Consider the following 57671-nt stretch of genomic DNA (forward strand, 5'->3'; position numbering starts at 1 on the left):
CCGGCCAGACGGTCCCGATACATCCGAACCGCCCGCTCACGAGTCTCGGCATCGAACTTCCTTGGTGCACCCATACCTGCATTCTCCTGGTGAGATCACAGTCTCCACCAGTCCCAGGGCAGTTCAACTCGACGAGACGGCGTTCGACTGCAGCGTCGGGCAGATGGTCGGCCATGGCTAGTACGGCGCGACCTCTGGTGTCAAACTCCGTTGAGTGCGACGCCGCGATCAGAGCGAGTGCCGCGTCGTCGGTAATGGGAATCTCCTGCATGGTAGGGACCTAGGTCTTTAGACGCAGGAGAGGGCAGACCGGTTCCGTTCGATGCGAGGCAAGTGTGCGAACTGTAACGGTCGGTCTGAAATCTCTATAGTGAGGCGAACGGTTTCGCGCCACCACAGGATGGATCTCATGACAGATGATGCTCTGCCAGCTGAGTTTTCGAACGATGACCAGGAGTTTCTAGCGAGCAACGGCATTGCTGTGTCGGTGCAGCCGGAGGGCGTACTTGTCGCCGGCGATGACCAAGCTGTCGCCGGTTACCTGGCCCGGATAAAGGATCTCGCAGGGGACGCAGTCCAGGTAACAAGCATCGACAAAGCATCGGTCTCGTCTGCCGCGGCGGTAGCTGGGGGACTAGCAGGCACAGCAGCTCAACACGGGCAGTTCGTTCGGTTGTCCCCGGAGAGTGTCAAGATGATGCAGGCTTACCGCGTCCTGCCCGGCACGGGCGGGTACAACCGCATGACGGTGGTGGATGCGTCCCACAAATTCCGCGGGCAAATGCAGTGGCAGAACGTTTCGATGGCTCCGACTCGTGCATTGGGTCTGCAGCTGCTCGCCGTTCAGATCGCGCTGCAAACTGCGGTGCAGTCCGTCTCGGATGCCGTGGAGCGAGTCCAAGGGACCGTCGACAAAATCCTCGTGTTGGCAGAGGCGTCTCGTATCGGTGATGTGGTTGGTAACCATGCAGCGCTATCCAGAATTGCCCAGGTGCATTCGGAGACCGGCGCTCTTCCAACCGCGGACTGGGAGTCGATCGCGTCTCTCGGGCCCGCACTTGAAGTCGGTATCGAACGGCTTCGTGAGCACGCTAAGCGCACGGTTGCGGGCTTCGACGCCCAGAAGCCAGTGCAGGATCGTGCGAGCTACCTCAAGAATGCCGTGGAGGACAAGCGGTTAGGCGAGACGCTGCAACTCTTGGTCATTGCAGAGCAGTCGCTGTACCTCTGGCAAAAGATGCGTATCGAACGCGTGAGAGCAACCGAGCCCGAGCACCTCGAGACCGTCGTGAACTCCGCCCGTGAACTGCTCCTCGGGCATTTCGAGCGCGACGGTGACCTACTGGTCCAAGCTCGGGGCGCGTTGGCGAGTTACGCCGCAATCAAGCCGCTCGAGATCGTGCGGTGGATGTCGGCAAACGACCTCAAGCGGGACATGACGTCGCTGCGCCAAGATCTGGACGACTTCGCGAACGCGCGTGGGAGTCAGGTTGCGGGCTGGATCGAGCATGAGGATCCCTCTGTCTCGGATGCTTTGGCCGAGGTGGGTAACCGCGCCAAAGCAGTCGGCGGTGCGGCCGTCGCAATCGGAGGCAAGGCTGTCGATGCCGGGGCGAGTGGTCTCGGGTGGGTGGGACGAAATCTACAGAAAGTTTCTTCCAAGCGCGGATCGACCGAGGGCGCCAACCCGAAAACGACGATCGACGACATGAAATGATCGATCCCGTTACTGCCCTGCCCGTCCGGCATTCCCGTCGTCCGTACCGTCACGCGACCCAGCTCACGCTGGATGAGAACGAACTGCTTCTGCAACTGCACAAGGCTGATCCACACAAGGGTAATGCTTCACTGCAGAAGGCAATGGGTGTCAGTTCGACGAGATACGAACGTGCAAAGGGCCGATTATTGGAGCTCGGGCTCGCTAAGCGCGGAATGGGTTCTGGTGGAAGTCTGTTGCGGATCGACGCAGCGGATTCGTCCGAGTTCGAGCTAGCTGACCCAGTTCTGCCGTCCCGTGCAAGAGAAGCCCGTCTCTACGAGCCGCTCGTAGAGACGATGCAGCATCACTGGGGGAGCGAATCGAAACAGCCACTCCCGTTGGCTGTCGACAACACGGCCGCTCAAGGACAAAGAAGGACTGGCGGTAGGTGGTCACGACCGGACATTGTCTTGGTGCAGGTAAAGCAGTTCGAATACGTACCCGGTACGTTCCTCGAGGTCCAAACGTTCGAGGTGAAACCGTTCACCCAGATAGATGTGTTAGCGGTTTACGAGGCTCTGGCTCATCGACGGGTTGCAACTCATTCGTCGGTGGCGTTGCAAGTGCCCGCCCATCTCGTTGACGACCTGCAGGAGTCGGTGGAGGGCGTATTGAAGGTCGCCGAATCCCATGGCGTCGGTGTGCTTTCTTTCGCTCGCGAGAACGACTACACAACGTGGCGAGTGCTGTCGAAACCAACACGGTGGGAGCCCGATCCCGAGAGCCTGAATGATTTTATTGACACGCAATTGCCGTCGGCCACGAAGGATAGGATCCGGAACAAGTTGTCACTCGGTCGAGTCGGCTTCGGCGCCAACTAAACAAGGTTTGCTTTATCGGAATGGCTCAGGTCGTGGGGCACGCTTTGCGTCATCATGTCCTCTTCAGGCAGGGCCACCACAGGTTCCCTCGTCGCTGCCTACATCTGACGTGGGTGCCCATGCCTGCGAGTCGAGTCGATTGACGACCAAAAGTAATGTGAGCGGCAGCGTCTTGATCGCAGTCGAGCGCATTGAGGGGCAAAAGCACTGGATTGGAGACGAGTGGCCGACGATGGTATGGGCGAGGGCGTCACAGCCTTCATCGACCCGACCGAAGATCAACTTCGTCATCAGTGGTTGTCCATCGTGCACCGAACGAATGCGCCTGAAGGCAAGCGGCAGGTGAACTTTGTGCCCTGTGAAGTTGTCATGTCGCATTGTGCGTCACTGTTGATGGACCACAGTAAATACGGGAGTGGCTCGGCCCATCGGGCCGAGTTCCCTGTTCAGCACCTGGCCAGACTCTTCAAACGCCCACCGACGTCAATTTTGGCAAAGATGGCCAATCTCGACGGCACGCGCAGTAACGGAGGGAAGTTCGACCCGGAAGTCGCGTCCCGACTCGCAGACTTCGACTTACTGCAGGGCGTATACCTGCGAAACATCGACATGGCTCGCAGTGTGGGCATCGGACACGACGCTTTGCCTGACTTTCTTGGGATCGAAGGAGCAGCCAGCTTTGTTCTCGAGGGCCAGGACGAACTCGATTCGGGCGAGATCGAGACCGCACTCGTCGTTAAGCTCGAGAAGTGGGAACGTGAAAGACCAGACGTTCCAGTCGAGACCACCGAGCGACTTCTGACTGCAGCGGTGCGCGTCGGTCAGCACCGCTTCGCTCAGAAAGTTCTGAAAAACCACGACTACCGATGTGTCTTCTGCGGCATGAGCGGAGAGATCGCTGGCAAGCGTAGGCCGAGAATGCTTGCAGCAAGCCACATCAAGCCGTGGAGGGACAGCACTGATCGGGAACGGTTGGACCACCGAAACGGATTTACTGCCTGCCCGACTCACGACGTCGCTTTCGACACAGGCCTCATCACCGTCGACGAAGACCTCAGCCTCCGATACGCGCCCGGTGTCGAGGACGATTTGCGAATAGCTATCCCGCTTCGCCGAGCTCTGGGCAAGCCTCCGTTGCATGATCGCCTTCAGCTCGCGCGAACCTCGGTACAACCGGACATCGCGTACCTCCAGTGGCACCGCGAGAAGATTTTCGTGGCCGTGTGATCGCGACATCCTTGGGCGAACGGCCGGGGAGTGCGCTCGGACGGTGGAATCATGTCGTTCATTCGGTTGAATGAACTTCTCGCCTAGCAGTCGTCGCGGATTCGAGCGACGGCAATGGACGGTTCACGAACAGTGCAGATAGGACCGTATGCCACCTCGCGGGCCCTCTGAAACCCGCAGCACGACCGTTCTGGGCGCGGCGAACTATGTCACCCACCACCTATATCTTGAGTGGTGTTCAACCATGGTCGAAATGTGAGGTCTGATGTCGCTAGTGGATGACGACGAGCTTCGGGGACGCGTACGTCGTCTGCTCGAGTTCCTGCGCGAAACGGTGGGCGCCCAGTCCAAGCCGATTCGCTCGTACGGCACTGATGCTCGTATCGAGTGGCTGTTCGACGACTCCAGGCCCCTCGACGTCAACACCGACGTCGCCCCCGGTGACGTGGCGGTTCGCATCCCACGCACCAGCATCGAGCAGCGCCCGAGTCTGCCGCGCGGTCTCGCAGACCACGTCGACGAATCCACCACCCCGCCGACCGTCAAGCCCGATGCACTCGCCGAAGCGCAGGAATGGCTTCGGCAGTGGCATGAATGGTCCCTCGACGACCAGCAGCGCCGCCCCTTCGCCGAACTCTTCCGTTCCGTCGACCTCATGCTCCACGACCTCGGCGCCCAGCCCGAGTCGCTCGAGCTCGTCATCGCCTCCGGCTACCTCGACGCCACCATCGGTGGCCAACAGATCGCCACCCACCTGATCACGCAGCAGGCCAGCATCAGCCGCGAGGAGTCGACCGGTGACCTCCTCATCACCGTCGCTCCGGCCAGCAGCCCACGGCTTGAAGACGTGCAGGTTCTCCTCGACCTCGACGGCTTCGACCGCGCCGGCTCGAAAGCGCAGCACCGCAGACTCTCCGAGCTCATCACGTCATCGCTCTCTGCCGACATACCCAAACTTCTCGGCGACTGGGCGACATCCGCGTTGAAGCAGCCACTTACCGTCATCGCTGACCACGACAAGCCCGCCAACTCCACCACCGACACCCTCCGCATGTCGCCCGCACTCGTCCTGCGCAAGCGCGGTTCCTACGCGCTGATGTCCTACTACGACGCGATGATCGCAGCACTCGACAACGGCGCACCCGTACCCGTCGGCCTGTCTCACCTCGTCGAAGGCTACGACGACAACACTCGACGCGATTGGCTCGAAGCCCAGATCAGTGACACCCCGAGCGCCGAGCCGCTCTTCCCGCTCCCTGCCAACCGGGCGCAGCAGGGCATCTACAACCGCGTCATGAACGACACAGGCGTCGTCGTCGAAGGCCCACCCGGCACCGGCAAGACTCACACAATCGCAAACCTGATGTCCGCGTTGATGGCTCAGGGACAGCGCATCCTCGTCACCAGCGAGAAGGCCCAGGCTCTCCGAGTTCTCAAGGACAAGCTGCCCGTCGAATTGCAGGATCTCTGTGTGTCCGTCACGGATATGGCACGTGGGGGATCAGCCGAGCTGGACGAGAGCGTCTCCACCATCGCATCCCGCAAAGCATCGTTCGATCCCGCCGAGTCCGCCCGTCGCATCAAAAGCCTCGCGGGTAAGCGCGTCAGCGCACAAGAGGAGCGGCGCAAGATCAAAGAGCAGATGCGCGTCGCGCGATCGTCCGAAGCCGACATCCATTCCCCGCTGCCCACCTACACGGGTACGCTCGCGACGATCATCGGCAAGCTCAATGCCCAGCATGATGAGCTCGGTTGGATTCCCGGTCCGTTGCACTCCGAGCAGGCGCCGCTCGACGACACCAGCTTCGCGTCTCTTTTCACCGTCAGAGCCGGAGGGCCCAATCTTCCTCCAGCTGAGCACATTCGAGCGCTCAGCCTCCGCGCGCACAGCTCGTCGAGCATCGCTGGTCTCGACGACATCGACCCAACACAGCTTCACTACATCTTTCCGTCCGCGCATGCGTTGACCGATCGCGCCAGGTCGGTCGAATCGTTCGGGCCTACCTACACCACCCTCGCCGACGGTCTTCTGTCGGGCGCGCTCGGATCCTCGTGGTCCCGTGCGCAGACGGTGTCGGCCATGTTGTCCGTGGCGGTCAGCGCCGACGCCGCAGTCGGATCCCACCAGGTCGTGGCGACCGCCTCCCGGCAGGCTCTCAACGCGTTCGATGCAGCCGCTCGCCTCCACGAAAGCGGCCAGGCCGGTCACGGGTCACCGAAATCAACCGATCTGCTCGACGCCGGGGCCACGGTCGACGGCGTGCCGACCGCATCGGGTTCCGAGTTGCGACTGGTCGCCGAGCACATCCGAGCTCTCGTTGCCGTCGACGACGCATCGAACTTGTTGCGCACCATCGGCATCGAGCTTCCATCCGACGGTGGCACCCGCACTCAGCGTGTCGAGACACTGCATCGGGTCTGGAATCAGGTTCTCGCGACGGGCAGTCTTGCCTCGGCTCGTGATGAGCTCGTGTCTGCACTTGGTGCCGTGGTCCCATCGCTCCAGCAGGTGACAACGCTCGCCGACGCCATTGCTCTCGCCAGCGAGATCACGGGTCTCACCGATCGATCCGACGCCGCATCGGCACGCGCCGAACTCAACGCCCTCGCCGATCGGATCGCGGCCGAGGTGCCGAACTCGGACTACCTCATCGTCGCGCTTCGAACTGCGGATCCCGACGCCTACGAGCGTCTCGCCGCCGACCTCCAGCCGTCAGTGGGCAATTCGGCTCTTCTCGAGACGCTGGCTGCGCAGGCGCCGAGCCTCGCCCGTGCCATCGACGACGGATTCGCGCCGCCCACGTCGTCGTTCGCCAAGGCGTGGGCGTGGCGGTGGACTCGGCAGTGGGTCGAGAGCGTTCAGCAGCGCGACCAGAACGAGCACCTCGATGCCGAACTCGACGCCATCGATGAAGAGCTGTCCTCACTCACAGCGCAGCTCGCAGCCGAACAGGCGTGGCAGGAATGCCTGCAGCGCATGACGAATCGCGAGGTCACTGCCCTGCGCGCCTACCAGGAGAACATGTCCAACGCTGGACTCGGCACCAACGCGCTCGCGCAGCGCTACCGTGTTGCAGCACGGGCCGCGATGAAGGATGCACAGACGGTTGTGCCGGCGTGGGTCATGCCGATCGCGCAGGTGCTGTCGTCGATTCCGCCGCAGCAGAACGCCTTCGACGTCGTCATCGTCGACGAGGCAAGTCAGTCCGAGGTCACCAGCCTGCTGCTGATGTGGTTGGCACCCAAGATCATTCTCGTCGGCGACGAAAAACAGTGTGCACCTCCGGGAATCAAGAACTACACGTTGCAGTCGGTGCTCGATCGGCTCGATGACCTTCTTCCGGACGTTCCGATCAGCACTCGCATGATGCTGACGCCGAAGTCCAGTCTGTTCACGTTGCAGCGGGCGAAGTTCGGCGACATCGTCAGAATGCGCGAGCACTACCGATCCATGCCCGAGATCATCGAATGGTCGTCGACTCAGTTCTACGAAGACATGCCCCTCGTTCCCGTGAGGCAGTTCGGTGCGGACCGGCTGATGCCGCTTCGAAGCACATTGGTCGACGGTGCCACGACCGCTGGGTCGAGCACGCGTCTGACCAATGCCGCGGAGGCACAGGCCGTCGTCGACCAGCTTGTTCAGTGTCTTGCCGATCCCAACTACGCAGGAAAGACGTTCGGCATCGCGGTCCTTCAGGGTGCTGCGCAGGCGAACCTCATCCAATCGTTGGTGTTCGAGCGTGTTCCGGCGGAACAGAGGGAAGAGCGTCGTATTCGGATCGGCACCCCACCCGAGTTCCAGGGCGACGAGCGTGACGTGATGTTCCTGTCGATGGTCGTCGCACCGGGTACATCGTTCAATGCGTTGACCGCGGATCTGTACAAGCGCCGATTCAACGTCGCCGCGTCCCGTGCTCGGGATCAGCTGTGGCTGTTTCACTCGGTCACCGTCGACGACCTGTCGCCGACGGATCTGCGACGCTCATTGCTGTCGTATGTCGAGGCTGCGCCGACGATTCCGGTTCCCGCTGTGCCCGAGTCGGTTTCGGCGACGACGCGGCACCCGGACTTCGGATCGTTGTTCGAGCAGCAGGTCTTTCTCGCGTTGCGCGAGCGCGGCTATCACGTCAATCCTCGCGTCGAGGTCAACGGAATGGCCATCGACCTCGTCGTCACCGGTGCTGCGGTGCGGGTGGCGATCGAGTGCGACGACGACTCCGACGTCGATGCCGACGAGTTGATGGATCGCATGGAGCGCGAGTTCGAATTACGCCGCAGCGGATGGCTTTTCCACCGAGTGCGCGCGTCGGACTTTGCCCTCGATCGAGAGCGCGTGCTCGACACCATCACCGAGATCCTCGACTCCGTCGGGCTTTTGCGCGACGAGGTCGAGGTAGTCATCGAAGGTTCCGGCGCGACGGCATGGTCGCCGATCGCTCTCGTACGGGACGCCGACGACACCGAGGTCGACGACGAGGTGGTCGAACTCGGCACTGTCGACACACCTGTGCCATCGCGGGTCGACGTCGAACTCGCGCCGCTCCCGGAGGTCATCGAGACCGTCGACGAGTCCGAAGAGCCCGACGACTCGGGCGTCGGCGAGGTCGAAGATGTCGACGACATGGACGACGTCGAACCGGCGCCGACGCCAGCGCGAGTCATGCCGCGCGAGGATCTGATTGCGGCCATTCGGTATTCGCAGAAGAAGAACATGTTCTCGGTCGCGCAGACGGTCGAGGAACTCGACGTCACGGTTGAAGCAGTCCACGAAGCGTTGGCCGAGATCAAGTCTCGGGACGACGCATTGCGTGCTGCCAAGAAGAGACCACCTGGCCCGACGCCGGACATGATGCCCCGCCGACGGCCGGTGGTGGCAGAGCCTTCGATAGTCAGCGAAAGCCGTTCGTTGCAAGCGGAATTGGATGCACTGAAGGTGCCGTCCTGGCCTGCTGCTCGGCAGATTGCGGTAGCGGCCGCGCGGCCCAACGCGCCGTTGACGATCGAGCGGTGCCAGCGAGTCACAGGGTTCTCGAGTGCAGAAGCCGAGAAGCTGCTGTGGGATTTGCTGGCTTTGAAGAAGTTGGTACGACGGAAGCGTGATGGTGTGGAGGAATGGGTGCGGCCGCAGGGGTTGACGCTGTGACACAGGTGGCGACGCGGTCCGAGGGGCTGCGGGAGTGGCAGAAGGAAGCGTTCGACGCGTGGGTGTCGCACGGCTACAGGGCGATCGTCGAGGCCGTCACCGGTACCGGGAAGACACATGTGGGGTTGGCGGCGACCCTGGACTCGGTGAGCCGTGGTCGTCAGGTGATGGTGGTGGTGCCGAGCGTCGATCTGCTCGAGCAGTGGTATTCGGCCATGGTGAAGGCGTTGCCGTCGGTGCGTATAGGGCGGCGGGGGAATGGTCACAACGACACGTTCCGGCAATACGACGTGCTGATCACGACTATTCAGTCTGCGGTTCGCAAAGGCGCGCCCTTGCCACGATCTGGCGCGTTGCTCGTCGCGGACGAGGTGCATCGCTACGGTGCGGGATCGTTCGCGAAGGTGCTGATCGACCGATTCGACGAGCGACTCGGCCTGACGGCGACGTTGGAGCGACAGGACGACGGCGTCGATTCCTACCTGATGCCGTATTTCGAGAACCTAGTCAAGGGATGCGATGCGGCGCGGGGGAGACGCGACGGAATTCTCGCGCCGGTACGAGTGATGACGGTGGCGGTGCCGTTCTCGGCTGTAGAGGCCGCGAAGTTCCAGGACCTGGACGAGAAAGCGAAGTCGCTTCGCAACACACTGATCTTCGATCATGGTTGTGCTGCAGAGCCGTTCGGTGAGTTCATGAAGACCGTCGTCGATCTGAGCAAGGAACGGCATCTGCCTGCGAGCCGCGTGGCGAGCCGATATCTGTCGGCGTTCTCGAAGCGGCGGGCGCTGTTGGCGGACTGTGAGGGTAAGTTACAGGCGTTGGCTGCGATTGCTCCGGGGTTGGCGAAGTCGAAGCGGTCGATCGTGTTCTCGGAGACGAAGGAGTCTGCAGCTCAGGGTGCAGAGGTGTTGAAGGCCGGTGGGCTTGCGGCGCATCAGTATTCGAGTCATCTGGATCGGGTGGGACGTACCAGGATTCTCACGCAGTTCCGGAGTGGTGAGCTGACGAGCCTGGTTGCGCCGCGGGTGCTGGACGAGGGGATCGATGTACCGGCGGTGGATGTCGGTGTGATCATCGCGAGTAGTTCGTCGAAGCGGCAGATGATTCAGCGTATGGGCCGGATTCTGCGGTTGAAGCCGGATGGTCGGCCTGCGGCGTTCGTGATCATGTATGTGGCGGGGACGAACGAGGATCCGAACTTCGGTGCGCATGAGGCGTTTCTCGACGAGTTGACCAATGTCGCCGAAGAGGTCGTGGACGTCGATCTCGCCGACGCGGGTGCGGTGCTCGCGAGTTGGTTGGATCGGTCGGCTCCGGTTCTGCCTGAGCCTCCGGTGGCGCCGAAGCCGATCGAGCCGATCGTGATTCCCCAGTCGAAGATGGTGCCGACGGTGGCGTCTGCAGCTAGGACGCGGACCGTAAAGGAAATTCTGTCGGAGGCGCAGTACGGGACGCCGGACCAGCTGGACGGGATTCTGCGCTGCCTTGCGGCCATCGATGTGCGGGAGGCGTCGGTGTTGATTAGGCGGTACGGGATCGACGGGGCGAAGCCGAGGACGGTGTCGCAGGTGGCGGGGGAGATGGGGTTGAAGCGCATGTTCATCGAGAGCCTTGAGAAGAGGGGTTTCAAATCGCTTGAGCGGGAAACCGCGAGGTTGCTACATCGCTTAGGTCAGGCCGCCGGTTGCTAGTCGAGACTTGCTGAATGGTTGCCGGTCGCCGGTGAAGCTGTCGGTACTTTCCAACTAGAGTCATGAGGCGGTGCAACTGCCGGAAGCGGCTATGCAGTTCGTTCGCGACAGATGATTGCGTGCGGTGAGATCGAAGGACCGGAGGGTTGTGTGCGCGATATTGCGTACCGTTTGTCTTTCACGACGGGCGGGCTGTTCCGCACTGAGGCGGTCGCGATTGCAGGTTTGATGGTGTCCGGCTCCGACGCGACGTCTACGCGCGCGCGAGCGGTAGAACTGAACCTCGTACAGCAGCGGACCGCTTCGTCGACCGACCGCGTGACGCGTGAGGTCGTTCAGCGTCTCGACGAACTCCCCGCGATCGGTGTCGAGTTGGTTGCGCAAGGGTCGGTCGACGACTCTCGGCAGGTGATGTGGCTTGCGGCATGTCTGCGCTACCGCTTTCTGCGAGATTTTGGTCGGGAGGTCGTCCGTGAGAGGTTCGTGTCCGGCCGCGGCATCGTGGCACAGGCCGACTTCGACACGTTTTGGAATCTGCAGTCGTCGTGGGTGGACGCGCTCCGGGACGCCGCCGATACGACGCGCGGAAAACTGCGACAAAACACCTTCCGCATGCTGCGCGAGGCGGGATTCCTCGATGAGGCCGATCAGGTGCTTCCCATGAACCTGTCACCGGCAGTTGTGGCGGTAGTCGCAAGCGCCAGTGACGAACTACTGCTGAGCTTCCCGATTCACGATGCACAGGTGGCCGCGTTCGCCGGCCGGGACGGAGCACGATGACCACTCGCGACTCGGACGATCTGCCGCTGACGGCGCGGTTCGAACGCGCGTACCGGGTGATGCGGTCGCCCAGCTTCCTGGAGATGAAGGGGCAGATTGGGGAGGTTCCGTACTTCGTGTTGGCGTACAAGCCGTCGGACGAGCCGCGGGTCGGTGCCGAACACAAGAGGCTTGTGACGCGACTGCGGACGGACGGCCTCGAGGTCTGCGACATCGATCTGTGGGCGCTTGCCAACGAGTTGTGGTCCGCGACCGGCCAGTGGGAGCTGATCCTCGAGCAGGAGACCGCGCTGCCGAAGGCCGTGTTCAGCGAGGGCGTGGGCAATGTCATCTCCCCGAAGGACTACCTGTCACCCCGCATTGCACGAATCGTGGAGGATCAGCGGCCCCGGCCACAGGTCGTTCTGCTGTCGAACGTCGGACGGCTGTACCCGCTGGTTCGCGCGCACACCGTCCTAAACACCCTGCAACCCCTGCTGGCGGATCTGCCGATTGTGCTGGTCTTCCCAGGTACCTACCGGCAGTCACCGACACAGGGTTCGTCGCTGGTTCTGTTCGACAGGCTGACCGACGACGACTACTACCGCGCATTCGATCTACTGGAACTGGAGAACTCCTGATGCACATCGAGCAGATCCTCGCCAAGGACATCGACCGGCCGCTCGACGGTGTCGTCAAGGCGTCGAGTTCCGCTCAGCTCGAGACCGAGGTCCGCGAGTACGTGGTCACGGACGAGGTGGCGAAGCACCTGACCGATCTGCTGGAGGCGTACACGTTCCCCGGCGAACCGGAGTCGAACGGTGTGTGGATCGCGGGCTTCTTCGGGTCCGGTAAGTCGCACCTGCTCAAGATGCTGGCCTACCTCCTCGGCGACGTGGACGGTGCCGGAATTGCGCGGGCCGATGTGGTACAGGCGTTCCTGGCCAAGCTGCCCGCACACGAGGGGATCCTGCGTGGTGCGCTGGAACGATCCGCCGCGATCCCGTCCCGCTCGCTGCTGTTCAACATCGACGAGAAGGTCGACAAGAACGAGAAGAACCAGCCCGACGCACTGTTGAAGGTGTTCGTGCAGGTCTTCTACGAGGCTGCCGGCTATTTCGGGAAGACCCCGTACATCGCGCGTTTCGAGCGCGACCTCGCACGCCAGGGATTGTTCGACAGGTTCAAAGAAGCGTTTGCCGGGATCTACGGGAAACCGTGGGAGGAGGGCCGCGAGCTCGCCGTGTTCGCCGAGCCGTCCGTCGAGAAGGCGTACGCCGAAGCGACCGGCACCACTCTCGAGAAGCCGCTGACCGCCTACCGCGAGAACTACACGGTGTCGATCGAATCGTTCGCGGCCGAGGTCGCGCAGTGGCTCGACGCGCAGCCCGAACCGCGTTCCCGGGTCGGCTTCTTCATCGACGAGATCGGCCAGTTCATCGGTCAAGACACCAAACTGATGCTGAGCCTGCAGACGATTGCCGAATCCCTGTTCGTCAAGTGCCACGGTCGGGCGTGGGTCATGGTGACCTCGCAGGAGGTCATGGACTCGATCATTGGTGACCGCACCAGGGAACAGCAACAGGACTTCTCGAAGATTCAGGCGCGCTTTGCGATTCAGCTAAAGCTTGATTCGAAGAATGTACGCGAAGTGGTCTCGAAACGCCTGCTCGAGAAGACCGACGACGGCGCCACTCGGCTCGGCTCCGTGTATGCGGTCAACGAGGATCGGTTCCGTTCGCTCTTCTCCTTCCAGGACCAGCGGACGTACAAAAACTACTCAACCGTCGAGGACTTTGTCGCTACCTACCCTTTCGTGGACTACCAGTTCGAACTGTTCCACGACGCGATGCGGGGGCTGTCGGACTTCAACGCCTTCACCGGGCGGCATGCGTCCGTGGGTGAGCGGTCGCTTCTCGGCGTCACCAAGGACATCGGGTCCGCGATGAAAGGCGCCGATGTCGGTGCGCTCGCCACCTTCGACATGTTCTTCGACGGCATCGAGAAGTCGGTGAACGCGTCCGTCAAGCAAAACGTGTCCAGCGCAGCGCGCAATCTGGACGGCCCCGACCGCGACCTTGCTCTTCAGGTGCTCAAGGCGCTGCTCATGACGAAATACATCGAGCAGTTCGAAGCCACCCCGCAGTCGCTATCAGTGCTCCTCACGCCGGCTATCGAGACCAATGTTGCCGCATTGCACGAGGAGATTGAACGGGCGCTGAAGCTCCTCGAGAGCGAAACCTATGTTCAGCGGACGGGCTCGACCTACGCCTATCTCACTAACGAGGAGCAGGACGTCGAGAAGGCGATCAAGAACCACGAGCGCAACGATTCCGCGATCCGGAAGCTGCTCAACGAGGAGATCGTCAACGCGTCGGGCGTGGGCGCCAAGGTGCGGCACGATGGAACCAGTGTCGACCTCGGCCTCGAGCGTTGGCTCGATGCTGAGCGGCAGGGCCGTTCGGAGGAGTTGGGCGTGCGATTCGTGACGCCGTTCAGCGGACATGCGCTCGACGACGTCAAGCATCAATCGATGGGGCATGCGGGGTCGGTGTTCGTCGTGCTGGACCTGGACCAGCGGACACGTGACGATATCGACCTGTATGTGCGAACCCGTGATTACGTCCAGCTGCAGATGAAGTCGGCGCTGCCCGAGTCCCGTCGTCGAATCCTGGATTCGCACCAGCGCGCCAATGTGGAGCGTCAGCGTGAGGTACTCGGCGAGATTCGGAAGGCCGTCGGGGGTGCAGATCTGGTGCACAACGGCAGCATCCTCGGCATAGGTGGTGGGCCCGCAAAGGATCGGGTGCATGCCGCCCTGCAGACGGCGATCGAATCCCGTTATACACGGATCAACGAGGCGCGCGGCATCTCCACACTCAAGGGGACGGACCTCGGGAGGATTCTGCGGGAGGATGCCACGCTCGACCTCGGTGTGGCATCCACACTCGACACCCTCACGAACTCGATTGTGGTGGCGGTGCGCAACGCGAAGGAGCGGCAGACCTCGTCGACGGTCGGCTCGCTGGTTGATAATTTCGCCGGCCCGCCGTTTGGGTGGTCAATAACGACGGTGCTGGCGGCGATTGCACACGGCACGAAAACCGGGCTGGTGCGGGTGAAGCTGGACAGCCGTCTCCTGGTGCGCACCGAGATTGCCGAAGAGTTGCGCAACCCCAAGAAGCATCCTCAGATCTCCGTGGAGGAGGTGCGCGCACAGGATCCGGCGAAGGTGCGCAAACTCCAGACGTTCCTCGGGGACTACCGGGACACGGGCGACCTTCCGTCCACCCCTGAAGAGTTGGTGAGCGGGGTGCGCGCAGCGCTCGCGGAAGACGCGGTGGAACTCGACGACTGGGCGAAGCTTCCCTACCCGTTCGGGGACGCCATTGTCCGCGCAGCGACCACCATCCGGTCGGCCACCGCCCACGACGAGGGCTGGTATCTGGACGGCTTTCTCGCAGAGTCCGACGACCTGCTCGACTTGAAGGAGGAAGTGCTCGATCCGATTCGCGGGTTCCTGCGTGGACAGCAGCGCGGCATCGTCGACGACGCTCGCGCGTTCTTGGACAGGCGTGGTGCCGAGGTCGACGACGTCGACACCGTGGAGGTCGACGCGCTGCGGTCCGCGCTGGACGGTCCTGCGTTCTTCCGGAACGTCCCGCAGATCAAGCAGCTCCACCTGCGTCTCGTCGAGCGTCTCGACGCTGCCGTCGAATCCGATCGGGTAGCACTGCGCAGTTTGATCGAGGACCGCCTGGAGTCGTTGTTGCGGGAGCGGGTGTTTGTCGATGCAACGGACAAGGCGCAGGAACGGGCCCGGGGTGCGCTGCGGGTGCTTCTGGACGGAATCGGCGCACACACTACTCGCGGCCAGGTTGCTCTAGCGAGGACGTCGTTCGACACCGCCTACCAGTCCGCGATCGAGGTGCTGATCAATTCGCCCGCTACGGAGGAAGGGGGAGTGGCGGAGCGTGAACAGACCGCGGGGGAGGCTCCCACCGACGGTGAGGGAACTGATACCGGCACGTCGGCGGGGGCTGGCAGACCGAAGACCCCGACGAAGGCGACGGTGCGGCTGAGTGCAGTCACCGTCGAAGGAGCTCCTGCGATGCTGACGAACGCCGATCAGGTCGATCGGTATCTTCAGCAGCTTAAGTCCGGTCTGCTGGCGGCGATCGACGACGGAAAGACGATCGTTCTGTGACGCGAACGCATGGGGCCCTCTGACCCGGTTCGTCCCATGCCTTGCCAGTCGCATTATTACTAAACCAATTTGTGTGAGGGAAGCCTTGCGAAATACCGAATCATTGAAGACTTTCGCTACCTCGTCTCGGACCGCATTGATCGAGCAGATGCGAGGGCGGGTTAAGCAGGTTCTCGACGACCCGAGGGTAGCAGTCGAGTACCTCCATGATGTGCGCGCGTTGCGGGACGCTGTCGATGAACATGGCATCGACTTGGTGGCTGATACCGCCGCCTACACGTGGTTCAACCGGTTGACGGCCGCGCGATACATGGATGTGAACGGGTTCTCGGGGCTGTTCGGTGTAGTGTCACCGCCTGCGGGTTCGGCGTCGGCGCTGCCGGAGATTCTCACCCGCGCGCAGGCCGGGGAGTTTCCGGACGAGATTCCGTCGCAGGTACAGGCATCCGTGGTGGATCTGCTGACAGGGAAGCGGACCTCTACCGACCCGGACGCGGAGGCGTACGCGCTGCTGCTCAGCGCGATGTTCGCGTCGTGGCACAAGCCGATGCCGGAGGTGTTTCCGGCTGCGGTCGACTGGATTCGGTTGCTGACACCACTGAACATGCTGGCACCGACATCGGTGCGGGCTATCGCTGTTGCGGAGATGGACGCCGAAGCATGCGAGAACGTGGAGGTCGTGGGCTGGCTGTACCAGTTCTACAACTCCGAACTCAAGGATCAGATCAACGACTCAAACGTCTCGATCGACGCCGCCGAACTCCCTGCGGTAACTCAATTGTTTACGCCGCACTGGATTGTGCGGTACCTGGTGGAGAACACCCTCGGCAAGCTGTGGCTGCGATCGCGGCCGTCGAGCGGGCTCCGTGACCACATGCGGTATTTCGTCGATCCCATCGAGGGCCAGGATGACGCAGGAGTAACGGTTTCAGTGCCGGAGGACATCAGGGTTCTCGACCCAGCCTGCGGGTCGGGGCACATGCTCACCTATGCATTCGATTTGCTGTTCCGGATCTACGAGGAGGAGGGCTACAGCAAGAGTTCGATCCCGCAGCTGATCCTGACCCACAATCTGCGCGGGCTTGAGATCGACGAGCGAGCCGCGCAGCTCGCCTCCTTTGCGCTGGCAATGAAAGCGCGCGACAAGGACAGGCGCTTCTTCACCCGCCGCAATGGCGAAGATCAGCCCGTGCAGCCGGACATCGTGCGAGTAAGGCCGCTCGAATTCGATGAGATTGAGGCCAAGCTGATTACGGGTGCTGTTGATCCGGAGAAGCGGGATGCGCTAGCTCGGCTGGTGCACTCCTTCAAGGATGCGAACACGTTCGGCTCGCTTATCCGCGTCGATTCAGATGTGCTGGCATCTCTGGACCGCGCAATCCGCAACTACGAGGAGTCCGATGCGGAACGCGACATTGCCAGCGAGATCGAGTACAGGCTGATGGCTAAGGCTCGTTCGCTCGGCCGGCAGGCGCATGCGCTGGTAGACGATCAGTATCACGTGGTTGTTGCGAACCCGCCTTACCTTGGGAGCGGCAACATGGGTGGGCTGCTGAAGAACTGGATGGCGACGAATTATCTAGATGCGAAGAATGATCTTCTCACGGCGTTCATGCTCCGAACATCGGAGTTGGCGGTGCCGTCGGGCCGGTGGGGAATGATCGTCCTTCCCTCGTGGATGTTCCTAAAGACGTTTGCTGACTTTCGTGAGTGGTTTCTCGCATCGCAAACGATCGAATCGTTCCTGCATCTTGGGCGAGGTTTGTTCGGTTCCGACTTCGGCTCGGATGCATTCGTGGTCACGAACTCGCTCGTGCCCGACGACCGATACCGAGGCACCTATCGACGACTGTTCACGGAACATGTCGAAGTGCGGAAACCTGAGGTTATTGAATCGCTGTTCCTCGACTCGGGATGGAATCGGTTCGAGGCACCGCAGGGTGACTTCAAATCGGTTCCGGAGAGCCCGATCGTGTATTGGCTTTCAGATGCGATGAAAAGGGTTTTTCGCGAGGGAAGACGCTTGGCCGAGCTGTACACGCCGAGGCAGGGATTGACGACCGCCGATAATGAACGATTTCTCCGGTTGTGGTTCGAAGTCTCGGATGATCGCTCCGAGCTCCGCTCGTCTGGCCCTCGTATGGCTTCGTTGTCCCCAAAGAAATGGTTCCCGTTCAACAAGGGCGGCGAGTTCAGAAAGTGGTGGGGTAATGCCGAGCATGTCGTGAATTGGGAGGGTGACGGCCGTGAGATCCGCGCCTTCCGGCCTCGATCAACTGTTCGGAATCCGTCGCTGTATTTCGTAAGGTGCGTCTCATGGTCGAACGTGAGCTCGGGTGCACCTTCATTCCGTCAATACCCGGCGAGTTTTATGTTCAGTAACGTCGGTTATGCAGTCTTTCCGGATGTGCACGACTTCGAAGGGGTTATTGCTTTCCTGAATTCGAGCATAGCGCAGGTTTTTCTTACCGTGACGTCGCCCGCGATCCATCTTGATGCTGGCCAATTGGGCAACTTACCTATTTTGAGTCCAGATGTTGGGGTGGTTCGTTCGATCGTCGAGCAGCTCACCAGTATCGCTAGAAGTGACTGGAACGACTATGAATTTTCTTGGGATTTCGAGGTCAATCCTATAGCTGCCAAAGGGGCAGGCGGTCTTGAATCTCACGCGGACTCGCGCTGGAAAGATGTCGTCGCAAAAACGGAGCTTACCCGTCAAATTGAGGAATCGAACAACCGCTACTTCGCCAAGCTGTACGAGCTTGAGGATGAGGTGGAGTGTGACGTCCCGATCAGCCGTATCTCGTTGACCCAGAACCCGTATAATCGCTATGCCCCGGCGAAGGGTACGATGCGCACTAACTCCGATTACCGGACTCTGTTTGATCTCGATCTCGCTCGGGAGCTCATCTCGTATGCGGTCGGTTGCATGATGGGTCGCTACAGCTTCGACAAGCCGGGCCTGATTCTCGCGGATGCCGGTGCGACGATCACCGACTTCGATGTGAAGGTGCCGAACGCGCGGTTCCGGCCCGACGCCGACGGGATCATCCCGATCACCGCTGAGCACTACTTCGAGGACGACATCGTCTCCCGCATGCGGGAGTTTCTCGCCGTCGCGTTCGGGAAGGAGAATGTCGAAGCGAACGTGGCGTGGCTGGAGTTCGCGCTCGGCTCTGGGAAGCGGAAGTCGTTGCGTGACTACTTCCTCAAGGACTTCTACAACGACCACGTTAAGACGTACTCTAAGCGTCCCATCTACTGGCAGGTGTCGTCGAACCCCAAGACCGACAAGGGGTTCAATGCGTTGTTCTACCTGCACCGGTACACGCCCGCGACGCTTGGGTTGATTCGTGAGAACTACGCGAATCAGATGACCGACAAGCAGCAGGCCCGTCTCGAAACTATTGAGCACGCGCTGCGCACGGCTGGGAAGGCGGAGGCGACTAAGCTCAGCAGGGAACGTGACTTGCTCACTGCGCAGCGCCGTGAGATTCGGGACTGGATCACCAACAAGCTGTTCCCGCTGTCGACCGCGGAGGTGAAGCTCGACCTCGACGACGGCGTGAAGCATAACTATCCGAAGTTGCAGGATGTGCTGCGGAAGGTTCCGGGCCTGTGAGCGCCGCATCCTCCGCACGCATCGCCGAACTGCTCGCCGCGCGGTACGCCGAGACTCCGCTGCTCACGTGGCGGGACATAGACGGCGACTACGCACCACACCTCGACGCGATCGCCGAGGCCGTCGCCGAACACGGCCTCGGCCTGACCGTGCACCGCGTCAACGGCAACGAACTCGGCGTCAAACACGGCGTCTACACCACCCTCGACGCCAATTCATCCGAATCGGCGCGTCACCTGGTGTACCGCACGGGCGAACCACCGGAACTGCGCGAAAACTGGCTACTCGACCTCGAAGTCGGATACGGCACCTTCAGTGCCGACACCACCGCGATCCTCGTCGAGGACCTTGGGCTCGCCAATCGCGGCGTCGATGCCGTCGTGGCCGCGCACCTGGCCGTGTTCGGCGACCAGCGCCGAACCGACCACATCCGTGAGCAGCTGGCCGACCTGCCGTCGGACCTGTCGATGGACAAGCTGTCCGACGTATTCCGTGCGCTCATGAGCGCGGCCGTCCTCGGCCTCGATGGCCCGGGCGGCCACCGGCTGCACCGAATCGTCGAGGAACTCCTCGGCGACCACGTCGCCGACCGCTCCGACGGCTACGACGCGCTGGAGACGTACGGGCTTACCGACTACCTGTGGGCGGGCTGCCGGGGCATCTACGGTTACGACGCCGATGAGCCGTCCGTCGCCGGCCTCGCCACCTGGTTGTTCGATCAGGCCTGGCGCGGCTGGCCCGAGGCCCGCAACCCCGCGCGCATCGACTTCGAACGGCTCCGCGACGATCGGCAACTCCGCCGCCTGTTCACCGACCTTGCCGAACGGGCTCAAGCCGACCTGAATATCGGCGAACGGCTGCGCGGTCACCCTCCTACCGTCGACACGCTCACCGCGCGCGACGTGTTCCCGATCGTCGACGATGCTGTTCTCCACGCCCTGGCGGCTGCGACGCTCGACCGTGGACTGTCTCCTGACCGAATCGCCGAACTCATCCGTGTGCGCTCCACCACCACCTGGTACGACGAGCAAAAGCACGCCTACCAGGCGCTCACCGCGGCGTCCGAATGCCTCAGTCGGATCGAAACATTCGCGCCCGTCATCGCAGACCCCGCCGACGGCGTCCGTAGCTACGCCGACAACTGGTCGGCGATTGACGGTGCTTACCGGCGGTTCCGGCATCACCTGGGACGTGCCGAAACGGACTTGCCTGTCGAGCTGGCCTCCCGCGTGGAGCACAGGTACGTCCACGACTTTCAGCGGCCCCTCGCACACGCATGGCAACAGCAAGTCGACGCCCTTGACGCCTGGGACATCCCGGGTGTCGAAAGGCTCGCCGGTTTCGCCCGCTACGACCTGCCGGCCAAGGCGAAGACACTCGTCGTTGTCTCCGACGCCCTGCGTTACGAGGTGGGTGCAGAACTCGCCGCCCGTATGAACAGTGACGACTGGTTCAGCGCGGTCATCGAACCGCGGCTCTCTCCGTTGCCATCATTCACCCAACTCGGCATGGCCTCGATGCTGCCCCACACTCGGCTCGAAATGCGTGAAGACGGAACGGTCCGTGCCGATGGGGTCGCGACATCCGGGCTCTCCGCACGCGATGCACTGTGGGGGTGCGTCAACGCGGCTGCCGTCGACTACGCGACCGTCATGTCGATGAGTGCAACCGATCGGGCTGCTCTGTGGTCCGATCACGACGCAGTCGTGGTGTACCACGACGCAATCGATGCTGTCGGCCATAAGTCGCCTTACCAGACCCCGGAGGCGTGTGACCGTGCCATCGATGAAATCATTCGGGTGATCAAGCGTTTCGGCGGCAAGACTAGGGCCAGTCGCGTCCTCGTGACTGCTGACCACGGTTTTCTTTACCAGGATTCGGACCTCGAACCGGGCGACTACCTAAGTGAAGCCGCTCACGGCGACGAGATCGTCGCGCGAACCCGCCGCTACGTCCTCGGGCGCGGCCTCCTGGAACATCCGGCGTTCACGACATGGACGGCCGCGCAGCTGGGTCACGATGGTGATCTACAGGTGCAGGTGCCTCGAGCACTGCACCGGATACGCATGCAAGGCGCCGGCTACCAGTACGTGCACGGTGGCGCAACCCTGCAAGAGGTTGTGGTGCCGCTGATTACTCTCACGCAGTCGCGGAGCAAGGACACCAGCAAGGTCACCGTCGATGTTAACGTCAGCAGCCCAACCATCACCTCCAGCACTGTGCTCGTCACGCTATTACAACGCGAAGTGGTTACCGGAAAACGACGCGCGCGGACACTGGTGATCGGCGTGTACGCCGAGGACGGGACGGCGCTGTCGGGGGAGCGGACGGTAGCTGTGGACAGTGCAGCCGACGACGTGAGGGACCGGAGCTTGACGGTCGAGCTCGTACTGAACGAGGCCGCAGAGCGCTTCAACGGCAAGTCCGTCTACATTCGCGCAGAGGAGATCACTAACGGGACCCGTACTGAGTATCGTCATACGACAGCGGCGCTGCAGCGTGGGTTCGGAGGATTCTTCGACCCGCTGTGACGATTCTAAGTCGCATCATGACCGGGCACACCCGCGGAACGTCGGCTCGATGAAGGAGAATGTAGAACGTGACTGATTCTGTAGCTGATTCGACGGCCGCTCCCATGCAGCTCACCGCGCTGGATTTAAAGGCCAATGCCGAATTCCCTGGCATGATCGTCCGCAAGGATTTGGTTGGCCGTGTTCGAGGAAATGCGGTGGTCCCGGGTTATGTCCTTGAGTTCTTGCTCGCCCAGTACTGCGCTACCGATAACGAAGCGACGATCGACGCCGGTATCGAGAGCGTTCGCAATATTCTCGCGCAACACTACGTACACCGCGGCGAGGCCGAACTTGTAAAGTCCACTATACGAGACCGAGGCCGCCACCGGGTGATCGACAAAGTTAGCGTGGTGTTGGACGATCGCAAAGATATTCACGCTGCAGCCTTTTCGAACCTGGGGCTGAAGTCAGTGCCTATTGACGACAGAACTGTGAAGCAGCACCCCAAACTGCTCACTGGCGGAGTGTGGTGCATGGTGGACGTCGAGTATTCACCGGGCGACGCGCATGAGGATCGCTGGATAATTGCAGGGTTGAAGCCGATTCAGCTCGGTCAATTCGACGATTCGCGATACATCGCGGCGCGCAGAAAGTTTAGTACGTCTGAATGGATCGATTTGCTTTTGCAAACAATCGGGTTCAATCCTGAAGTGCTGTCTGCGCGTGCGAAATTGTTGCAGATAGTTCGTCTGATTCCATTTGTCGAGCGAAATTACAACCTCGTCGAGCTTGGCCCTAAAGGGACTGGAAAATCGCATGTCTACTCAGAGTTCTCTCCTCATGGGATGCTGATATCGGGCGGTGAAGTCACGGTACCGAAACTGTTTGTCAACAACTCGAATGGCCGTATTGGACTTGTTGGCTATTGGGATGTGGTCGCGTTTGACGAATTCGCGGGACAAAAGCGGGTAGACAAGTCGTTGGTAGATATCATGAAGAATTACATGGCGAATAAAACCTTCTCGCGCGGTGTGGAAACAATTGGGGCGGAGGCCTCAATGGCATTCATTGGTAACACGTCTCGGCCTGTGCCGACGATGCTTGCGCACTCGGATCTCTTCGACGCGTTGCCAGAGGCGTACCATGACTCGGCTTACCTTGATCGCCTGCATTGTTACCTTCCTGGCTGGGAAGTAGAGATAATAAGGCGTGAATTATTCACAAACGGCTTCGGATTCGTGGTCGATTACCTCGCCGAGGCACTAGCGTATATGCGTCAGCAGGACTTCTCCGACGCGTACTCGAAGAATTTCTCGTTATCCGAAGAGATCTCGACGCGTGACCGCGACGGTGTGCGCAAGACGTTCTCTGGGCTGATGAAGTTGATCCACCCCCACGGCGAAGCTACCGATGTCGAGATCGAGCAGTTACTTGCTTTTTCTATCGAAGGCCGCAAACGGGTCAAGGATCAGATCTTGCGGATCGATCGAACCATGGATGCGGTTCGTTTCGGCTATACCGATTCCAGCGGTAAGTGGCATGACGTGACGACCCAGGAAGAACAGGACTATCCCCATCTCTACCACCGTTCCGAGGCACCTTCCGGAGTCGAACAGGGGGGCGTGCATCAGTCACCAAATGCACCGACTATGCCTGCCGCCAAATCAAGCTCCAATCTCCGCACTGGGGCTTTAGACATAGTCGAGAACGCACTCGGTCATTCGTACGAGAGCTTATTCAGCTCGCATCTGCGCGGTGCCAACAGGATCGAAATCATCGATCCGTACATCCGCGCACCACACCAGCTTCGGAACCTCTGGGAACTACTGGTAGAGGTCATTAACGCAAAGCCGGTAGATGAAATAGTCGCCGTTCACGTCGTCACCGCTGAGGAGAAGTCTCGCGAAGATTGGCAACGGGCACAGCTCATCGGACTGTCAGAGATCAAGGACGCAGTTTCCGAGGGAGGTATCGAATTTACTTGCGAGTTCGACTCCGCTAAGCATGACAGACGGATCACCACTGATACGGGCTGGCGAATCCATCTAGGGAGAGGCCTCGATATCTTCCAGCCGTACACCACCGCCAGTCGGTTTGATTTGAGGCAGCGTCTTCAAGGTCGGCGACGAACAAAAGAATGCACAATTACCTATCTGAAGGTTTAACCGATCCGCGCGATACTTTTGAAACGAACTAGATGCGCGCAGTGCCTTCGGCAGCTCTTTATCCATGTCCTTTTCTGTCCAACAAGCCCGCCGACTCGGAAAGCGGCGACCGTTTAGATCAGTTCCTTAACCGATAGCAGAGGTGATTTTCGCAGGGTGTACCTTAGCTGTTGAGTGCTTTGTTTTTTGCTCGAACCCGCCTTTCCTGTTAAGCGCAAGACCCACTCTCCGCGTTCTATGTCAAGCGTGTTAAGGCCGCGCTGCAACCGGACATCTGAATATTCACTGAGTGCGAGTATGTACGCTTCATACTTAACTCCCGCTTGTTTTTGGTCAGAAAGGGCTGACTGGACTAAGTGCGCAAATCGCATGTCAACCAGTCGGGCGAGTAATTCGTATCCTTGAGTTGACTTTTCGCGAAAATCGACGCGGAAGAATGTTGATCCTTCGCCTTTGACTCCAGATATCAGAGTCTCCAATGCAGTAATGATAATTTGAGATTCATTGGAGTTGACGTCTTGTTCCAGATCGCGCTTTTTGCTCTGCGAGTATCGACCAGCTGCGCCGGAGACATCTTCTCTACCAATCTCTGCTGCTTGTGCACGTCGTTCGCGAGCGACGACTATCGAGTTTGAGAACAGATTCAAGTAATCGCGAGGAACGCCTCCCGATGCCAGTACAAGCCTTCCCAGCGCCTCGGTTTTTGCAATTGATCCGACGGAACCCAGGCCTGCTTTATCGATGTAAGTATTCATCACTGATTCAAGGAACTCTTGCGTCTGCGCTGGGTTTTCGAGTGTCACGTCCAAGTCAATTGTGGAAGCGTCGTGCGGTACTTCGATTCCGATCCGCTCGGAGACGTCGAAAGGCCTAGTTAGCCTTTCGATACTTGCAACTTTCAGCCATCCGTCGCAGTCACGCAGAGAGGATGCCAGATAGTCGAGGATTTGTGGCTGCCAAGACTGGGGTATTAAGTAGAAATCATCAAGATAGACAAAAAGCTGTAATACTTCGGCCCGAAGTATCGAGCGTAATGTCGAGTTGATCTCGGGAATCAAGTCAGCTGCGACTGGCGAATCTTGACTGGTTGCATTTAGTCTGTTTGAAAGGTCTAATATTTGTTTCTTGGTCGGGGATTTGCTAGCGCCTATGCGGTGAAGTAGACTTTTCAGTACGGCTGAAATTACGGTGGAGAATGTTTCCTCGGGCGTCTGGTTCCGTAATGTGTGAGAATTCATCCAAACTGTGGCAGCCCCTCGTTGCTCGCTCAGCCGTTTGACCTCAAGTAGGAGTGCTGTTTTGCCAACTCCTCGCCGCCCGTACACAAGGTGGTGACGTGATGCTGCGACCGCAGTGAGGCTGGCGCGTGGATCCTCCCGATAAGCAAGGCTCGGGATAGCCTCTGACGTGCGAGACCGTGCTTCAAGTAGTTGAATGAGTTGGTCGACGTTGGCGCTGGATAACCGGCCTGTATTACTCGCATTTGTAGGGTTCTCAGGCTCTTGCCTACCGGGTCTGAAGAACGCAGTGACAGACGTGTCGGTTGCGGTTAAAGCGTCAGAAAGCTCAGATTCGATTTGGCCGGCGAGCGATTGCGCAGTCACGAGAGCGGCGGCGTCGATCGTAACTATGACCCAATGTTCGCCCGGAAACTCTCTTTCCGAGACCTCCTGAGCGCTCAGTCCGACTGATTGCAAAATTTCATTAACGATCGTCTTCGCCGGTGTCTTCATATCAGGTTTCCTATCGCATAGTCATCGCATGCAGCGACAAATCGGGACGCATTCAAGGCAACGCGGGAAGCGTCGTTCTGCCATTCATGGATGCTTTTTGGGTATAAGTCGTAATCTGCCTCGTTGCGTGTAAACCGTGCGTCTTGCAAAATGTTTACCAAAGTCGCCAGGTTCGGAAGCGCAGCGGGCAGGTGTGACCGCACGTCCCTATGTTGTCCATAATCGTCTCCTCCGGCGGATCCGAATGCTAGCGCGCGGGCCGCGTGGTACATGGAGTAATAGTGGCGGCTGATCGATGTGCGAAACTCGCTCTCGGCTAGGAACCTGTCGCCAATGCGCATATGTTCACCAGCAAGAGCGAGGCGGTCTGAAACTATTTGTGACACACAGTCTAGCGCACGCATTCTAACGGAGCTTAAGGTAACGGTCATTCTAGCCAGGTTGGCTGCGCGGGAAGTTGACACGGCATGCAGAGCGTGTTCGTCTCCCAAGCGAATTGGCATACAGTGTCTCTTTCCTGTTTGTGTCATCTGGATTGTACTCGGGTTCTTGTTGGATTGCCTCGGCTGCTGCATTTGGAGCTTCCAACTGTGATTTCAGCCCGGAGACTGGACGCAAAAGTCCTGCCAGCTAAAGAATCTTTAATGCCCTGTGCGGTATTCGCCCCCGCTGTTGATCAACCGGCCGCGTCGAACACCCAGGTCGATGACAGCTTCGAGTCGCTCCCGCGTCGGTCCGGTCAGGCGCTTCTGGTTGAAGATGGTCAGGGTCTTGCGCAGCAGGGTGTCGTAGTCTGGCTGACCCGTCTGGGCGCATACCGACATCATGGCGTTGATGATCTCCTCCGGCGCCACGTCGGTGAGCGCCCGCGTCAGCTCGCTGTGCGTCCGGCGGAATCCTCGCCACGTCGCGCGGTCCAGCTCGCGGGGCCACGCGAAATCGCCCAAGTCCTCGGACCGCTCGATCAGCCCGTCGGGCACGGTCTGCAATACGAACTCGCGGCGTCCTGCAGCGACTCGATCGAATCCGAAGCGCTTGGCCACATTTCGAGCCAGACGATCGAGCGAAATTGGGCCTTCGATCTCGACTGTCTCCTGGACAGCCCGGGTGATGGTGTTGCGTACCGCAGGCGAATGTACGCGGTCCAGGTCTTCACGCACACCGAGGTTCGACGTCGGAGCCTCGATGTACTCGATATTGCGGCCGTGCCAGTTCCGTGGCTCCGCGATCGTCAGCACGGGTTCTTCGACCGTCAGGCTCGCCACACGCAGGGGTTCGGACTCCGCCGGGGTCGCGGCCGGCTTGATCCACATGTCGCTATCCGGCGCGAATTCGTCGAGCGACTCGATGGCGTCGTCGACCACCGAACCGGCTGCCGCAATGGCGGCCGCTTGAGCCTCGGCTGCCGCGTCGATCTGTGCCCGGCGAGCTGCCTGTCGCTCCTTGGAACGGCTCACGGCGTCGGCGATCTGTGTCATGACACCGTCGGGGTTGTCGATCCAGTCCGGAAGCCACACTCGGACGGACGAACCCCAGTGCATCATCGATTCCAGCAATTGCGGCGTCAGGTCTCGATCGGCCACCGTCGGTCGCTGCGCCCACTGCGGACCGTCCAACATCACGGCAACTTGCCATCGTTCCGAACCTGGTTCGCGCACAACCACATCCAGAACGAACTCTGACAAGCCGTAGTTGGCCTCGACTTCGTAACCGTTCTCGCGGATGGATCGGACCAAATGCTCCTGCACCGCGTCGGACGCTCCACGCGAATGCGCGGGTCGAGCGTCGTCGGTCCGCGAATTCTGCGCGGCCATCTCGAGGTACCCACGCAGGTGTGCCAAGCCAACCGATCGTGTGCGAGACAGGTCGATGTCCATCGGATCGAACGAGGAGAAGATAACCACTTTGCGTCGGGCGCGGGTCACCGCCACGTTGAAGCGCTTCTCGCCGCCCGAATTCGTCAGAGGGCCGAAGTTGAGAGGCAGCTTGGGGTCGTCCGGCTTCTTCGAGAATGCAGCACTGAAGAGGATCACATCCCGTTCGTCTCCCTGTACGTTCTCCAGGTTCTTGACGAAGATCCCGTCGTCGCGATCATCTCGGAGCTGATCGAGGATGAGGGGATCGCCCGACGCCTCCAAGAGATCTCGGACCAACGTCTGCTGTTGTGCGTTGAACGTGACGACACCGATGCTTTGATCGGCGAGGTGGGCGTCGGACAGTCGACTGCGAATCTCGGCAACAATCGCCTCCGCCTCAACGATGTTGGTGCGTATGCGATCCTTGGTCTCGCGATTGAAGTGGCCATCGACGCGCCGCCACTCGACACCGGCAGTGTCGTCGCCACCAGGAGACGGGAGGCTCGCGAGCCGGCCCTCGTAGTACTTCTCGTTCGAGAACGCGATGAGCGACTCGTCCTGACTGCGGTAGTGCCACGACAGCCACAACCGGGGGACTCCGGACTCGACCGCCTCTGTGAGGATGCTATCGAGATCTTCCGGGATGACCTCGTCGTCCTCTGTGTACTCGTCGCCGTCGTTCGTGTTGACGACGCCGATCGCAGTCGGCGGCATCTGCTGCGAATCGCCGACGATCACCGCAGACCGACCACGTCCCAACGCGCCGATCGCCTGGGGGACCGTCACCTGAGATGCCTCGTCGAACACCACGAGGTCGAACGTGACCGAACCCGGTGGCACGAACTGTGCGAGTGATGTCGGGCTGACGAAGAAGCACGGGGTCGCTTCGAGGATGTAGTTGCCGTAGCGACTCATCAACTGGCGGAACGACGTTCCACCGCGCTTGGCATCGAGGAGTCGTCGGAGATTGCCGACCTCACCCGTCAACGAACCGGCGTGGAAAGACCGACGCTCCAGTAGAGCGGCCGGGAGTGCGGTGACCTGTTCTGCACGACCGGCTGCCGACGCGTTCGCGAAATCCTCGATCTCGCCATTCTTGATGGCGCGATCGAACTGCGTGAGGCCATGCTTACGGCGTCGCTCGCTATGAGAGGTGACCGCCACGCCGCGCATGAACGCAATCTCGGCTTGCCCCGCCGGAATGACACCGGTCAACAGCTCCTCGACCAGATCGTGAAGCCCTGCGGTACGCAAAGGGTCGAGGTAACCGGTCATGCTGGACCACTGGCGAATTGGTGCGCTGCCATCCGTCTGGATGGCGTCGAGCCATGAACGCGAGTCGCGCAGACACGCATCGAGCCAGTGAATGCCGTTGCGCCACCGGTCGACCTCGACGTCTCGGGCACCCAGAATCTGACGCCACGATCTCCAGGCTTGTGAGAGATCGTCGAGGACGGCGATGTCCTGCGGACTCAATGGACCGGCGGCAGTGAGGGTCTGCCATAACTGTGGTTGCGCCTGAAGGAACTGCGCGGACTGTTCGATGTAGTCGAAGGACGACTGCAGGTGGCCGATTGCATCCGGGCTGAACGGATTCCACATCGGGGGTGCGAACTGCGTCAACAGCTCGTGCATGTGCCGCACTGTGTTGGCGGTAAGCTCTCGCGCACCGGGCACGGACCTTAGAAGTGGGAGAGCTGTTTCAGGATCCAGCTGGACACCCGGCAGTAGTCCAGGGGCCATGTCGCGGATGAACTGTTCGGTGCGCTTCTTCTTGCCGAACAGACCCTTTCCGGCTTCCTCTGCAGCAACGGCCAGGGACTCGGTGTCGCCACTGTCGATGAAGCTCGGGGTGAAGACGGACGTCAGAGGACCGCATTGCTGCTGGAGCAGCGAAATCTCGCCCAGCAAAGCATGTTTCGATGCACCCCATTGTGCGGAGTGGGTGGCGGTCAGGATGTCTGCTTCGGGAATGGGCCGACCGACCTGCCGTCGGGCTTGGGGGAGGAGTATGTCGATTGTCTCGGGATTCGGAAGCTGTTCGGTGATGTACCGCATGGTGTTGCTCTGATGAACCGTATCGAGAGCGGCGGCGAGCCGCGATGCGACGGCACGGAACTGATCGTCGGTGGCGTGCTGATCGATGGTTCCCGCGATGGTCCACGGGTTGTCGCGGCTGATCGTGACCGACCGAGCGGCGCGCTCGAATTGCTGTAGGGCCCCGGTGATGTCGGCGACCGGAACAGTCGGGTTGCTGACGTATGTCGCGGGGATCGGCGCGATCGGCCCATCGCCGAGGCTGAGCATGGTGTCATAGGCAGACCAGAGCGAATGGTCGACGCCGTTCTGCTGGTGGACCTTGACGGGGTAATCGTCGAGTGGGACGTGGCGTGATCGGACGTCGGCGAGCTTCGCAGCCCAAGTTCTGCTGTTGTAGGTGGCAGAGTTTTCGATCGCGTGCTTCAGCTGTGATCGAATCGCATTCGCACTCTGGTTCTTTCCGTGCAGGTCCAGCGTGAACTTCGTGAGTCCGACTTTGTCGAGGCGCTTCTTGACGACGTCGAGCGCGGCTTGCTTCTCGGCGACGAAGAGAACCGACTTGCCCTGCGCGAGGGTGTGCGCGATCAGGTTGGTGATGGTCTGCGACTTGCCGGTTCCCGGAGGGCCTTCCAGGACGAAGGTGTGGCCGTCGGCTGCGAGGGCGACGGCGCGGAGCTGGGAACCGTCGGCTGGGATCGGGACTGGTACGTCGAGCTCGTGAAGGGGGACGGACTCGATGGCCGAGCCGTCTGGGCGGCGTGCGTCGCGGAAGGACTCGCCGGCGCTGTGGGTGAGGTGACGGACGATCGGACTCTGCTCCAGGATGTCCCAGCTGTCGGTCAGGTCTTTCCATATTCCGAACGTGCCGAACTGGCAGATGGCGACGGAGGCGGTCTCGTCGATTCTGAAGTCGAGGTTGTGCTCGACGAGCGCCGATCGAATTTGCTTGAGCGCCTCGTCGATATCGATTCCGTTGTCGTCGAGCGGAGGGTTCTGTAACGCGGGAATCGTTGCGTTGTGTTTGATTCGGAGCCATTCGACGAGGCAGTAGTTCGGCGTCGAGACAGCCGCGGTGTCGACGGTGATCTTGAATTGGCTCCGGCCGGAGCCTCCGACGACCTTGATCGGGAGAAGGAAGAGGGGAGCGCGGGCTTCGTTTCCGCTGCTGGTGGTGTGGATCAGTGCACCGAAGGTGAGATAGAGATTGGCGTTGCCGGTCTCCTCGAACATCGTGTGCGCGGTGCGCTGCAGGTGCTTGAGCCGTACCGGGTACGTGTCTTTGGTGACGACGGCATGAATGCGCTTCTGATCGCGGAGGTAATCGAGGACCGTTGCGTCATCGATGTCCTGCGCGCGTCGAGCGCCCTGGAGTTCGTGGATCGAGCTGAGCTCGTCGTGTGGCATCAGTTCGATGCTGTGCCCGCCGTGGACGAAGTCGTCGAGTAGAGCAAGACCGGATGTCGGCACATGAAGGTCGATGACCTCGCGCGTCGGCTTGAGGTTGAGGAGACGGTTGCGAGTACTCAGGTCGAGAAGCGATCGCTTCCACTTCTGGACGCGAGGCGGCGCGGTGTCGTTGGTGTCGAGGACCAGGTCCGACGTGTCCTGGGCGTCGAGAAGTTCGGCGGGGAGGCCCAGGTCGGCCTGACTCGGCAAGGGTGACGACGCTTCGGCCTTGGCGGCGACCACCTCGTCGAGACTCGGGAGAGGGCGGATTCCGTCCTTGCGTGCCGACGAGATCGCGACGACGCCGCGCAGGCGGTCTCGATTGGCGAAGTGCCGTTTGGCAACGGCCACTGCATTCTTGAACGACCCTGACGCGCTGGTGTCGTAGTACATGGCCTCGACGGGGACGACCCGGCCGGACTCGACCACATTGATCAGTGCGTTGGGTTCGGTGATGGTCGAGTGCGCGAGCTGACTCTCGTCGCGCAGGAAGCCCGCAAAGGCGTGGCCGTCGGTCAACCAGAGGACGGGACGGAGGCCGACTGCTTCGAGGCACGCTGCGTAGGTGACGGCGAGGTCGATGCAGGTGCCGAAGCGTTCGTCGAGGACCTGGGCGGTGGTGCGGATCTTCTGTCCGGTGTCTTCGAACGACGCGGGCGGATCGATGTAGCGGATCTGCTGGTGTCGCAGAGCTTCGTAGATGCCGGCTGCGATCTGAGCGGCCCGTTCGGGGCCCTTCTGGTATCCGCCGAGCGATGGGTCGCCCGTAGCGGATCCGAGCAGGTTCGATGCGGTGTCGAGAACGGAACTGACGGCGCGGGTGTTCGGCTGAACGAACGCGGCGAGGGAGTCGTAGAAAACTGGTGCGTTGAACCATTCATTGTGCGCGAGAACGCGAATCGGCGCGTTGAGATGAATGTCCGCGCCCCAGAGCCTGGACACCGTGACGGAAATGGTGGCTGGGTGGCTCTCGTTGAGTGCGCGCAGGTGGGGGACCGGCGGCACGATCGACGAGTAGTTCGACCACACGATGTTCTCGCCGACGCGGAGTGGACCGTCGTGCACGTCGACGCGCTGTGTCGAGAGTTGTTCGCCTGAGCCGAACAGCTGGACGGAGGCCCGGACGTCGACGATGTCCGCGTCGGAGAGATTCACGATCTCGATGCTCGTGATCAGCGGGACGCCGTTGTGGACGAGTGCAAGATTGACCGCGGGATGGGCATGAATCTCGATGGACAAGCCGTCGACCACCGTGCGGAACGGGTTCAGTTCCTGTTCGAGATCCTGCATGTGTCCTCCGAGCTCCGTCGTTCATCGCCTTGTCGATGGTCGCGGCAGTGCCGCCAACCTTCACACGCTAGAGCGGCCTACCGACAAGGTGCAGTCGGAACGGTATCGGACCAGAGGGTGTCTTGCTTGCCGATGCTAAGGGTGTCATGGGGGATTCATTCGGATGAATGATTCTTCAAACCCGTGCAAGGCCTTGATGCGCCGGCGATGCTAGACGAATTCGGAACAACTGGTGCAGGACGATATTCTCTCACAGGCGGTTCTAGTGCGAAGCGGTTGCAGCACACAGTGAAATGGACGTCGCAGAGTCAGGGTCATTCAACCCGCAGGAGTTAATTAAGCTCGGGTACAGCCTCTCGGGGCGTAAGCCTGTACAGTGCAAATTCGAATGTAGTGGTAGTAGCGGCTGCTTCGTGACCAGGGCCGTTCCGGAGACTATCGGGTAGACGGGATGGCAAGATGGCAGTGAATGGGGACGGGACGCCGGAAGAACTTGGTGAGCCCTCCGCTCCAGACTCTGGGGTTGAGTCGAGTCGCAATCTAGATCGAGACTCAAAACCGCCTAAGAAAAACACTTCTCGGAAAACTGCTAAAAAGGCGCCCGCGAAAAAGGCCACCCCGGCGAAAGCGACGCCGGTTGTAGCTAAGTTTCCGCGTCACACGCTAGTGCAAGCGCTACGCATACCGGAGGCGATTTACAAGCAAAATGCCGGAAATCCGGCGACTCTGAAGGAGGCAGTTGCCTTTGCTGGAGGTCGCTCCGTCACTGGTGCGTACCAGTTGGAAATATCGTCCGCGAAGAAATATGGATTTCTAAAATCCGAGGCCGGGAAACTTGTTCTTGAAGAAAGGGCGCGCCGGGCTATCGCGCCACAGTCTGAAGGGGACAGGGTAGCCTCTTTCCGCGAGGCGGTACTCGCCGCCCCTGAAATAGCGGACGTGTACAACTTCTACCGCGGCGAGAATCTGCCTGACGCAAATTTTCTGGTTAACGCTCTAACTGATAAGTTTGGAATACCCAATGACAAAACTGCTGAATTCCTTTCGATCTTCAATGACTCTTTGGAGCAAGCCGAGCTGATCGATGACGCGGGTGATAGGCCTCGCCTCCGCGACATCGGTAGGGATGAGCGGCACCAGTCTGCTACCGCCCAGATGCCTGGTAAGAATCGGGGTTTCTCTCAGAATGCTGGAACAGGAACCTGCTTCGTCATGCAACCATTTCAAGCACCCTTGGGTGGTTACTACGAATCAATTTTCTTGCCAGCAATTGAACAGACCGGGCTGACCGCGGTGCGGGCTGATGCGGACATATTTGGTACCGGTAAGATTATTGACCAGATATGGCGTGGCATTAGGAATGCGACGGTGTTGATCGCTGAGCTTACCACCAAGAATCCCAACGTATTCTATGAGCTAGGCCTTGCCCATGCTCTCCAGAAGCCGGTTATATTGGTGTCCTCAAATCAGGATGATGTTCCTTTCGATCTGAGGCATATCCGCGTAATTCTCTATGATAAGTCGGATCCATTTTGGGGAAGCAAGCTTATTGACAAGGTTGCTGACAATGTCCGATCGGCAATTAATGATCCCGAAGACGCAATTTTCAGAATTGAAGATGTGCGGTAATAGTCGCTTCTCTTACACCCTCATCAAGAACGAGGCCGCAGTGTCCTGGGATATAAGTCGCACCCCTATTGAGCTGACGGATGTTCAGCTGAATTTGTATCGAATCCTAGAACGCTTCATGACGCTACCTAGCTCGACACCGAGTTGTAAGGCGCAGGCTGGAAGCTCTGTTGGGTAGCCTTGCCAAGGCTCGGACACGTCGCCCTAGAACACAGAAAATAACTCGTACGGCGAGTCCTTCCGTGCCACGATTGGCAAACTGTGTTTATTCGAACGCGCGATTGCCACGAACTCGCACGAGAGGCAGAGTTCTACGCGAACGGGGTGGTGTCCCCAGATACGGTTCTTCCGCCCCCGAACATTCGCCGCTACCGCGACTGTGGACCCAGGGCGCGGTCAGACCTGCGGTTATCCGCATCGCTTGTTTTCGATGATCTCAATCGGCGAGGATTACCTCGCGTGCCGAACTCTCGGATCGCGACGCGATTTCGCTAAATACCCTCGATCCAGTACGCCCACCTCGGATCACCCATCTTGATCCTCGCCCTCGCCAATTTCCATGACCCGTATTTGTGGTAGTCGAAGTCCCAGGCGTCAGAGAGCTTGTGGTTAACGCAGCCCCACAAGCCCCATTTGACGTCGGCGAGGAAGCTGCACACCTGGACCCGTGAGACCATGGACCACTCCGCCCGGCCGAAGGACTCCTCGATCAACTCCATGATCTGCTGCTCGCCGTAGAACATTTCGGTGACCAAGACGGCTAGTTCATAGGCCCGATCATTGTTTGACGCGAACTCGTAGTCCACCAACTTCATCGGGATGCCGTTACCGATGAGGATGTTGCCGGGCATCGGGTCGTTATGGCACGCAACCAGATCCAAACCACCCGCCAACATGGCCGCCTTGACCTGCCGGTACTCGGTCAGAAGCACCTCGGCATCCCGAGGCAGCCGCACACCCAGCTCGGCCACCTGCTCGAGATGCTCGTCGATCATGTCGAAGATCGTCTTCGTCACGCTCAGCTTGCTGCCCGAGTGCAACGTCCGATACACATCGATCATCCCCATCGGAATCTCCGGGCGCTTCAGGTCACCGTTGGTGCACGCCCGGTAGCCCTCCAGGAATTCGATCACCTCGACACCGGTCACCGGGTCGAACATCACCACCTCCGGTCCGATACCCAAAGCGCCTGCGCGTCGGGCAGCCTCGTTCGCCAGCGAGCGGTCGATGAACGAATCCGTTCCGCTGCCGGGCAGCTTCATGAAGTACCGCTTCGATTTCCCCTCGACGGTGATACGCCAGTTGCTATTCATCAGCCCACCAGGCACAGGGGAGTACGTCATCCCCAAGCCTTCCCACTCGGGTATGGACGCGAGAGCCTTCTCGACTTGCCGCTCGGCTTCGGTGCGGGCGGATCCGATCGCGATGTCGTTCATGGTCACCTCAGATGTTTCGGATACGGTCGTCGAAATGCGGGTCGCGCAGGCCTGCTCGCGCACGGAGGAACTGCCAGTCGGAGAACTTCGAGTACTCGTGCGTGCCGGGGCGGACAGCGTCGGCATACAGGCCGATCAGCGCCCAGCGCAGTGAATCGGCGATTCCGTAGATGCGTGCGCGGTCGAACAGTGCACTGTCGAACGAACCCCACGCCATCTCGAACACCTCGCGTGCATCGGAGTCGAACGGCCGAAGCTCGGCCAACAACCCCCCGATGTCCTGCAACGGGTCCATCAAAGCCGCGACATCCCAGTCGACGAGGCGCATGCTGCCGTCGTCGAGCATGAGAATGTTCGAGACATTGCCATCCCCGTGGCACGGAACCACGTCGTAGCCGGCTGACTCGATGCGCGCCTGGGCGGGCGCGAGAGTGCGCGTCATCCAGTCGAAGTCGGCCGGCAAGACGCCACCGACCTCGGCGATCAACGCGCGGATCGAGGCAATGTCGTCGAACACCGATGCCCGACGCACCACACTGTCCAACCCGTGCGCGGACTTCCGCAGCGCAACGAGTTTCTCGACGACCGAATCGTCGTCGAACAGATCGAGCGTTCCGGTCGACGACACCCCGGTGAAGTCCTCCATCACCAGCACGCCCGAGTCGGCGTCGGAGATGAAGATCTTCGGTCCGATGCCGGCCTCGCCGGCTGCGGTGGCGGCTGCGAACGATGCGGCGACGTCGACGTAGTCCCGTGCATGCGGTTCCATGACCTTCACGAACGCTGCGGAACCGGCGGATGCGTCGGGCGTGGTGGAGCGTGCCGAGTAGCGCTCGGAATCCGCACCCCACCAGCTCGGGCTTGCCATCGTCGTCGCGGGATCGAGCGAGACGTCGGCGGAATTCCAGATGCCCAACTGGGTCAGCGTGTCTCGTACTGTCATGTGGTTGCTCCGATCTTCTCTGCAGCGACATCCGTCGGCCAGGCCATGTCGAATTCGCGCGCACCTTCGAGCCACTTCGTCAGCCGCAGCACCGCTTGGTCGGCGAATCGTGGCCCGGCGATCTGGATCCCGATCGGCATGTATTCGGCGAATCCGAAGCAGATCGACGACGCAGGCTGCGCTGTCTGGTTGAACCACGCCGTGAAACTGCAGTGTGCCAACGGTTGTGCCGAATCCAGTCCGACTTCCTCGGCGCCGAACCCGACCGTCGGAATCACCGGACTGATCACGAAGTCGAACTCGAATGCCTTCGCCCGCACGATCTCCTGGGCGCGCATGACGGCGTCGGTATCCCGAGAGAACTGCGCCGCAGTGTAATTCGCTGCACCCGATGCCCAGTCGGCGACGACGGGAAGTACGTCGGACCGTCGCGCTTCCGGAATCGACTCCCACTCCGTCCGAGCTCGTACCTGGAACAGTCGATCGAGAGCCGGGTACGGATCCTCACCGAAAATCGGCGGCATCTCGGTGACGACGGCACCCGCTGCTCGCAGTTGGCTGGCTGCGGTCTGGACGACGTGGAGCACGTCGTCGGAAATGGTTGTGCCGTAGCCCATGTCGAGCATGACGCCGATGCGAAATCCCGCAGGGCGGATAGCCGCGTGGATGTCGGCGGTATCCTCGTAGGGCAGGCTCCAGGTGTCCCGCGGATCAGGGCGGGTGATGACGCGGTACAAATCGATGAGGTCGTCGACGGTGCGGGCCATAGGCCCGGCGGACCGCATCGTCGACGGCGCCAGATGCGGGATGCGTCCCTGCGTCGGCTTCAACGCGACCAACCCACAGTGACCGGCCGGCAATCGGACCGAACCGGCGATATCCGAACCGACAGAACCGAATCCGATGCCCGACGCCAGCGACGCTCCCGCGCCGGAACTCGACCCGCCGGTGTTGCGGGTGAGATCCCACGGGTTCCGCGTGATCCCGTATAGGGAGCTGACGCCTGCGGCCATCATGCCCATGTCGGGCATCGTGGTCTTGCCGACGACGACCGCGCCCGCCTCCTTCAGCCGCGCAGCTGGGGGAGCGTCGACGGTCGACATCGGCAGATCCGCATTCGCTCGCACACCGTGCCGCCATGGCATACCGACGGCGTGGATGCTGTCCTTGATCGTGACGGCAATGCCGTCGAGATCGGACAATGCACGCCCGGTCCGAAGCCGGTCGGTGGCCTCCTGTGCAGCCTTGCGGGCACCCGACTCGTCGATGTGCGCGATCGCATTGATCAGCGGGTTCGTCGTCGCGATGTGGTCGAGCGTGGCGTCGAGGACGTCGTTGGGTGTCGACTCACCACTCGCGAAACTCGCACGGAGTTCCGCGGTGGTCTTGGTCAGCAGGGGATTGGTCAACGGAAGATCCTTCTAACTGGTTGCGATGTCGCCTCGGACCAAGCGAGCAACGGTTTCGGTGAGCATCCGCACGCCGTCGACCATGTCGCCGTCGTGCGTCAGCTCTTTCTCGCTGTGGGAGATGCCGTCGACGCTGGGGACGAACAGCATGACCGTCGGCACGATGTCCTTCATGTTCACGGAGTCGTGGCCTGCCATCGTCAGCATCCGGCGGTACGACAGGCCAAGGTCGGTGGCGGCCTTCTCAGCGAGTTCGACGCCCTCGCTCTGGTAACTGGTTGACGGCCGCAGCGACGAGGTGTCGATGCTGATCCGCACTTCCTTCTCCTGTGCGATGGCGTCGAGCAGCATCGCGTGGGCCTGCTCCAGAACATCGGGATCCGACGAGCGGATGTCGATCGCCATCGTGACCTTCGACGGAACGACGATGGGGGAGTTGGGCTCCACGTCGAACTGGCCGACGGATGCGAGGAGAAGTCCGTCGGGGAATTGGTTCGTGAGTTCCCTGGCGGCGACGACGAGCTTGCTGGCACCTACCAGCGCGTCGTGGCGTAGCGCCATATGCGTTGCGCCGGTGTGTGATTGCTCGCCGTGTACGGTGATCGAGTACTTGCGCGCCGCCCAATTGGCCGTCACGATCCCGATCGTCGTGTCTTCCTCTTCGAGAATGGGGCCCTGTTCGATGTGGATCTCGGCGTAGGAGGCGGCCTGGGGTGCGGTGCCGTCGCCGTGGAAGCCGATGTCGGACAATGCGTCTCGAACGCTGATACCGGCCCGGTCGGTGACGTTCAAGATATTCTCGGCGTCGAACTTGCCGATGAAGACCCCACTTCCCATGAGGGAAGGGGAGAAGCGGGAGCCCTCTTCGTTGAACCAATTGACGGCGGCGACGTTGAACTGCGGAGTCAAAGAACCCTGTTCGACGCGGTCCGCGATCTCGCGTGCTGCATAGGCGGCCGCGAGGACACCGTAGGCGCCGTCGTACTTTCCGGCCGTCGGCTGGCTGTCGAGATGCGAGCCCACGAGCACGTACGGGGCGCCGGGAACGAACTCGATCGTCCCGTACATGTTGCCGACGGAATCGACGACGGTGGTGAGGCCGTGCCGGTCGAACCAGTCGGCGAGGAACCGCCTGGTTCGACCGTCGTCCGCAGTCGCTGCCTCCCGGTCGACGCCACCAGCTGCGGTGGCGCCGAACGAGGACATGACGTCGAAATCTTGCAGAAAAGGCACTAGATCTTCTCCGGGTTGGCGGCGAGTTCTTCGATCTGGGCTTCCATGGACAGATCCGCAGGGGCGGTACGGGTGGGACGCTTGCCGACCTCGAACATCGCGTCGACGCGTGCCTTCTCCTCCGCAGTCGTGCCGGTGGCCTTGGAGACGATGAGGAAGACAGCGAGATTGACGGCCATGCCGACGACGCCGCCGGTGAGGCTGCCGAGGCCGGGGATGTCGTCGGGGTAGATCGCGGTGAGGACGAGAGCGGTGACGAAGCCGCTGATCATGCCGGCGACAGCGCCCTTGCCGTTGCCGCCGCGCCAGAAGACGCCGAGGAAGAGAGGAACGGCAAGCTGGACGACGCCCTGGTACGAGATCTGCGCGAGGAGCTGCAGCCGCGTCATGTTGAACGTGGCGTAGGCGACGATGGCGGCCAGAGCCATGAACGCGAGCATGCTTCCCTTGGCGACCTTGGTGAGCTGGCTGTCGGTCAGGGGACGCTTCTCGGAGTTGACGAGGTCGTTGGCGATCTGCAGGCCGCACACCTGGACGCTGCCGTCGATGTGGCCCATGGACGCTGCGAAGACCATGCAGGCGCCGAGGCCGAGAAGCCATGTGCCGCCGTAGCTTTCCATGATGGTGAACCAACCGGTCTGTGGCGACTCGGCGACGCCGACCATGACAGAGCCGGCGATGCCGACGAGCATGAGCAGCGAGTAGAAGACTCCGGAGATCAGGACGGTGCGGATGGTGCCGGACTTGACGGCGCGGACGCTGGCGGCGGTGTAGATGCGCTGGAAGCTCGTCGGCCAGCAGAGCGATCCGACGACGCCGGTGAAGATGAGCGCGAACAGGTAGAACGGGCCGTAGGCATCGCCGTCACCGGGGACGCGCAGGTACTCGTCGGCGACATCGCCCAAGGTAGTGAAGCTGATCGGGCCGCCGGCGACACCGGACAGCAGGATCAGGCAGAGCGCCGCGGAGAAGACGTACGCGACGAGGCCCTGGAACATGTCGGTCATGATCAGGCCGCGCATGCCCATCTTGACGGTCCAGTACTGGCGGATGACGATGACTGCGAGTCCGACGAACAGGCACGTCGTGACGGACCAGGCGCCGGCCGTCGCGACCTGGAAGACCTCGCCGAGTGCCTGCATGCCGAGGACGACCCACGGGAACAGCGAGACGATACCGATGACGCTGGCGACGATCTTGGTGCCGCGCGAGTTGAAGCGCAGGCCGAGCAGGTCGGGCTGCGAGCGGAGGTTGTATTTCGCGCCCCAACGCCATGCGCGGGTGGCCATGAAGTACATCATCGCGACGCCGAGGCTGGAGTAGGCGAGACCGTAGAGGCCGAACACGCCTGCGCCGCTGGCCAATCCGAAGAAGGCGATGAACACCGAACCGGGCCACCACGAGTTGACGTAGCTCATCGCGACGTACCAGGGGCCGTAGCTGCGGCCGCCGACGGAGTATTCGTCGAACGATGGGCTCGTCTTCTGTTGCGTGGTGTAAAGGATGAAGATGACGATGGCGTAGAAGACCGCCAGCATTCCCAGCATGATCAACATGTCATTCTCCAGAAAGGGGTGCGGTAGCGGGGAGGAGGTCCTCGTCGAGTTCGCCGCGGATGTCCTCGACGATGTAGAGGCCCCAGAGGGTGAATCCGAGGACGAGCCCGTTGATCAGCCAGTACATGATGGAGAACGGAATGCCGAAGATCTCGAAACGAATTCCGCTGCCCCACATGTAGAGCGGCGGGAACAGAGCGAAGAGCAGAGCGAGTGCGTAGATGCCGCCGAAGAACGTGGTGATCGTCCTCCGGTCGAGGCCGCGAATGTACTCTTTCATGTGCGTCATCCTTGGTTGACTATTTTGAGAACCGAGTCGTGGACTGCTCCGTTGGAGGCAATGCCGTTGCCTCCGTCGAACTCTCGCGCTCCGTCGAGCGAGGTGAATTTGCCGCCGGCTTCTTCGATGATGACCGGCATGGGGGCGAGATCGTAGGCCTGCGTGGTGTAGTCGACGATCGCTTCGGCCTGGCCGCTCGCGACCATCATGTAGCCGTAGGCATCGCCCCAGGTGCGGACGACGGCTCCGGCGGACTGGAGATCGATCAGCGCGTCGGGATGCCAGTCCTCGAGCCACGTCGCCATGACGTAGGCGCCGTCGAGTTCTGTTTTGTCCGAAACTTGCACTCGTGTGCCGTTTTTCCAGCATCCCTTGCCGCGTTCGGCGTGCATCAGGACGTCGGCGCTGGGCAGGTTGATAACGCCGGCGACGACGGTGCCGTCCTCTTCCAGCGCGATCAGGTTGGCGTACAGGGGAACTCCGTGGACGAAGGACTTGGTGCCGTCGATCGGGTCGACGATCCAGCGGTAGCCCGATGTTCCTTCTGTTTCGCCGAACTCTTCGCCGAGGAAGCTGTCGTCGGGGTAGTGCTTGGTGACTTCGGCGCGGATGTGCTGTTCGATCTCCCGATCCGCTTGCGTAACAGGGGAACCGTCCTGTTTTGCCTCGACCGTCAACGCCGCCGTATCGAACCAGCGGCGTGCGATCTCACCGGCCGAGCGGGCGAGCTCGACGCCGAGTGCGGCGCGCGCCGACCGTGAATCTTCCACAGTGGTGCCTCCCTTGTGCGGCTTCGCCGCCCGTGCGTGAATAGTTGTAGTGGGCTCGTACTTTCCGAACACGGGTAACGATCCGCGTAGACCATTTCTGGTTTTACTCATCGCGTGTGAACTGCGTGTAACACGAGTCCGGGATGAGATGACGTAGACCGCCGGCAGTGTTAATCGTGTGTAAATCTGCTGGTAGATGGTCATTTCGGGGTGTGGAGGCGGGTTAGATTGTCCTGACGTGATCGAAGGAGGTGGGCCGGTGCTGTTGAGGGAACACACCCATGCCGCTTTGCTGCGTCTTGTCGACGAGCTCGAGCAGCGATCGGTTGCCCGACTGCCGCCCGAGCGGGAGTTGGCAGAGCGTTTGGGTACCTCGCGTACGACGGTCCGCAAGGCGCTCGACCAGCTCGAACGCGACGGCGTGATTCGCCGACAGAAGGGGCGCGCAGGCGGTGCCTATCTGACGTCCGTCGCGCCGGGGTCACCGTCGCCGGAAAGCGCATGGTCGGTGTGCGAAAGCCGTCGGTTGCTCCGAAGCCTGAACACGGTCAAGGGTGTCCCACAGATGTTGCACGAGCAGGGTTTTCGCGACGGCACCAAGGTGATCTCGGCGCGGATGACGACGCCGTCGGCCGACGCAGCTCGCGTCCTCGGCGACGGGCCCGTTGTGTCGTTGCTGCGCTTACGATTTGCCGATGGAGACACGCTGTCGCTGGAGCAGATGTACCTCAGCGGAAGCATCTGTGGGCCGGTGTTGGAGACACCATTGAACTCGGTGTACGAGACGCTGCGCAGCAACCTCGGAATCTCGGTCTGCATGGCCGACGAGTCGATCGAGTTGGCCATGGTCACGCAGCCGGTCGGGTCGCTGCTGGGTCAGCCGGCGGGAACGCCGATCTTGAAGCTGGAGCGCATTGGATACGACCAGCAGGAGCGGCCCGTCGAATACTCGGTGGACCTGTTCCGGGCGGATCGGACGCGGTTGAAGGTGCGCAGCGCTACGCGCCTGTGAGGGGCTTCGCCCATGTGTGCGGAAATACATAGCCCGCTATGTATTTCCGCGCACATGCGACGGAGTCGCCTAACAGCAATGCCCGCGGGTCTTCGGGGTTTCCGGGGCCAAGTCGAGCATCGGGTTACCGTCGAAGAATCCCGTCGGCTTCAGGTGCAGACTGACGTGACTGACCGGCATGACGGGCCAATCCTCGGGACGCACGATGTGATGCGCGGCAATAGTCGGCCAGATGACGAGGTCGGCGTCTTCCAGTGAGCGGTTCTGCTCGGTGTACTTCTCGAGACCGTCGTGGCCCGGGTTCTGCGCCACGTATTCACCGGCGGCGTAGCGCTCACGCTCGGCGTAGGGCGTCGCCCACATGTGTTTCGTCGCGAACCCGCCGCGACGAGCCTGCTGCGAACCAGGCTGCGCGAGTGGCAATGCGACGGCGCCCGACGGTTCGATCTTGTACCCGATATGCCCACCGAGCTTGTTCTTCCTGTCGGCGTTGGCAATCAGCCATGTCCGCGCCTTCAACGGGTCGGCGACGCGTTGCGCCTCGGACTCGGTGGTCAACTGCCGCTTGGTCTGTCGCCACGCATTGCCGTGCGGGTTCTCCGGTCCGACGGGTACCGCCTCGGCCTCCAGCTCGTACAGATTGTTCCGCTCCCCATCGACCATCATGTCCAGACGCACACTGAAGAAGTGCTGGTGATGCGGCCCGTACAGACCGGGGGCGACGAGTGTGCCGAACTCGGGAATCTGACCGGGCTCGATGGCACCGGTGGAGATGATGCCCGTCAGTTTGATCTCGAACTCGATCGACCCGTCGAGGTAGAGGTGCCAGTAGAACCCGTAGTCGTAGTTGCCGACCGTCGCGAAGAACGAGACGACCAGGCGGCGATTGCGTCGCACCTGTCCGAGATTGTCCCGGAAGTCGGTGTGCTTCCACCCGATGCTGTAGTCCTCTTCGTGCATGCAGATCGCGTTCGGTAGCTCGATGGGCTGCCCGTCCTGATCGTTGACATACGCGTCGAAATAGTGGATCTCGCCGAGGCAATCGCAGCCCAGCTGAAGCGAATTCGCGAGTACGCCGAGTCCGTACTCACCCTCGTCGAAGACGTTCTTGTTCCACTGGCTGTCACCGGGATCGCCGTAGGGCACATACATCTCGGACAGCGACGCGCGGTGGATCACCGGACGCACGGTGCCGCGATCGACGTAGTTGACGTCGTGCAGCACGAGACCCTCGCGAGGTGTGAAGCCCACGCGCAGGCGCCAATTCGCCCATTCGACGTAGTGGCCGTCGACCGTGAACGACGGTCCGTCAGGCTGCGTGATGTCGATGGTCTTCATCGGCGCCCGCTGCTCGGCGTAGTGCGGTACGTTGCCGGGACGTTCGTAGAATCCGGGCAGGTAGTTGCCAGGAGTCTGGGGGATAGGCACGACACCGGTGTCGGCTACCTCGACGACTTCCATCGCGTCCATATCGACTGTGACGACGAGGTTTTCGACGGGTCGCGCGTAGCCGTTCTCCTGCGCCTCGCTCCGGACGAACGTCAGGGGACGCGCGAGGCGTCGGCCACCAGGGTTGTCGTCGTCCATCGTGTGCCCGCTGGCCCATTTGTCGACCATCGCGAGGCTGAAGTCGGTGACGCCTCGCTTGATCATCGCCTCCTGCCAGCGCGGGTCGGCCTTGATGACGTCCTCGCAGTGCAAGAACTCTTCGAGCGTGATGGGCGGTTGCGCGTCGGCGATCTCGGTGTAGCTGACGACGCTGTCGGTGGTGAGGGAGACGATGGCTTCGAACGTGGCGTGGGCAGCGCGGTCACGGAGAACGATGAAGGCACGTCGGTCCGTATGTGATCGACGAAGCTGCTCTTTCGACGGCTCGTTCAGCTCGATATACACGAAACGCGCGGATGGCGTGAGGTTCTGCTCGCGGACCACGATGGCCGACGCCTGCGAAATCTCCTGCGGACTCAGCGGCTCGAGCGGGTGGACGGTGGCGGGCGCGAACGTGTCGGTCATCGAAGCTCCTGCAATCTGTTGGGACGAAACTCGGCGGGGACTCGGCGGGTGCGGACGAAGACGACGAACGCCGCCAGCGCGAGCTCGGCTGCAGCGATGGCCGACGCGGCCGTCATGCTCGGTTGGCTCGCGGCGTGGCCGGTGTGGTGATGGCCGGATGGGAACGACGAATGTGCCAGCAGCATCCCGGCGCTCGACGCCGCCACCATCACCCAGGTGCGGTTACCCGGTGACCTCCACAGGTCGACGGCGCAGAACAGGCACAGGACGGCCATGGCGACGATGGCGATCCCTGCGTCGTTCATCGTGAGGTGGAGGTACGCCGACAACACCGCAAGGGCAGCGGCGATGCGATTGATCCACACTGTCGGTCACCTCCCCGTCCGTCCTTCGTGCTTCCGACGGTAGGGGTAGACCATTTCTGGTTTTCGTCCCTTGTGTGAGGGGGGTGTTACGTAGTAGAGGTCGATCGGTGCAATAGCGGATCCGCGTAACTCTCGTGAATGGCGATGCGGTTGGAACCGGGCCGGCTGAGGACTTCCTCGATCTCTGGCAGTGTGGTCCTTGTGAGCGGAAATGTATAGCCCGCTACACATTTCCGCTCACAAGGCGCGGTCTGCGTCGGTGCGTCAGCGGATATCGAACAGGCCTGCCACCGAGTCGGCTGCCAGTTCGAGATCGAATTCCGTCGGATCGATCGTGGCGTTCTTGCGCAGGCCGAGCCACTGGCGCGACTCTTCGTGGTGTTCATGGCCCGGGTCCGCGGCCGCGGTGAGGTGGGTGTACCAACCCCACGGCCCACCCGAGTCTTCGAAGGGCGTCAAGTTCGCGCCGTCGATGCACCGCGCTCCGACGAACTCCGGGTCGGGCGGAGCGATCTCGTCGAGCTTGATCGCGTGCTCCCAACCGTCACCGAAATCGTATTCGTACGTCAGAGTGTCACCGGGTGTGCGGAGGAGAGCTCCGATGGGGACATCGTGCTCAATGCGCGCGTCACAGCCCAACTCGTCCACCCATTCGGTGGGACCGAAGATCGTCTGACCGTGATCCTCGGGGCCCGAAAGGAACTGATGAAGATGGGTGTCCTCCCAGCCGAACGCGCGCTGAAGAACGACATGCACCTCTCCGAGCGTAAGTTCGGGATCGAGTTCCAACCTACGCCAGACCGGCGGCAACGTCTCCAGCAGTCGGACGGTCACAACCAGTCGCTCGATGTCCTCCAACGGAATCGAGCCGAAAAGATCGACGGATCTCAGTGCCTCCAACACAGCTGGACGAACCCCTATTGGTACGTCGTAGACGCCATCGAGCTTAAGCCAGCCGTCGACCTCGAATTGTTGAAGCCTTCCGCGGATGATTGAATGTGCTGCAGCCTCATGAGAATTCGTGAATTGCAACTGTGATACTTCGCTCGGTGGCGTGTCTGTCATCGACCTCAAAACGATCTGAGCGGCAACGATGTTCGCGGCATGGAACGGGCCCATGGCGTCGTCGACCTCGAAGTAGCTACGAACGATGTACGTGACGGCAGCGCGGACGGCGGGCAGTGACGTCGTCTGGCTGGTGGGGACTGCGCGGGTCGACGTCAACTTGATGAGGCCGGCGCTGACCGCCGCGTCCCACAGCGTGGCCAGAGCGTGAACGTGACGCACGGTCCGGGCCGTACGTTCTCCCTCGGAGAGTTCGACGCCGACAGCGTGCGCGAACTCCTCGATCAGCGCGGGGCGAGGCACGCCCGTGCTCGTAACCGGCTTGCCGTCGCCGACCCAGGCGAGGAGGAGCCGCAGTTGTCGGACAGGTCTCAGTGCAGACAAGGCCTCGAGCTCGTGCTCGGGTGACGGTGGAGTGAGTTCGATGTCGTCGGGTGTGAGTACTTGTGGCACAACGCTGTCCAGATAGCTGGCTAGGTCCGCGACGCAATGTGCGTGGTTTTCGGCGCTGCCGGTCCAGCGACCGGTCTTCGCCAGGAACGCTAGGTAATCCAAGGCCATCGACACCATCGAGGAAGCGATGTCGGAGTCACTGGTTATGTCGTCGATGGACGCCAGAAATATGTGTGCGTCCTGAGGGAGCCACGCGGTCGGCACGAAGTCGGTATTCGTCTCGCCGATCACGGACAGAAGTGACTCGATGATCGAATTGATTCTCGCCGGGTCCTCGTCGTACCCCGTGTTTGCGAGCCACTTGTCGAATCCGTCGAGTGGGCTGACCGCGACATCGAAGAGCGGGATGACGTCGGCACCTGTTCGGCGGTTCTTGTCGGCGGTCACTCCGACAGCATAGTGACGTGCGGCGGTGCTGCAATCCGCCCTGCTCGTCGACCATCGACTGTCATTCAAATGAAGTAACTTCCCGACGTAATGAAACATTCCGACCGCGAGGTCTTATATCCCTGCGGAATTACACCCCGACAGGAATCATGGCGGCGATCAACTTCGAGTCCGAAACTGCTATCGGCGGAGACATCAACCCTGGCCTGTCGCAGAACGTCACCATCGTGTTCGACATCCCGGTCGACGCGGTACCGACGACGCTGGAGGTTCACGACTCCATGTTCTCCGGCGGCGCCGAAATCGCACTGTCGTAACAGCTCTCACGTGGGATGCCCGAAAGGTCGAGGGTGCTCGGGCATCTCACGTGGATCGTTTCGAACGGTTACACTGGGTCCCCTCCATCACGCCGTTCGAAGGGGAACGTCTCGAACTCGCCGCGATCCGCCTGCTCGAGGCTTTCGATCAACCACTTGGCGTTGGCCGGAGTCGAGAAGAGGTACATCGTCTCCATCGTCGAGCGGTATTCGGCCGCCGACATCAACACGACGTCGCCTGCTTTCGATGCGATTACAACAGGGTCCTCGTCCTTCAGGATTCGGGCCGATAGCTCGTCGAATCGAGCGAACGCCTCGACAGGATCTATCGGATCCGGGTAATGGTCGCGCCAGTCCTTCATGGCTTCATCTCACTTCCGCCCACCCACTGCAGGAGAGCCGCTCATCGTCGCATAGTCGTCGCGCGGAAGCGAGGCATTATCGGTGACCGAGGAAAGAAACTCGCCCGATCATTCGAACGAACGAATCATGAGCTTTGACATGCGCTTTCGTGATGACTCGATCGCGTTCTGTCCTGACATTCCGCGGATGTGATGCATAGTGGCCATCTGTAGTCCGAGAAGCAGGAAGTGAACCCTCGTGGGCAAAGCAGTAGCGACCGACAACGACAAGTGGATTGTCGTCGACGTCGAGACCTCAGGTCTCAAAGCCGGACGTGATCGGGTGCTCAGTGTCGCTGCGCTGACGGTCGACGAGCACGGCCGCGTCGGGCAAGAGCTTTCGACGTTGGTGAATCCCGGCTGCGATCCGGGACCGGTTCACATTCACAAGCTGACGCCCGAGCGATTGGCTGGCGCACCGAGTTTCGAAGACATCGCGCCGCGGCTGATGGAATTGCTCGACGGCCGGACAATGGTGGCACACAATGCCAGCTTCGATCATGGATTCCTGAAGCTCGAAGCGATGCGCGCAGGTCTGAATCTGCCAACGAAGCAACGGCTGTGCACGGTCGCGCTCTCCAGGCGACTTCAACTCGACCTTCCCAATCACAAACTTGCGACGTTGGCCGCGCACTGGAAAGTGCTGCAGTCCAACGCGCACGATGCGTACGACGACGCCCGCGTACTCGCCCAGATCTTCACCCACAGCTCGCGTCTGGCCAGGTCTCTCGATCTGCCTCTCCCCGTGGTGAAGTGTACCGAGCGTCTGACGCTGTATCCCGACTCGATTCCTCGTACGAACTGCGAATGGGAGAACCCGGGCCCTGTCGGCGCCGACGGCGTTCTGGTGCAAGGCATGCGGGTGGTGATCAGCGGTGACACCAGGATCCCTCGACTGCAGCTCGCTGCGCAACTGACAGCTGCGGGGCTCGACGTCATGAACTCCGTGAGTCGGTACACGAGCGTCGTCGTGTGTTCGGATCCGACGTCGGATAGCAGGAAAGTCGAACGCGCACGCGCACATGGTTTGCCGGTGATTTCCGAGGAGCGCGTCGTAGAGCTTCTTCGGTCGGTCACGCCCGGCACGCGAAAAGGTGAGCGATCGGCGCCGTCGGTTATGGTCGCACCGAGCAAGCCGACGACCGCGTCGAAGCCGTGGCAGAGCAAGCGTGTGCTGGTCGTGGGTGGATCACATGCGGAGTCGGTGCTGATGCGGTCACGTCTGATTCAGCTCGGAGCAACACCCGCAGTCAACCTAAGCGCAGGAGTGACAGACGTGTTGGTACTCGCAGGCGGCGACGGCGATCCGCGGATGCCGCGCGTCGTCGAACGCGGTCTGCCCTTGCTCACACAGGTGCTGGTCGACGGAGCGCTGGACCTCGATGAGCCGTCGCCCCCATCGTCCCCGCGTCCGACGATCGCGCCGCTTGTCCCACGCGGAGGTGTCGTCGACATCGCTCCTGATGTGTCGTCCCTGACTGTCAACAGCTCGTGGCATGCGTCGGACTCGTCACCAATCGGGGTAGACGTTGTCGCCTTCTTACTGAATGGTGACGAGCTGGTGTCGAGCGACGAGGATTTCGTCTTCTACAACGCTCCGGCCACGTCGGAGGGCTCGGTCGCCCTCACGATCGACGGTGACAGCGAGCAAGGGGTTCGCATCGACTTGTCGGTCGTACCATCGGAATGCGAGCGAATCGTCGTGGCCGCGGCGATCGAAGGCGAACGCACTTTCGGTGACGTGGGAGCGGTGTCTGTTTCTCTCGAAGGGCCTGAAACTGCGCTCGCAACAGCGGTTCTCGACGCAGCCACGACCGAGAGAACATTGTTGCTGGCTGAAATTTATCGGCGCAACGGAGCCTGGCGATTCCGTGCCGTCGGGCAGGGGTACGACGATGGTCTGGCGGAACTCGCCGTCCGATATGGCGTGGAGGTCGACGATTGATGCTTGAAATCGCACTGTCGTAACAACTCTTACGTGGGATGCATGAGGTCTGTGCGGAATTCGGCGCTAGCGGCGATGTCCCGGCCGACACGGCTCGCAACGAGGGCAGCGAACAACGAGGTCGGAGCGGGCAGTGCCCGCACGAACGCGCACGCTGAGTGCGGCGTCGAGGAGATCGCTCTCGGTGATCGCTTACTTCTCGTCTGCGAGCTCCCGGATTGCGCTAGCGACGGCTGCCCATGCATGGTCGGGAAGGTCATGCCCGACGTCGGGCAGGATCAGGGTGCGTGAACCGGAAATTTTCGACGAGATCGCTTGCGCAGCTTTTGTTTTGATGAGCGGGTCGTCTTCGCCGTGTATCACCATGGTCGGCCGCTGAATTTCGCTGATGGCGGGACCGCTCCACTGAGCGCCGATCTGTCGACTCTGTGCCTCCTGATTGTGAACCCCCGGGTCGGGATTGCTTTCCAGCGCGGCTCGCGCCGAAGCTTCGTCGAATCGGCGGCGGGGTGATGCCAGAAGTCGTGCGACTGCAAGTCCCGCTTCGATCGAACCTTCTCGGGTGTCTGGGAACTTCAGGCGCGCGAACTTCGACAGTGTTCCCAGGCGGATGTACCGGAACGTGCGGAAGCCGGTGATGTCGCCCGGAACGGACGCGATCGTGGTCAGGGAACGCACTCGGTCGGGGTGGCGGAGGGCGACGCGCTGTGCGAGGGCGCCACCTAGTGAAATTCCGAGTATGTGGGCGGTGTCCCAGCCGAGTTCGTCGAGCACCGCGATGGCGTCGTCCGCCATGTCTTCGGCGGAGTATGCCTCGCCGCGTTTGGTCAGCAGTGCCGTGATGGGATTTCGTGTCGCTGTCGGCGGCAGATGCGTCGACTCGCCGCCGTCGCGCTGGTCGTAGCGCGCGACGGCAAAGCCGTGTTCGGCCAGTTGCCCACAGAATCCGTCCGGTACTGCGTGACGGTTGACGCCCAGTCCGGTTGCGATCAGTAGTGGCTCGCCGCCGAGGTGCGGCTTGAACTGATCGAAGGCGAGCCGCACCGATCCGTTGTTCGCCCATCTCCTTGGTCCCCATGCGTTGTCGTGTGTCATTTCGAGCCTCCCATTAACAGAGTTCACTGAACTCAGTTTTACCATAGGTGCGACGGAAGAGGATCGAGAGGCGGGTTACCCGAGTGGCTGAGTCCGGGAGGGAGCGACCCCTCACCACAGTGTGGGAGCGCTCGTACGGCACACGCGGACCGGCGCCGGCGCACAGCCGCGACGACGTCGCTGCCGCTGCGATCGAGCTGGCGAGTGAGAGTGGTTTGTCGGCCGTCTCCACTCGTCGGATTGCGCAGAAGCTCGGTGTGAGTCAGTCAGCGTTGTATCGCTATGTGGCGGGGCTCGACGACGTGTTCGACCTGATGGTGGATGCCGCTGTCGCCGAGATCGATCTCGATGTTCCCCTGCACGGCGATGCCGTCGGCGACCTCGTTGCGCTCGCGTCTCGCGCGAAAGCAGTGCACGTGGACAAACCGTGGTTGCTGGATGTCCCGATCGAAGCGCTGCGGATCGGGCCTCGTGGGATCGACTTTCTCGAGTATGGGGTTCGCGCACTCGAGGTCGTCGACCTGCCGGGTCCCGTAAAACTGCAGATCATTGCTGTGATGAATTCGCTTGTCCAACAGTTCGCTCGCGCCGAGGCCGGTGAGGGAGCGGCGCATCGGGGCCGCTTGTTGGCGCACGCGGCATATTTGCACAAGACGGCACTCGCGGGCAATCATCCGAATCTAGCTGCCGCTCTCGCTGATTCGCACAGCGACGGCACCGGTCCTGGTGAGATGTTCGAGCCCGTGATGCGTCGGATGCTCAGCGGTGTGCTGGGGCTGGACTGAAGTGGCGTCGCGGTCTTGCCACTCGGAACGACAAGCCCGGACCCGCCACTAGGGTGCGCCGACGCGGGGGTACGACGACGGTCTCGCGGATTTGGCTGCCGGTATGACGTGGAGATCGACGACTAAAGGCGTTCGGAGTCGGCATAAACGTAGCCTGATGTCCGTATATCAAGCTTTATAACCCTAAAGTTTGTTATGATTCGTTCATGGCGAACGATCCGGCGAAGGGTGTCCCCGCCGTGGAGTTCGAATCCCGGCCGTGGCACCCGTCGGCGCATGCATCCAGAACCCACCGTCGGCTACATGGCGGCGACTATCGAGCCGCAATCCCCGCCTCGATCGGTGATGCCGAAGTTCGGCTTTCCGTTGAACTTGCGGCGGAATCCGAAGATGCCCTGCGTGAGATCGTTCGGTTCGACGAGTACGCTTCGCGAAAGCTCGGCCCATCCACCGAATTGGCGCCGATGACGTCGGTCTTGCTTCGCTCCGAGAGTGCCGCTTCGTCGCAGATCGAGAACCTCACCGTGGGCGCAAGGTCGCTCGCGCTGGCGGAGCTCGGGTCTCCCAGCAGTCGTAACGCGTCGATCGTCAGCGGCAACGTGCGTGCGATGGAGGCCGCTCTGGCGGCGAGTGCAACTGTGTCTGCAGAGTCCGTGTTGGAAATGCATCGTGCTTTGATGGAACCCGCCGGTGATCCCGACGCGGGTCGTTGGCGAACGCAGCAGGTATGGATCGGTGGTTCCGATTTCGGTCCGCACCGCGCCGAATTCATACCGCCGCACCATGATCGGCTCGGGCAGGTGCTGGATGACTTCTTCGCATTCGCGTCGAGGACAGATCTCCCCGTATTGCCCCACATAGCTATCGCGCATGCACAGTTCGAGACGATTCACCCGTTCACCGACGGAAACGGAAGAATCGGTAGAGCGCTGGTCCACACGATGTTGCGTCGAGCCGAGGTTGTCGAACGTGTCACGGTCCCTTTGTCTGCGGGACTGCTGACAGACACCGCGTCCTACTTCTCCAGCCTCGGTGAATACCGGACGGGGAACATCGAGCCGATAATCAGCAGGCTGAATACTGCGACTTTCACCTCGGTACCGAACGGACGCATGCTTGTCGAGGACTTGGCCTTTGCACGAGATCAATTCATCGACAGGATTGTTGCACGTCGCGATTCCGTCGCATGGAAACTGATCGATGCGCTGGTCGCGCAGCCGGTTATCGACAATGACTTCGTGCGAAGAACTTTCGGCGTCAGCGACATGTCTGCGCAACGTGCGATCGATCGACTCGTCGACGCAGAGATTCTGCATCAGACGTCGAAAGGACGACGCAACCGCGTCTGGCAGGCGGACGAGATTCTGGTAGCGCTTGACCGATTCGCCGAACGGACCCGACGTTTTGCGACGTAGTAGCCGTCGAGCGTCGGCGTTGCTCGTGTCAGGGTGCCTTGTCGGCGGCGAACTTTTCGCGTAGTTCGCGGCTGATCGCTCCGCGGTCGGCGACTGCGTATCCGCGTTCGCGGGCCCAGGCGCGGATTACGGTGTTCGACGGCCCTGTCTTGGCTGGCTTTTTCGCCGGAAGCGTGGCTGCTGAGTTCATGGCGTCAGCGTCATCGGAGATCCACGTCATGGCGGCGGCAAGATAGCGAAAGGTCCACTCTTCAGCGAGCTTTCGTGTCTGTGCAAACACGATCGGCACCGTCGGGTAGCGAACCTGCAATTCTGCGAGACCGTCGGCGGCATCCTTGGCCGACACGAACTTCGACGCCAGCATCGTCGAATATTGATCCTCGACGACGACCGCGGCCCTCGGGAGCGACGCCAGATCGGCCATTGCGTAACGCAATCGACCCGACGTCATGCTCGACAGCAAGTCAGCCACCGACTTCCGTTCGACCGATGCGACGATCTTGCCGTCGGACACAACCGCGTAGTCACCGCACGGAAGTGCCTGCTTCGTGGTGCGTGCGCGCTGTTGGGTGAAGCTGTACGCGTAGCGTTCGTGTGCGTCGACGACGATCTCGAGCTCCGCGATGCCCGACGCCTTCGATCGCGACGGCGCCGTGTTCGGTCTCGATTGAGTTCGGGTTCGCGGCGACTGCCAGAACACCATGTCTCGACCACGAGCCTTCGTGAAGACGATCTGCGACCGATTCTCGCGGCTGCGGGTGGCGACGATGTCGATGGCAGCGCCGCGACGCTCGCACACCCGTAGCTCGATTCGCTCGACGATCTCGGGATCGGTGGGCCATTCCTCGTCGGCGACGGGATGGCAGTAGACGGCGCTGGTTCGGGGCCACACGTCGCGAGCCCGGAGAATCGGTACGCCAGCCAGGGGGATGCGGAGAAGGTAAGGCAGCGACGAACCCTCGTCGGGGTTCTTGGCGATCAACAGCTCCACGTGTGCGATCCTGCCACGGTTCGGCCTTGTCGCCGGTGAGTTCCTCGCGCTGTTGGAACCGTGTTGGTCTCTGATGCGTCTAACCTGTCGACCGTCGAGACCGAGGGAGGTTCGGGTGCGCAGGTGGGTGTTTGTGTTGTCTGCTGCTGCACTTCTGGTCGTCGCATGCGGTCGCGACGTCCAGCCTGAGGCCGCCGCCGAGCCGACGCGGTGGGATCCGTGCAGCATCACGCCTGAACAGATCGCTGCGACGGGGTTGGACCCGGCGTACAGAGACGAGGGCTGGGAAGACGGGATTGTCGTCGAGGACTGGTCGCTCTGTTCCTTCAAACCCGTCGGCGTCAACGTCGACTACTTCCTCAGCGTCAAGTCATCTTCAACTCACACCTTCGCGGACGTGCGGCAGGACTCGCTCGAATTTGAGTTGCTCGATATGGAGGTCGCTGACCGGGACGCGTTTCAGTACCGGCGAGAAATGGGCAGATCTGCTGTTGCCTGCAGTGTTGGCATGGACGTACCTCCTGGTATTGCTGTCTTTACGGTCAACTACCTGGACTATTTCGAAGGGGAACCCGACCCATGTGCAATAGTCCGCCAACACACGTTCGATTTGAAGACCGCGCTACCGCCCGTCGCAAAATAGGAGACGCTTGGTGACTAACTCTGATGAACAGGTGACGCACTGGCAGTCGCTCGCTCTCGCGGCCGACAACGGTCACCTGTATCTGAACGAGGAAGCTGCAAGAGCATGTAGTGCAGCATGCACGCATTACATCGCTAAGCTCACGAAGCACCAAGAGCAGGCGATGGTGTTGGCTGACGTCAAAGGCCTTGGCGAGTTCGAGTCCGGCAAAGCTCTGCGGGATAAGTTTTCCAAGAAAGCGTTTGGTGGCGACAACAACCTGGTTGACGTACTGCAGAGCCATATCGAGGTAGTGGAACGAATGCGAGTCGTCTTCAACAAATTTTTCGACGCAACCACCCGGCAGGACGAAATGAACGCCACGGCACTGAACCATCAAGGGCCGAGCTAGGTGGGGCCGTCAGCTGCCACTAGCGAAAATACGAACCCGACGAAAGATCCTCTGCCAGAGTCGGACCCGTCGGCTCCCAGTCGAGCAGCTTCCGCGTCTTGTCGCTAGTCGACGAAAGATCCATCCCGAAGAACGTGCCGATGAACCCGAAGTGCTCCATCGCGTTCTCCGGCGAAATCGATTGAACCGGCAGCCCCAGCCCGCGCCCGATGGCCTTGGCGATCTCCTTCGACGACACACTGCTCTCACCGACCGCATGCAGACGTGAACCAGACGGTGCCTTCTCGAGCCCCAACCGAATCATCCTGGCGGCGTCGGAGCGATGTACCGCGGCCCAACCGGTCGAACCGTCGCCGACATACCCGGAGACGCCCGTCCTGCGCGCTGCGGCGACGAGGACGGAGATGAAGCCGTAGTCGCCGTCGCCGTGAACGGTCGGCGAGAACCGCAGCGCAATTGGCTTCACGCCCCGGTCCGCATAGTCCAGTGCCAGGTTTTCGGTACCGCCGCGTGGAGAGTCCGGACCGACGGCAGGGGAGGCGTCGTCCTCGGTGCTCGGTCGGCCCTGCGCGAGGCCGGCGACACCCGATGCGACAAGGAACGGACGACCGGACCCGACCAACGCGTCGCCGAGTGTCTGAACAGCAGCGCGTTCGGCGCGATTCGACTCGGCCATGTTTGCCCAGTCGTATTTGTTCGCGAGGTGGATGACGGCGTCGGCCTCGGTAGCGCCCTTGCGCAGGCCGTCGAGGTCGTCGAGATCGCCGCGCAGTACGGCCGCACCCTTCTCGGCCAGCGCCTCTGCCGACGCGTCGCTGCGAGCGAGCCCGGTGACGTCATAGCCGTGCGCGAGCAGCTCGTCGACTGCGGCCGAACCGATCCAACCCGACGCTCCGGTGACGAAAACACGCATGAAGTTCTCCTGTCGAAAGCTCGTTGAAAGGCGAGCGGATGATGTCAGCGACTGACGTCGGTGACTGACATCAACGTACACGTTGGTGTCAGTCGCTGTCATCACTAGGATGCTTCCCATGGTCCGATGGGAACCGGGTGCGAAAGAACGCCTGCGCGCAGCCGCGCTCGATCTGTACGCCGAGCGCGGATTCGAACAGACGACGGCGACGGACATCGCGCAGGTCGCCGGCGTCACGGAACGGACGTTCTTTCGGCACTTCGCCGACAAACGCGAAGTGCTGTTCGACGGCCAGGAGCAGCTCCAGGCGGTCTTCGTCGAGGCGGTATCGAAGGCATCCGACGAGGCGGCCACCATCGAGGTCGTCGCGCAAGCAGTTGCGTCAGGAGGCTTGTTTTTCGACGACGACCAACGGCCGCATTCGCGTACACGACAAACCGTCATCGACGCGAATCCTGGCCTGCAGGAACGAGAGTTGCTCAAATTGGCGGCGCTAGCGCGCGCAGTGGCGTCGGCGCTCACCGACCGTGGTGTGTCGGAGCCGAAGGCTGTGTTGGCCGCGGAAATTGGCGTGGCGGTCTTCGGTGTCGCCTTTCGGCAGTGGATCGCCGCCGGCGAGCGTCGATCTCTCGGGGACATCGCAAAGGGCCTGTTCCGCGACTTGACGGACCTTACGTCCAAAGCCTGAACCGCGTCGGTGCTTTTCGGTACCTTCCCCGCATGCGACCATTGCGCTACTCCATCAACGTCACGCTCGACGGCTGTATCGACCACACGGCGGTGACACCGGATCCGGAGATGCATCAGCACTCGGCGGACATCATCGCCCGCGCCGACGCGCTCATCCTCGGTCGAGTGACCTACCAGATGATGGAAGAGGCGTGGCGTGAACCCGGGCCCGAGATGCCCGAGTGGACGCAGCCGTTCGCCACGGCAATCGGCGCGAAGAAGAAGTACGTCGTGTCGAACACGCGAACGTCGACTGGAATTCCGAGCTGGTGCGTGGAGACTTGAAAGCGACTGTGCAGCAACTGAAACAGAAGTCCGGTGAGGGTCTGTATGTCGGCGGCGTGACTCTACCGACGGCGCTGGCCGAGATGGGATTGATCGACGAGTACGAGTTCATCGTCCATCCCCGGATCGTCGGCCACGGGCGAACGTTGTTCGAAGGGATCAAGACGCCCCTGGATCTCGTGCCCGTCGGGCGTCAGGAATTCGCGTCGGGTGCGGTGTCGCTCAGGTACGAACCTAAACTTGGGGCTGGGGCGGAGTAGTCCTCCGGCCACTGCCACCGCTCGGCGTCCAACGCGGTCTACTTACGCAAGGCGGCGGGCGTCCACTCCGGCCAGTCGGCGTTGCCGATCAATCGACCGCGATCAAAACGTGCGACGGTCCGGAACGGCGCACGGGCGGTCGAATTGTCGTACACGACAGCGCGATCAACGACTGCGATTGCGGATCGCACCAGGGGCCACAGCCGGTCGTAACGCTCGCGAATCTTCGTCTCCGGAACCGCGTGGCCACCCACTCGCACGCGATCGGCCACACGAGCAACGGCAAGGTCGACTGGAATTGCGACGACATGCAAGGTCACCAGGTAACCGGCGTCGACCGCGGTTTCACTGAGACTTAGCTTGGACTCGTGCGAGAAGACGGTCTCCGTCACAAATGATTGCCGATCCGCGAGCAATTCAGCACGCCGCTCGGCGGCGATACTCGACGCGTCGTAGGCATGTGCGGCCTCAGCGCCAGGCCAGCGAGCGTGGGCGATCTCATCGGCGTTCACGAACGGTAGATGGGTTACCGGTAGCAGAACGCGAGCATAAAAGGTGCTCTTTCCCGCGCCGTTCGGACCCGCAAGCAGGTGTAGGACAGGATCGGCGCTCATGCGGGTTCGGCGCCGGGCTTCCTGTGCTGCACGTTGCCGTCTGCGTCGATTTCGACGTACG

Annotated in this window: 40 protein-coding genes (1 of these 40 running past the window's edge); 22 read left to right on the top strand and 18 right to left on the bottom strand. The window is 61.4% G+C overall.

Annotation, left to right across the window (positions count from 1 at the left end):
• Nucleotides 1–409 precede the first annotated feature (409 nt).
• From HQ354_RS22100 to brxL, 11 genes are all read left to right on the top strand, one after another.
• Complete coding sequence (locus HQ354_RS22100) at nucleotides 410–1717, top strand: hypothetical protein (RefSeq protein WP_261769013.1); 1308 nt, start codon at nucleotides 410–412, stop codon at nucleotides 1715–1717.
• Nucleotides 1714–2580 (top strand): hypothetical protein, encoded by an 867-nt coding sequence (locus HQ354_RS22105; RefSeq protein ID WP_222635586.1) that lies wholly within the window; start codon nucleotides 1714–1716, stop codon nucleotides 2578–2580. Before HQ354_RS22100 ends, HQ354_RS22105 begins: the two co-directional genes overlap by 4 nt.
• 222 nt (nucleotides 2581–2802) lie before the next feature.
• Complete coding sequence (locus tag HQ354_RS22110; RefSeq protein WP_308115273.1) at nucleotides 2803–3807, top strand: HNH endonuclease; 1005 nt, start codon at nucleotides 2803–2805, stop codon at nucleotides 3805–3807.
• A gap of 265 nt (nucleotides 3808–4072) precedes the next feature.
• Complete coding sequence (locus HQ354_RS22115; RefSeq protein ID WP_222635587.1) at nucleotides 4073–8950, top strand: AAA domain-containing protein; 4878 nt, start codon at nucleotides 4073–4075, stop codon at nucleotides 8948–8950.
• On the top strand, nucleotides 8947–10644 hold the full coding sequence (locus HQ354_RS22120; RefSeq protein WP_222635588.1) for a DEAD/DEAH box helicase family protein: 1698 nt from the start codon (nucleotides 8947–8949) through the stop codon (nucleotides 10642–10644). The genes HQ354_RS22115 and HQ354_RS22120 overlap by 4 nt, the downstream gene beginning before the upstream one ends.
• Before the next feature lie 150 nt (nucleotides 10645–10794).
• A complete protein-coding gene (locus HQ354_RS22125) occupies nucleotides 10795–11424 on the top strand; it encodes a DUF1819 family protein (protein ID WP_222635589.1) in 630 nt (209 codons plus the stop codon).
• Nucleotides 11421–12044 carry a DUF1788 domain-containing protein gene (locus HQ354_RS22130; RefSeq protein ID WP_222635590.1) on the top strand — a complete coding sequence of 208 codons (624 nt, stop codon included), beginning with the start codon at nucleotides 11421–11423 and terminating at the stop codon, nucleotides 12042–12044. Before HQ354_RS22125 ends, HQ354_RS22130 begins: the two co-directional genes overlap by 4 nt.
• Complete coding sequence (gene brxC, locus HQ354_RS22135; RefSeq protein ID WP_222635591.1) at nucleotides 12044–15610, top strand: BREX system P-loop protein BrxC; 3567 nt, start codon at nucleotides 12044–12046, stop codon at nucleotides 15608–15610. Before HQ354_RS22130 ends, brxC begins: the two co-directional genes overlap by 1 nt.
• Before the next feature lie 136 nt (nucleotides 15611–15746).
• Nucleotides 15747–19232 (top strand): BREX-1 system adenine-specific DNA-methyltransferase PglX, encoded by a 3486-nt coding sequence (gene pglX, locus HQ354_RS22140; protein WP_222635592.1) that lies wholly within the window; start codon nucleotides 15747–15749, stop codon nucleotides 19230–19232.
• Nucleotides 19229–21763 carry a BREX-1 system phosphatase PglZ type A gene (gene pglZ, locus HQ354_RS22145; RefSeq protein WP_222635593.1) on the top strand — a complete coding sequence of 845 codons (2535 nt, stop codon included), beginning with the start codon at nucleotides 19229–19231 and terminating at the stop codon, nucleotides 21761–21763. Before pglX ends, pglZ begins: the two co-directional genes overlap by 4 nt.
• 68 nt (nucleotides 21764–21831) lie before the next feature.
• Entirely contained in the window at nucleotides 21832–23910 is a 2079-nt protein-coding gene (gene brxL / locus HQ354_RS22150; protein ID WP_308115272.1) for a BREX system Lon protease-like protein BrxL, read from the top strand.
• A 113-nt stretch (nucleotides 23911–24023) separates the two neighbouring features.
• Here brxL and HQ354_RS22155 read toward each other — a convergent pair whose 3' ends face one another.
• Entirely contained in the window at nucleotides 24024–25643 is a 1620-nt protein-coding gene (locus HQ354_RS22155; protein WP_222635594.1) for an ATP-binding protein, read from the bottom strand.
• Between the two features lie 641 nt (nucleotides 25644–26284).
• Nucleotides 26285–32275 carry a DUF3320 domain-containing protein gene (locus HQ354_RS22160; protein ID WP_222635595.1) on the bottom strand — a complete coding sequence of 1997 codons (5991 nt, stop codon included), beginning with the start codon at nucleotides 32273–32275 and terminating at the stop codon, nucleotides 26285–26287.
• A 459-nt stretch (nucleotides 32276–32734) separates the two neighbouring features.
• Here HQ354_RS22160 and HQ354_RS22165 point away from each other — a divergent pair, with 459 nt between their 5' ends.
• The gene (locus HQ354_RS22165; protein WP_222635596.1) at nucleotides 32735–33904 is read left to right on the top strand and encodes a nucleoside 2-deoxyribosyltransferase; all 1170 of its coding nucleotides are present in this window, start codon (nucleotides 32735–32737) and stop codon (nucleotides 33902–33904) included.
• 491 nt (nucleotides 33905–34395) lie between these two features.
• Here HQ354_RS22165 and HQ354_RS22170 read toward each other — a convergent pair whose 3' ends face one another.
• The 7 genes from HQ354_RS22170 to HQ354_RS22200 are packed head-to-tail and all read right to left on the bottom strand — an operon-like array spanning nucleotide 34396 to nucleotide 41735.
• Complete coding sequence (locus HQ354_RS22170) at nucleotides 34396–35340, bottom strand: choline/ethanolamine kinase family protein (protein WP_222635597.1); 945 nt, start codon at nucleotides 35338–35340, stop codon at nucleotides 34396–34398.
• A gap of 7 nt (nucleotides 35341–35347) precedes the next feature.
• Complete coding sequence (locus HQ354_RS22175) at nucleotides 35348–36283, bottom strand: phosphotransferase family protein (RefSeq protein ID WP_222635598.1); 936 nt, start codon at nucleotides 36281–36283, stop codon at nucleotides 35348–35350.
• Nucleotides 36280–37692 carry an amidase gene (locus tag HQ354_RS22180; RefSeq protein ID WP_222635599.1) on the bottom strand — a complete coding sequence of 471 codons (1413 nt, stop codon included), beginning with the start codon at nucleotides 37690–37692 and terminating at the stop codon, nucleotides 36280–36282. The genes HQ354_RS22175 and HQ354_RS22180 overlap by 4 nt, the downstream gene beginning before the upstream one ends.
• A gap of 12 nt (nucleotides 37693–37704) precedes the next feature.
• The gene (locus HQ354_RS22185; RefSeq protein WP_308115271.1) at nucleotides 37705–38925 is read right to left on the bottom strand and encodes a M20 family metallo-hydrolase; all 1221 of its coding nucleotides are present in this window, start codon (nucleotides 38923–38925) and stop codon (nucleotides 37705–37707) included.
• Nucleotides 38925–40481 (bottom strand): sodium:solute symporter, encoded by a 1557-nt coding sequence (locus HQ354_RS22190; protein WP_222635600.1) that lies wholly within the window; start codon nucleotides 40479–40481, stop codon nucleotides 38925–38927. The genes HQ354_RS22185 and HQ354_RS22190 overlap by 1 nt, the downstream gene beginning before the upstream one ends.
• Before the next feature lies 1 nt (nucleotide 40482).
• Nucleotides 40483–40761 (bottom strand): hypothetical protein, encoded by a 279-nt coding sequence (locus tag HQ354_RS22195; protein ID WP_222635601.1) that lies wholly within the window; start codon nucleotides 40759–40761, stop codon nucleotides 40483–40485.
• Nucleotides 40762–40766: 5 nt separating this feature from the next.
• Entirely contained in the window at nucleotides 40767–41735 is a 969-nt protein-coding gene (locus tag HQ354_RS22200) for an inositol monophosphatase family protein (RefSeq protein WP_222635602.1), read from the bottom strand.
• Between the two features lie 34 nt (nucleotides 41736–41769).
• Between HQ354_RS22200 and HQ354_RS22205 the strand changes: the two genes are divergently transcribed.
• Entirely contained in the window at nucleotides 41770–42543 is a 774-nt protein-coding gene (locus tag HQ354_RS22205; protein WP_222635603.1) for a GntR family transcriptional regulator, read from the top strand.
• A gap of 69 nt (nucleotides 42544–42612) precedes the next feature.
• On the opposite strand, the gene HQ354_RS22210 is transcribed toward HQ354_RS22205, so the two are convergent.
• The 3 genes from HQ354_RS22210 to HQ354_RS25955 all read right to left on the bottom strand — a co-directional run bounded on the left by HQ354_RS22210 (nucleotide 42613) and on the right by HQ354_RS25955 (nucleotide 46826).
• Complete coding sequence (locus tag HQ354_RS22210) at nucleotides 42613–44556, bottom strand: primary-amine oxidase (protein WP_222635604.1); 1944 nt, start codon at nucleotides 44554–44556, stop codon at nucleotides 42613–42615.
• Complete coding sequence (locus HQ354_RS22215; protein ID WP_068430437.1) at nucleotides 44553–44921, bottom strand: hypothetical protein; 369 nt, start codon at nucleotides 44919–44921, stop codon at nucleotides 44553–44555. Before HQ354_RS22215 ends, HQ354_RS22210 begins: the two co-directional genes overlap by 4 nt.
• Before the next feature lie 264 nt (nucleotides 44922–45185).
• Nucleotides 45186–46826 carry a plasmid pRiA4b ORF-3 family protein gene (locus HQ354_RS25955; protein WP_068430439.1) on the bottom strand — a complete coding sequence of 547 codons (1641 nt, stop codon included), beginning with the start codon at nucleotides 46824–46826 and terminating at the stop codon, nucleotides 45186–45188.
• Between the two features lie 149 nt (nucleotides 46827–46975).
• On the opposite strand from HQ354_RS25955, the gene HQ354_RS22225 reads away from it, so the two are divergent.
• Complete coding sequence (locus tag HQ354_RS22225) at nucleotides 46976–47143, top strand: DUF4352 domain-containing protein (RefSeq protein ID WP_084423947.1); 168 nt, start codon at nucleotides 46976–46978, stop codon at nucleotides 47141–47143.
• A gap of 68 nt (nucleotides 47144–47211) precedes the next feature.
• On the opposite strand, the gene HQ354_RS22230 is transcribed toward HQ354_RS22225, so the two are convergent.
• The gene (locus HQ354_RS22230) at nucleotides 47212–47505 is read right to left on the bottom strand and encodes a type II toxin-antitoxin system Phd/YefM family antitoxin (RefSeq protein ID WP_084423949.1); all 294 of its coding nucleotides are present in this window, start codon (nucleotides 47503–47505) and stop codon (nucleotides 47212–47214) included.
• A gap of 238 nt (nucleotides 47506–47743) precedes the next feature.
• Here HQ354_RS22230 and HQ354_RS22235 point away from each other — a divergent pair, with 238 nt between their 5' ends.
• Nucleotides 47744–49489 (top strand): TerD family protein, encoded by a 1746-nt coding sequence (locus HQ354_RS22235; RefSeq protein WP_068430442.1) that lies wholly within the window; start codon nucleotides 47744–47746, stop codon nucleotides 49487–49489.
• 192 nt (nucleotides 49490–49681) lie between these two features.
• Here the strand turns inward: HQ354_RS22235 and HQ354_RS22240 are convergent, their stop codons facing one another.
• Entirely contained in the window at nucleotides 49682–50584 is a 903-nt protein-coding gene (locus HQ354_RS22240; protein WP_222635605.1) for an alpha/beta fold hydrolase, read from the bottom strand.
• A gap of 83 nt (nucleotides 50585–50667) precedes the next feature.
• Here HQ354_RS22240 and HQ354_RS22245 point away from each other — a divergent pair, with 83 nt between their 5' ends.
• Both HQ354_RS22245 and HQ354_RS25960 read left to right on the top strand, forming a co-directional pair.
• On the top strand, nucleotides 50668–51369 hold the full coding sequence (locus tag HQ354_RS22245; protein WP_167675421.1) for a TetR/AcrR family transcriptional regulator: 702 nt from the start codon (nucleotides 50668–50670) through the stop codon (nucleotides 51367–51369).
• Nucleotides 51370–52046: 677 nt separating this feature from the next.
• Entirely contained in the window at nucleotides 52047–52784 is a 738-nt protein-coding gene (locus tag HQ354_RS25960) for a Fic family protein (protein WP_308115318.1), read from the top strand.
• 28 nt (nucleotides 52785–52812) lie between these two features.
• Here the strand turns inward: HQ354_RS25960 and HQ354_RS22255 are convergent, their stop codons facing one another.
• The gene (locus HQ354_RS22255; RefSeq protein ID WP_222635607.1) at nucleotides 52813–53775 is read right to left on the bottom strand and encodes an ERCC4 domain-containing protein; all 963 of its coding nucleotides are present in this window, start codon (nucleotides 53773–53775) and stop codon (nucleotides 52813–52815) included.
• A gap of 115 nt (nucleotides 53776–53890) precedes the next feature.
• Between HQ354_RS22255 and HQ354_RS22260 the strand changes: the two genes are divergently transcribed.
• Both HQ354_RS22260 and HQ354_RS22265 read left to right on the top strand, forming a co-directional pair.
• A complete protein-coding gene (locus HQ354_RS22260) occupies nucleotides 53891–54418 on the top strand; it encodes a DUF3558 domain-containing protein (protein ID WP_222635608.1) in 528 nt (175 codons plus the stop codon).
• Nucleotides 54419–54428: 10 nt separating this feature from the next.
• A complete protein-coding gene (locus HQ354_RS22265; protein WP_222635609.1) occupies nucleotides 54429–54809 on the top strand; it encodes a hypothetical protein in 381 nt (126 codons plus the stop codon).
• Nucleotides 54810–54828: 19 nt separating this feature from the next.
• On the opposite strand, the gene HQ354_RS22270 is transcribed toward HQ354_RS22265, so the two are convergent.
• A complete protein-coding gene (locus tag HQ354_RS22270) occupies nucleotides 54829–55722 on the bottom strand; it encodes an SDR family oxidoreductase (protein WP_222635610.1) in 894 nt (297 codons plus the stop codon).
• A 118-nt stretch (nucleotides 55723–55840) separates the two neighbouring features.
• Between HQ354_RS22270 and HQ354_RS22275 the strand changes: the two genes are divergently transcribed.
• Genes HQ354_RS22275 through HQ354_RS22280 form a run of 3 tightly spaced genes read left to right on the top strand, consistent with a single transcriptional unit; the run spans nucleotide 55841 to nucleotide 56996 of the window.
• Nucleotides 55841–56410, top strand: a complete 570-nt coding sequence (locus HQ354_RS22275; protein ID WP_261769010.1) for a TetR/AcrR family transcriptional regulator — start codon at nucleotides 55841–55843, stop codon at nucleotides 56408–56410.
• 32 nt (nucleotides 56411–56442) lie between these two features.
• Entirely contained in the window at nucleotides 56443–56736 is a 294-nt protein-coding gene (locus tag HQ354_RS25965; protein WP_308115270.1) for a hypothetical protein, read from the top strand.
• Nucleotides 56634–56996 carry a dihydrofolate reductase family protein gene (locus HQ354_RS22280; RefSeq protein WP_308115269.1) on the top strand — a complete coding sequence of 121 codons (363 nt, stop codon included), beginning with the start codon at nucleotides 56634–56636 and terminating at the stop codon, nucleotides 56994–56996. The genes HQ354_RS25965 and HQ354_RS22280 overlap by 103 nt, the downstream gene beginning before the upstream one ends.
• 38 nt (nucleotides 56997–57034) lie before the next feature.
• Here HQ354_RS22280 and HQ354_RS22285 read toward each other — a convergent pair whose 3' ends face one another.
• The gene (locus tag HQ354_RS22285; RefSeq protein ID WP_222635612.1) at nucleotides 57035–57610 is read right to left on the bottom strand and encodes a zeta toxin family protein; all 576 of its coding nucleotides are present in this window, start codon (nucleotides 57608–57610) and stop codon (nucleotides 57035–57037) included.
• A protein-coding gene (locus HQ354_RS22290) for a ParD-like family protein (protein ID WP_240930897.1) crosses the window boundary here: on the bottom strand, nucleotides 57607–57671 show its final stretch. The gene runs 301 nt beyond the window's last position; only the last 65 of its 366 coding nucleotides appear in the window; the start codon falls outside the window, past its right edge; it ends in the stop codon at nucleotides 57607–57609. The genes HQ354_RS22285 and HQ354_RS22290 overlap by 4 nt, the downstream gene beginning before the upstream one ends.

It is taken from the genome of Rhodococcus sp. BP-261 (assembly GCF_019835205.1).
GTDB lineage: Bacteria > Actinomycetota > Actinomycetes > Mycobacteriales > Mycobacteriaceae > Rhodococcoides > Rhodococcoides kyotonensis_B.

Bases quoted from the DNA above. Each gene is read 5' to 3' on its own strand.
- HQ354_RS22100 (WP_261769013.1), top strand. From the start codon at position 410: ATGACAGATGATGCTCTGCCAGCTGAGTTTTCGAACGATGACCAGGAG.
- HQ354_RS22105 (WP_222635586.1), top strand. From the start codon at position 1,714: ATGATCGATCCCGTTACTGCCCTGCCCGTCCGGCATTCCCGTCGTCCG.
- HQ354_RS22115 (WP_222635587.1), top strand. From the start codon at position 4,073: ATGTCGCTAGTGGATGACGACGAGCTTCGGGGACGCGTACGTCGTCTG.
- HQ354_RS22130 (WP_222635590.1), top strand. From the start codon at position 11,421: ATGACCACTCGCGACTCGGACGATCTGCCGCTGACGGCGCGGTTCGAA.
- brxC (WP_222635591.1), top strand. From the start codon at position 12,044: ATGCACATCGAGCAGATCCTCGCCAAGGACATCGACCGGCCGCTCGAC.
- HQ354_RS22155 (WP_222635594.1), bottom strand. From the start codon at position 25,643: ATGAAGACACCGGCGAAGACGATCGTTAATGAAATTTTGCAATCAGTC.
- HQ354_RS22160 (WP_222635595.1), bottom strand. From the start codon at position 32,275: ATGCAGGATCTCGAACAGGAACTGAACCCGTTCCGCACGGTGGTCGAC.
- HQ354_RS22165 (WP_222635596.1), top strand. From the start codon at position 32,735: ATGGCAGTGAATGGGGACGGGACGCCGGAAGAACTTGGTGAGCCCTCC.
- HQ354_RS22170 (WP_222635597.1), bottom strand. From the start codon at position 35,340: ATGAACGACATCGCGATCGGATCCGCCCGCACCGAAGCCGAGCGGCAA.
- HQ354_RS22175 (WP_222635598.1), bottom strand. From the start codon at position 36,283: ATGACAGTACGAGACACGCTGACCCAGTTGGGCATCTGGAATTCCGCC.
- HQ354_RS22190 (WP_222635600.1), bottom strand. From the start codon at position 40,481: ATGTTGATCATGCTGGGAATGCTGGCGGTCTTCTACGCCATCGTCATC.
- HQ354_RS22195 (WP_222635601.1), bottom strand. From the start codon at position 40,761: ATGAAAGAGTACATTCGCGGCCTCGACCGGAGGACGATCACCACGTTC.
- HQ354_RS22200 (WP_222635602.1), bottom strand. From the start codon at position 41,735: ATGACCATCTACCAGCAGATTTACACACGATTAACACTGCCGGCGGTC.
- HQ354_RS22210 (WP_222635604.1), bottom strand. From the start codon at position 44,556: ATGACCGACACGTTCGCGCCCGCCACCGTCCACCCGCTCGAGCCGCTG.
- HQ354_RS22225 (WP_084423947.1), top strand. From the start codon at position 46,976: ATGGCGGCGATCAACTTCGAGTCCGAAACTGCTATCGGCGGAGACATC.
- HQ354_RS22230 (WP_084423949.1), bottom strand. From the start codon at position 47,505: ATGAAGGACTGGCGCGACCATTACCCGGATCCGATAGATCCTGTCGAG.
- HQ354_RS22240 (WP_222635605.1), bottom strand. From the start codon at position 50,584: ATGACACACGACAACGCATGGGGACCAAGGAGATGGGCGAACAACGGA.
- HQ354_RS25960 (WP_308115318.1), top strand. From the start codon at position 52,047: ATGGAACCCGCCGGTGATCCCGACGCGGGTCGTTGGCGAACGCAGCAG.
- HQ354_RS22270 (WP_222635610.1), bottom strand. From the start codon at position 55,722: ATGCGTGTTTTCGTCACCGGAGCGTCGGGTTGGATCGGTTCGGCCGCA.
- HQ354_RS22275 (WP_261769010.1), top strand. From the start codon at position 55,841: ATGGTCCGATGGGAACCGGGTGCGAAAGAACGCCTGCGCGCAGCCGCG.
- HQ354_RS25965 (WP_308115270.1), top strand. From the start codon at position 56,443: ATGCGACCATTGCGCTACTCCATCAACGTCACGCTCGACGGCTGTATC.
- HQ354_RS22285 (WP_222635612.1), bottom strand. From the start codon at position 57,610: ATGAGCGCCGATCCTGTCCTACACCTGCTTGCGGGTCCGAACGGCGCG.